Origin of the sequence: Bacteroides caecigallinarum (assembly GCF_021531075.1) — a bacterium.
Classification (GTDB): domain Bacteria; phylum Bacteroidota; class Bacteroidia; order Bacteroidales; family Bacteroidaceae; genus Phocaeicola; species Phocaeicola caecigallinarum_B.
Map to the genome: position 1 here is coordinate 1 of NZ_JADYTJ010000027.1, position 44,784 is coordinate 44,784.

Below are 44,784 nucleotides of genomic sequence, written 5' to 3' on the forward strand. Positions count from 1 at the left end.
GCCTTAAAATACTTTTTCTAGAAGAAAAACGTCAAATGTTGTGTCTAAATGCTAAGAGTATACGTTTTTTTATTTAATAATGAAAGTATTTTCGGAAAAATACATATTTTTGTGATTGACTAGAGAGAACTAAACTATTTACAAATTTAAAATTCAAGAGAGATTTTATGAGAAGGAAATTGATGCTATTAATCTCCTGCCTCGTCGTATGGGTAGGTATGGTGAACGCTCAAGTGACTAAAGTAGCCGGTACGGTTACTTCTAGTGAGGACGGTTTGCCTGTTGTGGGTGCATCTGTATTAGTGAAAGGTACTACTGTGGGTACTGTGACTGACATTGATGGTAACTTCAGTATTCCGAACATTCCTGAGTCGGCAAAAATGCTGGTCGTTTCGTTTATTGGTATGAGAACTGAGGAGGTTGCTGTAGCTCCAACTCTAAGTGTAGTGTTACATCCTGATACTGAACTGCTGGACGAGGTGGTAGTGACAGGTTATGGTAATTTTAAAAAATCATCGTTTACAGGTTCTGCTTCAAGTGTTTCTACTGAAAAATTGAAAGACGTTCCGTCGGTAAGTGTACAGGACCGTTTGGCAGGTTCTGTGTCGGGGGTACAAATTACTTCAACATCCGGGCAGCCTGGTGCTGTGGCTTCGGTTCGTATTAGAGGTATGGGATCTATTAATGCAAGTAATGAACCGCTTTATGTCATTGACGGTGTACCTATGCTCAATGGTAATGTCAGTGAATTTTCGTATGCTAATTCTGGAAACAGCTTGATGGCTACCTTGAACAGTAATGATATTGAGTCGATGACAGTGATTAAGGATGCTGCGGCTGCTTCGCTGTATGGGTCGCGCGCGGCTAATGGTGTGATTATCATTACTACTAAACGTGGCTCGGCTGGAAAAACACAATTCAATGTAAAAGCAGACTGGGGTATGTCTGACATGGCTATTAACTATCGTCCTATCCTTAATGGCGTGGAAAGGCGAGAAATCCTTCATTTGGGATTGAAAAATTATATGCTTAATGCAGGTAAGTCAGAGGAAGAAGCAATCGCTTATGCAGACAGCAGGATAGATTCTTATGCTGCAGAACCGTGGTCTGGGTATACTGACTGGAAAGATGTACTTTTCAGAAAGGGCTCTCACCAAAATTATGAAGTTAGTGCACAGGGAGGTTCTGAAAAGACTCATTTTTATACTTCGTTTTCGTATACTAAGCAGAATGGTATAACGAATGTTTCCGGATATGAAAGGTTTACGGGTAGGGCAAATGTAAATCATAAGGCTGACCGTGTTTCTATTGACGCAAGTGCCATGTTTACAAATTCTACTCAGAACGTAAATAATGAGGCTACGAGTTTTGCAAATCCTATTATGTGTTACGCCATGACGGCTTCTCCATCTACTTATCCGTATAATGAGGATGGTTCTTTCAGTACCGTATTCCCGGCGCTGAATGGTGCTAATCCTGTTCAAACGGAAACTTATAATTATAACAGAAGTGTTGTAAACCGTTTTATGGGTTCAATAGGGGCTACATGGAATGTATGGGATAATCTTAATCTTAAGGAGATATTAAGCTACGACTTCAGTCAGAACAACGAAAAAGTGTGGTGGGATCCACGATCTAATGACGGACGTTCATCAAATGGAGTCATGCAAAGGGTTATGGCAAACAGGGCAAAACTGAATACACAGACACAGCTGACTTATAATAAGACAGTTGCAGATAACCATAATTTTGATGTTTTGCTAGGATTTGAGACTGAGGATTATGGATATGAATATGTTTATGCAAATGGTAATACTTATCCATCGTATCTGCCTGAAATTGAGAATGCAGGAGACAGTAGGGCATCAAGCTCAGTGAGCAAGTATAGAATGACCTCTTTTTTGGGAAGATTGAATTATGACTTTGCCGATAAGTATTATATAAGTGGAAGTTACCGTAGAGATGGTAGTTCGCGCTTGTCGCGTGATAGCCGTTGGGGAGATTTCTGGTCGGTGTCAGGCTCATGGAGAATATCTGGAGAATCATTTATGGAATCAGTGAAGGATGTGTTGAGTGATGTGAAATTGCGTGCATCGTATGGCGTTAATGGAACACAGCCTACTGACTTATATGGATATCTGGGTGTATTTGGATTCGGTTATAATTATAAAGGTAATGGCGGATCGGCAGAAATGAGAGTGGATAATCCGAATATGAAGTGGGAAAAGAATTATGCTACTAATATAGGTCTTGATGTTACTTTGTGGAATAGATTGACGATGACTGTTGAGTGGTATAATCGTGATACAAAGGACTTGTTGATGAATAAGGCTATTTCCGGAGTGACAGGTATAATAGATGGAAATGGTGTGGCCAATACGCTGATGAATGTCGGTGAGATGAGAAACCGAGGTGTAGAAGTGGAGCTGAAATCTACAAATATCCAAAATAAAGACTGGACATGGACTACTACTTTTAATATAAGCCATAATAGGAATACTCTGCTGAAATTGGATGGAAATCAGAATGAGATGATAAACGGTCCGCTCATCCATAGAGTAGGAGAGCCATATTATTCTATTTATGCATATGAATATGCCGGGGTGGATTCAAAAACCGGTAAGGAGTTGTATTATATAAATGGAGAAAATGGCAGCCGTGAAACGACTACAAATTCTTCGGAGGCAAACAAAACTATAGTTGGGGCAATAGAGCCTAAAGTGCAAGGTGGTTTGACTAACTTTATTAGTTGGAAGTTTATTGATTTTAATATGACTTTAACTTACTCAATAGGCGGACACGCATTTGATTATGCTACATGGTTGCAGTCTAATGGGGGTACATATAATTATGTGGGTAATGTTCCTGCGTATTACAAAATAGAAGATACATGGCAGAAGCCTGGAGATGATGCCAAACTTCCTCAATTTGCATTTGGTAATAAAAATATTTCTTCTTCCAGGTGGTTGATGCCTACAGACCATTTGCGAATCAAGAATCTGACGGTAGGTCTTACAATGCCGTCCAGCTTGAGCAGTAGACTGGGATTGGGCAAAGTGAGAGCTTATATTGCTGCGAACAATTTGCTTACATGGAAATCGAAAGACCTGTATGTGGATCCTGAAACACCGGTGAATGGACTTTGTACTTTTGAGACACCGGCATTGAGAACTGTTACTTTCGGTATGGAAATAGGATTTTAATTTATTAATGATAAGTAAATATGATAACTAGAATATATAAGACGTTTATATTACAGATGGCAACCGTTTTGGTATTGTCTTCGTGTGTGAACAATTGGTTGGATCAGACTCCTTCTAACGGAATACCTACAAATCAGGCCATAACTAATTATAATGATGCAAAAACTGCAATGTATGGTATGTATGATGGGTTACAGGGCAATTCTAAATATAATGAATATTATGCTGCCAGAATGTTTTATTATGGTGATGTGCGTGGGGATGACATGCAGGCTAGGGATCAGGGGATGCGTACTTCTTCATGTTATGAGATGAGGTATACGGTGGATGATGCTCCGGCTATATGGAATATTTCTTACAATGTGATACGCCGTGCCAATAGAATCATCGAGGCTGTTGAGAATAAAAAAATTCTTGATGCAGATAAATATCAGAAACAGATAGATGACATATATGCGCAAGCTAAAGTGGTTCGTGCATTGGTGCATTTTGATTTGGTGAGAATATATGGTAATCCTTATACAAGTGATAATGGGGCTTCTCTAGGTGTACCTTTTGTGGAAACTGCTTTAGCTACTGATGCCCAACAGGGTAGGGAAACAGTGGCAAAGGTTTATGAGAAGGTGATAAAGGATTTGACGGAGGCTGTAGGTTCCGGTGCTTTATATAAATCGGAAAAAGTAGGCGAAAAGCAGGGGTTTATAGACCAATGGGCAGCCGAAGCTTTGCTGGCACGTGTTTATTTATATAAAGGTGAAAATGAACTGGCTCTTTCTACAGCTAAGAATATAATTAAGAATTCTCCTTATAAATTATGGGATGCTGACGAATATGCTGATGCTTGGGATAAAATGAATGCAAAGCATACCAAGGAAGTTATATTTGAGCTTATAAATAATGGAACGGATGATTGGGCCGACCGTGAAGGTATCGGTTATCTGTACAATGAAGATGGGTATGCTGATGCTATTTGTACGAAATCGTTTGTAGATATGCTTAAGGCAGAACCGAATGATGTAAGAATCAGTGTCGTACTTCCTGTTCAGAAAAAGACAGATGAAAAGGGTAACCCGACTGATCTTTATAAAAAATATGGTGATGAGCCTATTTTTATAAATAAATTCCCAAATGGGCAGCAAGGTGATCCGCGTTTACAGAACCTTCCGATACTAAGACTCTCTGAAGTGTATTTGAATGCGGCTGAGGCTGCCATAAAACTAGGTGGCGGATATCTGGATGATGCTGTTAATTACCTTAATGACATTATTAAGGCACGCTCTGTAGATGTTAATTCTGCAAGACTAGTTGATAACTCTACTATAACTTTGGAAAGAGTTTTACTGGAACGCAGAAAGGAGTTGGTTGGTGAAGGGCACCGTTTCTTTGATGCTATGCGTAATGACGAAACTATCGTTCGCTATGAAAGTCAGGATAAGGATAAGATGGGATGGCATTATGCTCTAAATGAGGACTCAAGAAAATTTGACAGAACATATTTCAGAACTATACTTCCAATTCCTGTAAGCGAAGTTAATGCTAATCCGGTTATTGCAAAACAGCAGAATCCTGGATATTGATTCTATTGTGAAATAAATATTTTCAGAATGCCTGTATGGATGCAAAGTGAATATTCACTTAGTATCCTGCAGGCTTTTTTATTGAATAGAATTCTATTACCAGAACTTGTTTAATTCTTCATTGTACTCAAAGCCTGCATCTTTCAGACGTGATAAGATTTCGTCTTTGTTAAGATTTAAATCATCGCATAGTGAATCAAGCGAAGGATAGAAGTCTCTCAGTTTCATATTGATGAGGCTGAAAAGCATCATCGGGTCATTAGGCAATTCCATTTTTATTCTTTTTTATTTTTTTGTTTTTTTTCGGCTGCAAAGGTACGGTTTATTTCAGTTCGTTATACCTTAAGGGAAATTATATTTTCTTTGTTTTTATGATATTTTAGTGTAAAAGGACGGTGGGTTGTTGGAAAGTTCAATAATCTATATGTCGCAACTATAGCGGAATATTTGTGTAATAATTACTAAACTTTTCATTATTAGGACGGTTAAGTCGGGAAAAAGCATTATTTTTGCGAAGTTTTAATGATCATTAATTTAGAAAAAACTGAAAAACAATGTTGGAGCTTGACTTACTCACTGCTGTTTCTCCTATTGACGGCAGATATAGAACCAAGGCGGGAACTTTGGCTGAATATTTTTCTGAGTACGCGCTAATAAAATATCGTGTGCAAGTGGAAATAGAGTATTTTATTACTTTGTGTGAACTTCCTCTTCCTCAGCTGAAATGTTTTGATCATGCGCGTTTCGAATCTTTGCGTGATATTTACCGTAATTTCTCAGAGGCTGATGCTCAGCGTATTAAGGAAATAGAAAGCGTTACTAACCATGACGTGAAAGCTGTTGAATATTTTATTAAAGAACAGTTCGATAAGCTTGGCGGACTGGAAAAATATAAGGAGTTCATTCATTTTGGACTGACTTCGCAGGATATAAACAATACTTCTGTGCCTTTGTCTATAAAAGAGGCTTTGGAAAAAGAGTATTATCCACAGATACAGAAACTTATAGATCAGCTTGCTTCTTATGCAGAGGAATGGAAAGATATTCCTATGCTGGCAAAAACTCACGGACAGCCAGCCTCTCCTACAAGACTTGGTAAGGAAATTATGGTGTTTGTGTACAGATTGCGCCGTCAGCTTGATATATTGAAATCGTGTGCCATTACAGCTAAGTTTGGAGGAGCAACCGGTAATTATAATGCACATCATGTGGCATATCCGGAGTTCGACTGGAGAGCATTTGGCAATAAGTTCGTATCTGAGAAATTGGGATTGGAACGTGAAGAATATACTACTCAGATTTCTAATTATGATAATCTGGGAGCCATATTCGATGCAATGAAGCGTATTAATACTATCATGATTGATATGAACCGCGACTTCTGGCAGTATATTTCAATGGAGTACTTCAAGCAGAAGATCAAAGCCGGCGAGGTGGGATCTAGTGCAATGCCTCATAAAGTTAATCCTATAGACTTTGAAAATGCTGAAGGTAACTTGGGAGTGGCAAATGCAATTTTTGAACACCTGTCATCAAAACTCCCGGTATCAAGATTACAGCGCGACTTGACTGACTCTACAGTATTGCGTAATATAGGTGTTCCTTTTGGTCATACAATTATTGCTATTCAAAGTTCGCTTAAAGGACTTGGAAAATTGTTGCTGAATGAACATAAGATTTATGAAGATTTGGACAATTGCTGGAGTGTAGTGGCTGAAGCAATCCAGACTATTCTTCGTCGTGAGGCTTATCCTAATCCGTACGAAGCTCTGAAGGCCTTGACACGTACTAACCAGGCTATAAACGAGTCTTCTATCAAGAATTTTATTGAAACATTGGAAGTAAGCGAGGATATTAAAAAAGAACTTCGCGCAATTACTCCACACAATTATACTGGTATTTAATCTAAAATTTATATAGTGACATTATAGCCCGAGAGGGTAAGAGTATTAATTTTTTTTGATTTTATTATTTTATTATGGCAGAAAGAGAATTCAGACAAAATGGTGAAAACCAGTCTGGCCGCGATGGTAGAAAATCTTACAACAACAGAGAGGGTTACAACAGAAACAATCGTTATGAGGGTGGTAACTATGGACGCCGTCCTAATAATAGCTTTGATGGTGGCGAACAGCGTCAGAACCGTTCTTCGTTCAATCCTAGATTTAATAATAACAACGGTGGTGACCGTCAGCAACGTGGTGGATATGGCAATAATAATTATGGTCGTCCGCAGCGTAATTACGGAAATCGTCCGTATGGAAATAATGAAGGAGGTGAACGTTCTTATAGCTCACCAAGATTCAATAATAATGGAGGAGAACGTCAGCAGCGCCAGTTTACTCCTAGATTCAATAATGAAGGAGGGGAACAACGTTCATTCCGTCCTCGTCAGGGACAGCAGGGCGGATATCGTCAGCAAGGTGGAGGATATGGAAATAACCGTCAGGGTGGATTCCGTCAGCGTACAAACGATTATAATCCGAATGCTAAGTATAGCATGAAGAAACAGATAGAGTATAAGGATGTATTGACAGATCCTAATGAACCAATCAGATTGAATAAGTATCTGGCAAATGCCGGCATATGCTCGCGTCGTGAGGCTGACGAATTTATAACTGCCGGGGTGGTTTCTGTGAATGGAGTAGTAGTAACAGAATTAGGTACTAAGGTGCATCGTAATGATGAGGTTAAGTTCCACGACCAGCCTGTAAATATAGAAAGAAAGGTTTATCTTCTGCTTAACAAGCCAAAGGATTGTGTGACAACTTCTGATGATCCTCAGGAACGTAAGACAGTAATGGATTTTGTGAAAAATGCCTGCAAAGAACGTATTTATCCTGTAGGAAGACTTGACCGTAATACTACAGGTGTTCTTCTGCTTACCAATGATGGTGAGATGGCTTCCAAACTAACTCATCCAAAATATCTGAAGAAGAAAATTTATCATGTATACTGCGATAAGAATGTAACCAAGGCTGATCTTGATCAGATTGTTCAGGGTATAACATTGGAGGATGGAGAAATACATGCTGATGCTGTAAGCTATGCTTCGGATACAGATAAATCGCAGGTAGGAATAGAAATACACTCAGGAAAGAATCGTATCGTACGCCGTATATTCGAACATTTGGGATATAAGGTGATTAAACTTGACAGAGTTTATTTTGCCGGACTGACCAAGAAAGGATTACGTCGTGGTGACTGGAGATTCTTGACTGAAAACGAGGTGAATATGCTCCGTATGGGGTCTTTTGAATAATTAAAATTAGTAAATGATGGAAATGATTCGTAGAACAAAGATTATTGACGTGCTGAAATCACGTGATTTTGGTAGCATGGTCAATGTTAAGGGTTGGGTACGTACCCGCCGCGGTAGCAAACAGGTAAACTTTATCGCCTTGAATGACGGTTCTACTATAAATAATGTACAGGTGGTTGTTGATTTGGCTAACTTTGATGAAGAAATGCTGAAACAGATAACTACAGGTGCATGTATCAGTGTAAACGGTGAACTTGTGGAATCTGTAGGAGCCGGACAGGCTGCTGAAATTCAGGCTCGCGAAATAGAAGTGTTGGGTGTATGTGATAATACTTATCCACTGCAGAAAAAAGGACACTCTATGGAATTCCTTCGCGAGATAGCACATTTGCGTCCGCGTACAAATACTTTTGGCGCTGTATTCCGCATTCGTCATAACATGGCTATTGCCATACATAAATTTTTCCATGACCGTGGCTTCTTCTATTTCCACACTCCTATAATCACTGCTTCAGACTGTGAGGGGGCTGGACAGATGTTCCAGGTTACAACAATGAACCTTTATGACTTGAAGAAGGATGAGAATGGTTCTATAGTGTATGATAATGATTTCTTTGGAAAGCAGGCAAGCTTGACTGTGTCTGGTCAGCTGGAAGGTGAGTTGGCGGCTACTTCATTGGGATCAATTTATACTTTTGGACCTACTTTCCGTGCGGAAAACTCTAACACTCCTCGCCATCTTGCAGAGTTCTGGATGATAGAACCTGAAGTGGCTTTCAACGATATTTATGATAACATGGACCTGGCAGAGGAGTTTATCAAATATTGTGTACAGTGGGCTTTGGACAACTGTTATGATGATGTTAAGTTCTTGAATGACATGTTTGACAAGGGCTTGATTGAACGTTTGCAGGGTGTATTGAAAGACAACTTTGTACGTCTGCCTTATACTGAAGGTATAAAGATTCTGGAAGATGCTGTGGCAAAGGGACATAAATTTGAATTCCCTGTATTCTGGGGTGCTGACCTTGCTTCTGAACATGAACGTTATTTGGTGGAAGAACACTTCAAGAAGCCGGTAATCTTGACTGATTATCCTAAAGAAATCAAGGCGTTCTATATGAAACAGAATGAAGATGGTAAGACTGTGCGTGCAATGGACGTATTGTTCCCTAAGATAGGTGAAATTATAGGTGGGTCTGAACGTGAGGCTGATTATGATAAGCTGTTGACACGTATTCAGGAATTGGATATTCCTATGAAAGATATGTGGTGGTATCTTGATACTCGTAAGTATGGAACTTGCCCTCACTCTGGATTTGGTTTGGGATTTGAACGTTTGTTACTGTTTGTAACTGGTATGTCAAATATCCGTGACGTTATACCTTTCCCACGTACACCGAGAAACGCTGAGTTCTGATTTTTTATAAATCCAAATATTAAAGGCTGTATAGATATAAAATCTGTACGGCCTTTTTTGTGTATAAATATTGTCAGGGATAAAGAAAAAATAGTTCTATATGTGTGTTTGATTTATATTTTTTATTATATTTGTGGAAACCTATTAATAAACTTAAATATTTAGTGTTATGAAAATGCGCAGTTTCTTATTCTTGACATTATTGGTGCTGGTAGCATCTGGTAATGTGTGGGCGCAAAAAACTGAAAAAGTTCCTGTCAGTCTTAATGGTGTATGGCAAATGTGTTTTTATCGCTCAAATTCACCGGAGGTAGCCGGTGAGCTTAAAACAAGTAACTCTTTAAAGATCCTTTCTGATGACGGTCGTTTTACCAATATGGTTATGATGCCACATGGTGCCATTATTATTGGCGAAGGCACTTATGAAATGACTTCAGAAAAATCTTATACGGAAATAGTAGAAAGAAATCTTCATTTGCCTCAATTGAACGGTAAAAGGAATGTAATGGAGTTTGAAATGAAAGATGATGGGATAATGGTGGTAAAATATTTCCTAAAGGAGGATATAAATGGGAATAGAATAGACTCCTGGTGTTACGAGACTTGGAAAAGGGTGACCATGCCAGACAGGTATCCCGAAAATATAATAAGATGATAATTGTTGATTTTAGTATCAATAAGGCTGCTGTTATTTTTTTTATGACAGTAGCCTTTTTTACATAGTATCAATTGTTTATAGCAGAAAATTATGGAAAAACTTTGTCTGTTTCAAGAAAAGTTGTACCTTTGCAAGCCGATTATTATCAAATAGAGATAAAATTAAGATTCTGAGCACTTTATTCTTCTTTGTCCGGGACGGATGGAGTGTGAGGAAATTGTTTTTTAGTAGTTAACATTTTAAAAAAGATTTAAGAGTGGATACTTTAAGTTACAAGACCATTTCTGCAAACAAGGAAACTGCAACAAAAGAATGGGTTGTAGTTGATGCTACCGATCAGGTTGTTGGCCGTCTCGGTGCAAAAGTTGCGAAACTGTTGAGAGGAAAGTACAAACCAAACTTTACTCCTCATGTAGATTGCGGTGATAATGTTATTATCATCAATGCAGACAAAGTTAAATTTACAGGTAATAAGTGGAATGACAAAGTGTATTTGAGCTACACAGGTTATCCTGGTGGACAGCGCGAAATCACTCCAGCTCGCTTGATGGCTAAGCCAAACGGCGCTGAAAAGTTGATGAAGAAAGTTGTTAAAGGTATGCTTCCTAAGAATCGTCTGGGAGCTAAATTGCTTGGCAACTTGTATGTTTATGAAGGTTCTGAACACAAACATGAAGCTCAGACTCCGAAAGTTATTGATATTAACACACTTAAATAATAAAGAATGGAAGTAGTAAATGCATTAGGCAGACGTAAAAGCGCAATTGCTCGCGTTTTCGTCAGCGAAGGTACAGGAAAGATTACTATTAACAAGAGAGACCTTGCAGAGTACTTTCCATCAACTATTCTGCAGTATGTAGTAAAACAGCCTCTTAACCTTCTTCAGGTGGCTGAAAAATATGATATTAAAGTAAACTTGTGTGGTGGTGGTTTTACAGGACAGTCACAGGCTTTGCGTTTGGCAATTGCTCGTGCTCTTGTTAAAATCAATGCAGATGACAAGAAAGCTCTTCGCGCAGAAGGATTCATGACTCGTGATTCTCGTTCTGTTGAACGTAAGAAACCAGGACGTCCTAAAGCACGTAGAAGATTCCAGTTCAGTAAACGTTAAGCGATTGAGTTTGTTAGTTTTTAAGTTTGTAAGTTTGTTGCAAGTAATCGGTTTGCGGAACTTAAGGATAAACTCAAGGACTTAGAAACTCAAAAACTTAAATGTTAAAGCGTTTAGTATCTAAACTGTCAGGATTCTTCCTACAATTGTTTGCGGAGAGACTACCAGACAGTTGGTTAAATTAAAACAAAAAAGAAAGTAAACGATTAAAATTAAAAAACAATGTCAAGAGTAAATTTTGATACATTATTGGAAGCAGGCTGCCACTTCGGACATTTGAAGAGAAAGTGGAATCCAGCAATGGCTCCTTATATTTTCATGGAACGCAACGGTATCCATATCATCGACCTTAACAAAACCGTTGTAAAAGTAGAAGAAGCTGCTGAAGCTTTGAAGCAGATTGCAAAATCAGGAAAGAAAGTCCTGTTTGTTGCTACTAAAAAACAAGCTAAACAGGTTGTAGCTGAGAAAGCTGCTTCTGTAAACATGCCATACGTTATCGAACGTTGGCCAGGTGGTATGTTGACTAACTTCCCAACAATCCGTAAGGCTGTTAAGAAGATGGCAACTATTGACAAACTTACTAACGATGGTACTTATTCAAACTTGTCTAAGAGAGAAATCCTTCAGATCTCTCGTCAGCGTGCTAAACTTGAAAAGAACCTTGGTTCTATCGCTGATTTGACTCGTCTTCCATCTGCTTTGTTTGTTATCGACGTTTTGAAAGAAAATATTGCTGTACGCGAAGCTAACCGTCTTGGTATTCCTGTATTCGCGATCGTTGATACAAACTCTGATCCTTCTAACGTTGATTACGTTATCCCAGCTAATGACGATGCAACTAAGTCTGTAGAAGTAATTCTTGATGCTTGTTGCGCTGCTATGGCTGAAGGCTTGGAAGAAAGAAAAGCAGAAAAGGTAGATATGGACGCTGCTGGTGAAGCTGCTGCTCCTAAAGCTCCTAAGAAAAAAGCAGGTAGAGCTCGCATGGATAAAGCTGAAGAAGATGCTATAAACGCTGCTAAAGCTGCAGCTTTTGTTAGCAAAGAAGATGAAGCTTAATTCAAGAACTTAAATATATAAAATTGAGAATTGAAAATTGAGAATGGAACATATATGCTCAGATTCTCAGTTCTCAGTTCTCAATTTTGTTTTATAATGATATTATTAACTCTTAATAAAAGAATTTATTATGGCTGTAAGTATGGCAGATATTACCAAGCTTCGTAAATTGACAGGAGCTGGTATGATGGACTGTAAAAATGCTTTGAACGACGCTGAAGGCGATTTCGACAAGGCTATGGAAATTATTCGTAAAAAAGGACAGGCTGTAGCTGCAAAACGTTCTGACCGTGAAACTTCAGAAGGTTGCGTTTTGGCTAAGTCTACTGGTGACTATGCTGCTATGATAGCTTTGAAGTGTGAAACTGACTTCGTTGCTAAAAATGCAGATTTCGTTGCTTTGACAGAAGCTATCCTTGATGCTGCAATCGCAAACAAGTGTCAGACTTTGGATGAAGTTAAGGCTCTTCCAATGGGTAATGCTACAATTGCTGATGCTATCATTGACCGCAGTGGTATTACAGGCGAAAAAATGGAATTGGATGGCTATTTCGTAGTAACTGGAGCTAATACTGCTGTTTACAACCACATGAGTAAGAATCAGCTTTGTACTATTGTAGCTTTCAATAAATCTTGCGATCAGCAGGTTGCTCATGAAATCTGCATGCAGATTGCAGCTATGAACCCTATTGCAATTGATGAAGCTGGTGTTCCAGAAGAAGTAAAACAGAATGAAATCAATGTTGCTATAGAAAAAACTAAGGCAGAACAGGTACAGAAAGCTGTAGAAGCTGCTTTGAAGAAGGCTGGAATCAACCCTGCTCACGTTGATAGCGAAGAGCATATGGAAAGTAACATGGCTAAAGGATGGATTACTGCTGAAGACGTTGCTAAGGCTAAAGAAATTAAGGAAACTGTTTCTGCAGAAAAAGCAGCTAACTTGCCACAGGCTATGATCGAAAACATTGCTAAAGGTCGTCTGGGCAAATTCTTGAAAGAGGTTTGTCTTTTGAGTCAGGAAAGCATTATGGATCCTAAGAAGACAGTTGCTGATACATTGAAAGCTTCTGATCCAGAATTGGCTATAGTAGATTTCAAACGCTTTACTTTGCGTGCAGAATAATTGAATTATTCAATATAAAAACAAACTAGGGTCATCTCAAAATCAGTTTTGAGATGACCCTAGTTTGTTTTAAAAAAAGCTAAGATCTGATTTGGATTATTTGAAACTTCTTAATGTCTGCTTTTTGTCTTAGATAATAATGAAGTTTTGGAATAGAAGTCAGGCATAATTGGGCTATATTTCATGTTTGAGGTAGTGGATTGTTCCTTGTTGCTATAATATTCCATGTATCAACGCACTTGGGGTGGTATAGAGGAATCATAGAAAATGGAATAGGTAGAAAAAGTAGAGTTGCAGTAGTTCTGTCCATCGTGTTTCTGTTGCTATCCGTAACAGGGGGGCTCATTACTTGTTATAAACGAGTCGGACTATTCACTTGGGTTATGGCATTATAAGATTGGTATCATAACGAGTGTTATAACTGTTGGGCACGTTATAAAACGACAGCATGCTCTGCGTAGAGCCTTAAATACAAAAAACAGTAAGTTTCAATATTTATATCTTAAATCCTCCTTTGGGGAAGGGAAATTTGGGGATATTAGTGGAGTGTATAATAAAAAACGAGTTAAATATTTGATTTTTAAATATTTAACTCGTTTTGTACCCAGACCCGGGGTCGAACCGGGATGGATGTTACTCCACTGGTGTTTGAGACCAGCGCGTCTACCGATTCCGCCATCTGGGCTTATTTTATAATTCGTCGGAATGAGGCGACTCGAACGCCCGACCCCTACGTCCCGAACGTAGTGCGCTACCAACTGCGCTACATTCCGAAAGATGTTTTCTCTTTTTGCGGTTGCAAATTTACGTATATTATTTATAATAACCAAATATATACTGCGTTTTGTTTAATATATTAATGGTAATACTTTTGGGGAATTATAATATTCAGCCTGCAATGAACTGGCATTGATTGTGAAACAGCAAATTTAAAAAAGTTTATACTGCTATAATTACTGCTCTTTACTTATATAGTAAGAAAAAAAGAATATTTTTTTATCAAAATATTTGGTGGTTTGATTTTAATATTCTACCTTTGCACTCGCAATTAAGAAAGACGGTGCCATAGCTCAGTTGGTAGAGCAAAGGACTGAAAATCCTTGTGTCCCCGGTTCGATTCCTGGTGGCACCACAGTTTGAAAATCCTGATTCATTACGAATCGGGATTTTTAATTTTTGCAAATAAAAGTTGCTCTTCGGTTTTGTTTGCTCTTGCTTTAAAATAATGAGTGCTGTATGACATAAATGTTATGGTATTAAACTTGAATAAAAATACTGTATAAATTTTTGTTTTACAATATTTAATTTATATCTTTGCGACTGATAAGGATGAATAGTGAGGGGCAATAAAGCTCCTCTTTTTTGTTTTTTAATTTATTCCCAATGATAGATATAAGCGTAGTAACTGAAATTGTTTCTCAATGGTTGGAAGATAAAGATTATTTTCTTGTTGATGTGACAGTGAGTACGGACAATAAAATTGTAGTGGAAATTGACCATGCAGAAGGAGTCTGGATTGAAGATTGTGTTGAATTGAGTAGATATATAGAAGCGAATTTAAATAGAGATGAAGAAGACTACGAACTTGAAGTTGGATCTGCTGGGATAGGACAACCTTTTAAAGTCTTGCAACAATATATAGTACATAAGGGATGCGAGGTTGAAGTGTTGGCAAAGGATGGTAAGAAGTATAAAGGAATTCTTACGGATGTTGATGATGAAAAATTTACCCTAACTGTACAGACAAAGATAAAGCCAGAAGGTTGCAAGCGTCCTAAACTTGTTGATGAATTGCTGGTGTTTACTTATGACGAAATAAAATATACAAAATATTTAATTAGCTTTAAATAATTATGGCCAAGAAAGAGGAAACTATAAGCCTTATTGATACTTTTTCTGAGTTCAAAGAACTTAAGAATATAGATCGTACAACAATGGTTGGTGTCTTAGAAGAGTCATTTCGTAGTGTTATAGCCAAAATGTTCGGATCGGATGAGAACTATGATGTTATCGTTAATCCAGATAAAGGGGATTTCGAAATATGGCGTAACCGTGAAGTTGTAGCAGATGAAGACTTGACCAATGAAAACAGGCAAATATCACTTACTGAAGCAAGAAAGATAGATGCATCATATGAAGTTGGTGAGGAAGTAACAGATGAAGTTATTTTTGAAAAATTTGGAAGAAGAGCTATCCTTAATTTGAGACAAACCTTAGCTTCCAAAATTTTGGAATTGGAGAAAGATAGCTTGTACAACAAATATATTGAGCAGGTAGGAAAAGTTGTAAGTGCTGAGGTTTATCAAATTTGGAAGAAAGAAATATTGATGTTGGATGATGAAGGTAATGAACTTCTTCTTCCAAAGACAGAACAAATCCCAGGTGACTTTTACCGTAAAGGAGAAACAGCACGTGCCGTAGTCGCAAGAGTTGATAATAGAAATAACAATCCTAAAATTATTTTAAGCCGTACTTCGCCTGTGTTCCTTCAGAGATTGTTTGAACAGGAAGTACCAGAAATAAATGAAGGTATTATTACTATAAAGAAAATTGCACGTATACCTGGTGAAAGAGCAAAAATTGCTGTTGAATCGTATGATGAAAGAATAGATCCAGTAGGTGCATGTGTTGGTGTGAAAGGTTCTAGAATACACGGAATCGTACGTGAGTTGAGAAACGAAAATATAGATGTTATCAATTATACTTCCAATATACAACTCTTTATCCAAAGAGCTTTGAGCCCTGCTAAGATTTCTTCTATAATAATGCATGAGGATGAAAAAAGAGCAGAAGTTTATCTTAAGCCTGAAGAAGTATCATTGGCTATTGGAAAAGGCGGTATGAATATCAAACTGGCTAGTATGCTTACTGAATACACGATTGATGTCTATAGAGAATTGGATGAGAACGCAATTGAAGACGATATCTATTTGGATGAGTTTAAAGATGAAATTGATGAATGGGTTATCAATGCTATTAAAAGTATAGGTATAGATACGGCGAAAGGTGTTCTTAATGCTCCAAGGGAAATGCTTATAGAAAAAGCTGACCTGGAGGAAAATACAGTAGATGATGTTTTGCGTATTTTAAAGGCGGAATTTGAATAAATATGAACTCAAAATAAAGAATGTGCAGATACTTTTATACTGTCCATTCTTTATTTTATAAATGCCAGTTCTGCCTTATTTATTGTTAGTTGACTATGGACTGGTCTTGAATATGGCTGGTTTTGATTGTTAATTTTTAATTGTTAATTGATTTTTATGACGATAAGACTTAATAAAGTAGCAAGAGATTTAAATGTAGGAATAGCAACTGCTGTTGACTTTTTGCAGAAAAAAGGATATAGCGTGGAGGCTAATCCGAATACAAAAATAACAGAGGAACAGTATGCAGAGCTGGTTAAGGAGTTTAATAAAGATAAAGATTTGAAACTTAAATCTGAGAAGATTATTCAGGAACGCCAGAATAAAGAAAGAAATAAAGCTTCTGTCTCGATAGATGATATTGCTGATGATGTAGTAAAAGTGGAGAATGTAGCTGTTGAAGAGGTACGTCAGAAGTTTAAACCTATAGGAAAAATAGATCTTGACAGCTTAAACCGAAAAAGAAATAAGAACTCAGCTCCTGTTATAGAAAAGGAAACTGAAGAACAGGTTGATGAAAAAGTTGTAGCTGTGGAGGACGTAAAGATGAATTCTGCTTCTGAGACTGAAAAATCAAAAGAAGTAGATGTAAAACAGCAAGAAACAACACTCGTAGAAATAGAAAATAAAGAAACCAAACAGACGGATGCTAAGGCAGACGAAGTTATAAATGAGCCGATGGAAGAAAAAATAGAAGAAGCGGAAAATAAAGTAAGTGATGACGGTGTCTTTAAAATCCGTCCAACAGAGTTCAAGTCTAAAATCAATGTTGTCGGTCAGATAGATTTGGCAGCATTGAACCAGTCTACACGCCCTAAGAAAAAATCTAAAGAGGAAAAGCGTAAAGAAAGAGAAGAAAAAGATAAATTACGCCAGGAACAGCGTAAACAAATGAAAGACGCTATAATAAAGGAGATTCGTAAAAGTGACGAAAAGTCTACAGAAAAGGGTGGACAGGATGAAAATTCCAAGAAAAAGAAGCGTAATAGAATAAATAAAGAACGAGTTGATATATACAGTTCGCTACCTTCTTCACCACAGGGTGCTAGCTCCAAAGGTGATAAGTCTGCAAAAAACCAAAATGGAGGCAAGAATGCAGGTAAGGAAAAATTCAAGAAACCTGTAGTAAAACAGGAAGTTAGTGATGAAGATGTAGCTAAACAGATAAAGGAAACTCTTGCGCGCCTGACTAATAAAGGTAAGAATAAGGCTGCTAAATATCGTAAGGAAAAACGTGAAAATATCCAGAACCGTCAGTTGGAGCAGGAAGAACTCGAAATGGAGGAAAGCAAAGTGCTTAAACTTACAGAGTTCGTTACAGCAAACGAGCTTGCCAACATGATGGATATATCTGTAACTCAGGTTATCTCTACATGTATGAGTGTTGGTATTATGGTTTCAATCAACCAGCGTCTTGATGCTGAAACCATCAATCTAGTAGCTGAAGAATTCGGATATAAGACTGAATATGTAAGTGCAGAAGTTGCGCAAGCTATTGAAGAAGAAGCAGATGCAGAAGAAGATCTTCAACCACGTGCTCCAATTGTTACTGTGATGGGACATGTTGACCACGGTAAGACTTCACTGCTTGACTATATACGTAAAGCTAATGTTATTGCCGGTGAGGCTGGTGGTATTACTCAGCACATCGGTGCCTACAATGTGAAATTGGATGATGGTCGTCGTATCACATTCCTTGATACTCCGGGTCATGAGGCGTTTACAGCGATGCGTGCCCGTGGTGCTAAAGTTACTGACGTTGTAATCATCATTGTTGCTGCCGATGATAATGTGATGCCTCAGACAAAAGAAGCTATCAACCATGCTATGGCTGCCGGAGTACCTATAGTATTCGCAATAAATAAGGTGGATAAGCCTAATGCTAATCCTGATAAGATAAAAGAAGAACTTGCTGCTATGAACTTCCTTGTAGAAGAGTGGGGAGGTAAGTATCAGTCACAGGATATTTCTGCCAAGACAGGTCTTGGTGTAAAAGACTTGCTTGAGAAGGTGTTGCTTGAAGCAGAAATGCTTGATTTGAAAGCTAATCCAAATCGTAAGGCAACAGGTTCTATCATTGAATCGTCTTTGGACAAGGGACGCGGATATGTTGCTACTGTACTTGTCTCAAACGGTACATTGCATGTTGGTGATATCGTATTGGCAGGTACTTCGTACGGTAAGGTTAAAGCCATGTTCAACGAACGTAACCAGCGTATGAAAGAAGCAGGTCCTGCAGAACCTGTTTTGATACTCGGTCTTAACGGTGCTCCTGCAGCAGGCGATACGTTCCATGTGTTCGATACAGACCAGGAAGCTCGCGAGATAGCCAACAAGCGTGAACAGCTTGCCCGCGAACAGGGATTGCGTACTCAGAAGATGCTTACTCTTGACGAGGTTGGACGCCGTCTTGCGTTGGGTGACTTCCACGAACTTAACATCATCGTCAAGGGTGACGTGGACGGTTCTGTAGAAGCATTGAGCGATTCGCTTATCAAGCTTTCAACTGAACAGATTCAGGTCAATGTCATACATAAGGGTGTAGGTCAGATATCAGAATCAGACGTATCGTTGGCTGCCGCTTCCGATGCTATCATTGTCGGTTTCCAGGTACGTCCTTCAAGCAGTGCCGCAAAACTTGCGGAACAGGAAGGTGTGGATATTCGTAAGTATTCTATTATTTACGATGCTATCGAAGAGGTCAAGTCGGCAATGGAAGGTATGCTTGCTCCAACATTGAAAGAACAGGTTACTGCTACTATTGAAGTTCGCGAAGTGTTCAATATCAGTAAGGTTGGTCAGGTTGCCGGAGCTATGGTTAAGACCGGTAAGGTTAAGCGTTCAGACAAGGCTCGCCTTATCCGCGACGGTATCGTTGTATTTACTGGGGCAATCAACGCTTTGAAACGTTTCAAGGATGACGTCAAGGAAGTAGGTACAAACTTCGAGTGTGGTATCAGCCTCACTAACTGTAATGATATTAAAGTGGGTGATATTATCGAAACTTACGAAGAAGTAGAAGTAAAACAGACACTATAATAACAATATTTCAGAGTGAAAAGTGAGGAATGAAAAGGCTGTTCTGTCTTACTTCATTCTTCATTTTTCATTCTTTGTTTATAAACTCTCCATCTTTATTGTTTCAAAAAATCAAAAGCAATGATACTTGATGCTTTGTCTTTAAATTTAAGCGTTTTGGATTGGATTATTATCGCTATTATAGCCATAGGAGTATTGTTGGGATTTATGAAAGGGGCTGTAAAGCAGGCTGCAACAATAGTCGGACTTGTTGCAGGTTTGCTATTGGCACGTGCCTTGTTCTCCCAGTTGGGAGAAAAACTTGCTGTTGAGCTCGGTACATCTGTATCTGCTGCCCAGGTTATAGCTTTTTTCTTGATTTGGATACTTGTCCCTGTTGTATTCCTGCTTTTGGCATCCATGCTTACCAAAGCGTTGGAGATAGTGCATTTAGGTATAGTAAACAGACTGTTGGGAGCATTGCTTGGGGCATTGAAATATGCTTTCATTGTAAGCTTGTCTATCAGCTTTTTAGAATATATTGACAGTAAAGATGAACTGATAAATCGAACCGTTAAGCAATCTTCTTTGTTATATTATCCGGTGAAGGAACTTTCTGGTCTCTTTATACCGACAATAAAGAATGTGACAAATGAGATTATTCAAACAGATATAATATAATTACATATGCAAGAAGAACCTAACAAATATGTAAAGGAACTGACGCAGGAGAAATATAAATATGGTTTCACTACGGATGTTCATACAGATATAATAGAAAAAGGACTAAATGAAGATGTCGTTCGTCTGATTTCTGCAAAGAAGGGTGAACCTGAATGGCTTCTTGAATTCCGTCTGAAGGCATACCGTCACTGGTTGACACTTGAGATGCCTACATGGGCTCATCTTAATATTCCTGATATAGATTATCAGGCAATATCATATTATGCCGATCCTACAAAGAAGAAGGAAGGACCAAAATCGCTTGATGAGGTTGACCCTGAACTTCTGAAAACATTCAACAAGCTTGGTATCCCATTGGAAGAACAGATGGCATTGAGCGGTATGGCAGTAGATGCCGTTATGGACTCTGTGTCTGTAAAGACTACTTTCAAGGAAACTCTTATGGAGAAAGGGATTATCTTCTGTTCTATGAGTGAGGCTGTAAGAGAGCATCCTGATTTGGTGAAGAAATACCTAGGCTCGGTTGTTGGATATCGTGATAATTTCTTTGCGGCTCTTAATTCAGCTGTATTCAGTGACGGTTCGTTTGTATATATTCCTAAGGGAGTACGTTGTCCTATGGAACTTTCTACATACTTCCGTATCAATGCAGCCAATACAGGACAGTTCGAAAGAACACTGATTGTTGCCGACGACGACAGTTATGTTTCATACCTAGAAGGATGTACAGCCCCTATGCGAGATGAAAACCAGTTGCATGCAGCTATTGTTGAAATCGTGGTAATGGACCGTGCCGAAGTGAAATATTCTACCGTACAGAACTGGTATCCTGGAGATGCCGAAGGAAAAGGCGGTGTATACAACTTCGTAACAAAGCGTGGTATCTGTAAGGGTAATGACAGCAAGCTTTCATGGACACAGGTGGAAACAGGTTCTGCTATCACATGGAAATATCCTAGCTGTATCCTAGCCGGTGATAATTCTACAGCAGAGTTCTACTCTGTGGCAGTTACAAATAATTATCAGCAAGCTGATACAGGTACAAAGATGATACACCTCGGAAAGAACACACGTTCTACTATCGTAAGTAAGGGTATCAGTGCCGGAAAAAGTCAGAACTCTTATCGTGGACTTGTACGTGTGTCGGAAAGAGCCGATAATGCACGTAATTATAGTCAGTGCGACTCATTGTTGTTGGGTAGCAATTGTGGTGCCCATACATTCCCGTATATGGATATTCATAACGAAACAGCCGTGGTAGAGCATGAGGCCACTACATCGAAGATTTCTGAAGACCAGTTGTTCTATTGTAATCAGCGAGGTATAAACACCGAGGATGCCATAGGACTTATCGTAAACGGATATGCAAAAGAAGTTATAAACAAGCTTCCTATGGAGTTTGCTGTTGAGGCTCAGAAGCTTCTGTCAGTATCGCTCGAAGGAAGTGTAGGATAATTTTTGAGTTGTTAGTTGTTAGAAATATAAGTTGTTAGTTATTAGAACTAAAAACTAAAACCAAAAAACTCGTCAACTTGTCACCTGACAACTAAAAACTAAAAACCAAAAACTCATAAAAATATGTTAGAGATAAAAGACTTACATGCCAATATTAATGGTAAAGAGATATTGAAAGGTATTAACCTGACTGTTAAACCTGGTGAAGTTCATGCCATAATGGGGCCTAACGGTTCAGGTAAAAGTACATTGAGTAATGTACTTGTAGGACATCCAGCATACGAAGTAACAAAAGGTTCTGTTACATTCTTGGGCAAAGACTTGCTTAGTCTGAAGCCTGAAGACCGTAGCCACGAAGGATTGTTCCTTTCATTCCAGTATCCGGTAGAGATTCCTGGGGTGAGCATGGTTAACTTCATGCGTGCGGCTGTCAACGAACAGCGTAAATATAAAGGCCTGCCTGCACTTTCAGCAAGTGAATTCCTCAAACTGATGAGACAGAAACGTGAAATCGTGGAACTCGACAGCAAGCTTGCCAACCGTTCTGTAAACGAAGGATTCTCCGGTGGTGAAAAGAAACGTAACGAAATCTTCCAGATGGCGATGCTTGAACCAAAGTTGAGTATCCTTGACGAAACAGACTCTGGACTTGACATCGACGCTTTGCGTATCGTAGCTGAAGGTGTGAATAAACTCAAGACACCTGAAACAAGCTGTATCGTCATTACCCACTACCAGCGTCTGTTGGACTATATCAAACCTGATATCGTACACGTACTTTACAAAGGACGTATTGTGAAGACTGCAGGTCCGGAACTTGCACTCGAACTCGAAGAGAAGGGTTATGACTGGATTAAGAAAGAATTGGGAGAGTAAAGAGAAGAAATAAAAAATGAAAGCAGAACAACAATATATAGACCTTTTCACCCAATGTGAAGCCATGATATGCCGTCACAGTGCAGATGTGCTTAACGCTCCGCGTGCCAAGGCATTTGCCGATTTCGAGGCAGCAGGATTTCCTTCACAGAAGGTTGAGAAGTACAAATATACGGATGTTGCAAAGTTCTTTGCACCGGACTACGGATTGAACCTAAACCGATTGGAGATACCGGTAAATCCGTATGAAGTGTTCAAGTGCGATGTTCCTAATATGAGCACTTCGCTTTATTTTGTGGTGAACGATACATTTGATACACACGACAATCCTGCCGCACAGTTGCCAGCCGGAGTTGTCTTCGGTAGTCTGAAAGATGTGGCAAAGGAAAATCCTGAACTTGTGAAGAAATACTATTCTCAGTTAGCTGATACTTCGAAGGATAGTGTTACTGCATTCAACACAATGTTTGCACAGGACGGTGTGTTCATGTATGTTCCTAAGAATGTAGTATTGGAGAAACCTATACAGTTGGTCAATATTCTTCGTGCAGATGTCAACTTCATGGTTAACCGCCGTGTGGTAATCGTTCTTGAAGACGGTGCACAGGCTAAACTGCTGGTATGTGACCATGCTATGGACGATGTGAATTTCCTTTCTACTCAGGTAGTGGAAATCTTTGTAGGCGAGAATGCTTATTTCGATTTGTACGAACTGGAGGAAACACATAACTCTACAGTACGTTTCAGCAATCTGTATGTACACCAGGAAGCAAACAGCAATGTATTGCTTAACGGTATGACACTTCATAACGGTACTACACGTAATACATCTGAAGTGACTCTTGCCGGTAAGGGAGCAGAAATCACTCTTTGCGGAATGGCTATTGCTGATAAGAACGAGCAGGTAGATAACAATACATTCATCGACCATAAGGCTTCAGACTGTACAAGTACCGAACTCTTCAAGTATGTACTTGACGACCAGGCTGTAGGTGCATTTGCAGGTAAGGTTCTTGTCCGTGAAGGTGCCCAACGTACAAACTCACAGCAGACAAACAGCAATATATGTGCAACACGTGAGGCTCGTATGTACACACAACCACAGCTCGAGATTTATGCCGACGATGTAAAATGTTCTCATGGAGCTACCGTAGGACAGTTTGACGAAAACGCATTGTTCTATATGCAACAGCGCGGTATCAGTCTGAAGGAAGCACGTCTGTTGTTGATGTTTGCATTCGTCAATGAAGTTATCGACAAGATACGCATGGATGCGCTCAAGGACCGTCTTCATCTTCTTGTAGAAAAACGATTCCGTGGAGAATTGAACAAGTGCCAGGGATGTGCGATATGTGGTTCAAATAAAAAAGAAACTAATTAATAATTAATAATGAAAAATTAAAAACGGATGGGTGACATCTGGCTTGATTCCTAATTGCTTCTGTTGTCCGTCTGTTCTTCATTTTTAATTCTTAGTTTTTAATTCTTAATTAGCAAAAAATGTACGATATTCATAAAATAAGAGAAGACTTCCCGATACTGTCAAGAACAGTATATGGCAAGCCGTTGATATACTTGGACAATGGAGCTACCACACAGAAACCTAAGTGTGTGGTAGATGCAATTGTCGATGAGTATTATTCTGTAAATGCCAATGTACACCGTGGTGTTCATTTCCTTTCACAGCAGGCAACAAATCTTCATGAGGCATCGCGCGAAACTGTGCGTAAGTTCATAAATGCACGCAGCATTTCGGAGATAATCTTTACACGCGGAACCACTGAAAGTATAAATCTCGTAGCATCGTCATTTACCGATGCCTTTATGAAGGAAGGAGATGAAGTGATAGTTTCAGTGATGGAGCATCACAGCAATATCGTCTCATGGCAGATTCAGGCACTCCGTAAAGGAATAGTTCTGAAAGTTATTCCTATGAATGACCGTGGCGAACTGTTGATTGACGAATACGAGAAACTGTTCTCTCCGCGTACAAAGCTTGTTTCCGTGGCTCATGTTTCAAATGTTCTCGGAACAATAAATCCTGTGAAGCAGATTGCGTCAATAGCTCATGCCCACAATGTTCCGGTACTGATAGACGGAGCACAGGGTATTCCACACATGAAGGTGGATGTACAGGATATTGATGCCGATTTCTATGTGTTCAGCGCACATAAGATTTATGGTCCTACCGGTATAGGAGTGCTTTATGGAAAGGAAGAACTTCTTGACAAGATGCCTCCTTATCAGGGTGGTGGAGAGATGATAAAGAATGTAAGTTTCGAAGGAACTACATTCAACGAACTACCTTTCAAGTTTGAAGCCGGAACCCCGGATTATGTAGGTTCTACTGCAATGGCAAAAGCTTTTGATTATGTATCTGCTATAGGAATTGATAATATTGCAGCCCATGAACACGAACTAACTATGTATGCCATGCAGCGTATGAAAGAAATACCGGGTATCCGTATCTTTGGTGAGGCAGAACATAAGGGAGGAGTTATTTCGTTCCTTGTAGGAGATATCCATCATTTCGATATGGGAACATTGCTTGACCGCCTTGGAATAGCAGTCCGCACCGGACATCACTGTGCCGAACCCCTTATGCGTCGTTTGGGAATAGAAGGAACGGTACGAGCTTCATTCGGAATGTATAATACCAAAGAAGAAGTTGATGCTTTGGTTGCCGGAATAGAAAGAGTGAGCAAGATGTTCGGATAAGATATCAATTAATCATAATTCAAATGGCGTTTAAACAGCTTTTAAATACTGTTTAAACGCCATTTATGTTATATGGATATTGGATTAAAATCCAAGCCTCTTGAATTCACTCTCAAAATTAGGAGTGAAAACCTCTTTCCCCATATTTGCTATGATTTCCTCAATACTCCAAAATCTCCCTCCATCCAGTTCTTCTGAAGGGTGTATTTCTCCATCGTACACAGTCTTGTGGGCAAAAACAAGTTCTTTCTCGCGTGCGGATTCGAACACGTAGTGTGTAAGAAGTTCTGGGGTAAAATCTTCTATTCCGAGTTCTTCTCTGACTTCACGTTTCAGAGCCATCTCCACACTTTCTCCCAAGTCGATATGACCACCTACGGCCGTATCCCATTTTCCCGGTTGTATATCTTTCCATTCAGGGCGTTTCTGGAGATACAGTTCTCCACGGCTATTGAAAACATGCAGATGTACCACAGGATGCAGCAACTTGCTGCCGCTGTGACACTCGCCTCTTGTAGCTGCAGACAGGATATTTCCGTCTTCGTCTACTATAGGGAACATTTCTTCGCTATTATCTTTCATATTCTGATATCTAAAAACTAACAACTAAGAACTAACAACCGACAATCATCACGGAATCAGCAGTGACGAATCGCCGTAACTCAGGAAACGGAAATCGTGCGACAGTGCGTAGTCGTAAATCTTTCTCCAGTCGCCTTTCACGAATGCCGAAACCAGGAGCAGCAGAGTGCTTTGCGGCTGATGGAAGTTAGTTACTATACGTTTCACTATTTTGTATTCATATCCCGGCGCTATGATAATCTGCGTACTTGTATGAAGTGCATCCAAATGATTTCTCTCCATATAGTCGAGGATATTCTGCAGAGCCTTAATAGGAGTGAGGTTTGTCTCGTTCTCGTATGGCATCCATTGTTTAACGTGCAGTTCCTCCTGCGATGCTTCAGGTTTTGACTCTAAGATTACTCCTATATAGTACAGACTTTCTATCGTTCTTACAGATGTAGTTCCTACGGCAGTGGTTTCGCCTCCATGTTTCAGAAGTTTCTCAATAGTCTGTCTGTTTACGGAGATATATTCCGTGTGCATATCGTGTCCCGCTATTTCCTCACTCTTGACCGGGCGGAAAGTTCCGGCTCCCACGTGCAGGGTAACTTCTTCCAAATCTACACCCTTATTCCTCAGTGTGTCGAGTACTCTCTCTGTGAAATGCAGTCCGGCTGTAGGTGCGGCCACAGAACCTTTTATCTTAGAATACACAGTCTGGTAAGTCTCCTTGTCGCTTTCCTGTGTCTCGCGGTTCAGATATGGAGGGATAGGAAGTTCGCCGAACACTTCGAGGATATCAGCAAAAGTCACCTCGCTGTTATCCCAGCTGAAGTCTATCCAGTGGCTTGTACCGTGACATTCGCCGCGAGTGGCAGTCAGTGTAAGTGGCTTGCCTTTCACTGTCATTTCCCTGTGAAGCGGATCTTCTTTCCATTTCTTCAGATTACCCACCATGCAGAGCCATGCCGAGTGTTCTGTCTGCTGGAAGTTCAGCACATAGTCGTTTGGTTTTATAGGCTCAAGACAGAATATTTCTATCAGCGCACCGGTCTCTTTTCTGAAATGCAGTCTGGCCTGAATAACCTTTGTATTGTTGAAAATCATCAGTGAGCCCGGTTCTATATATTCCGGCAGTGAAGTGAAGACTCTTTCCTCAATTTCTCCGTGATTGTAAACCAGCAGTTTGGAACTGTCGCGCTCTTTCAGCGGGAATTTTGCTATTCTTTCGTCCGGAAGTGGATAGTTGTAATCGCTTATTTTAATATGTTTAGTATCTTCCATCTGTGTAGTTTCTTCAATATTTTCTGCAAAAGTATAAAAAACTTTCGTATCTGCTTAAAAGTAACTACTTTTGCTTGAACTATAATACTGAAACAATATGAAAATAGGAGATAAAGTACGTTTCCTCAGCGAAGTGGGAGGCGGTATAGTAAGAGGTTTTCAAGGCAAGGATACAGTCTTGGTAGAGAGTGAGGACGGTTTTGAAATACCTATGCTGATAAAGGAATGCGTGGTTATTCAGACCGATGATTATAACATCCCGTTGAAAACGACATCAAAACCTCAGCAGGCACCTGTGGAGGACGAAGAAGAGGAAGAAGATGACAGACCGATAACATATCGTGCGCCTGAAATCAGAGGTAACGATGTGCTTAATGTATATCTGGCTTTTGTTCCGCATGATATAAAGGCTATTACAACTACCGGTTTCGATGCGTATCTGGTGAATGACAGTAACTATTTCATTGATTATATCTATCTATCAGCAGAAGGAAAGAGTTGGACATTGAGAAGCCGTGGAACTATCAAACCTAATATGAAACAGGCCTTGGAGGAGTTTGAAAAGAAAGACCTCAACGAGATGGAACATGTGGCAGTACAGATTCTCGCATATAAGGATGACCGTACTTTCCTGCTCAAGAATGCGGTATCTACAGAAATAAGAATTGATACCGTGAACTTCTATAAGCTCCATACCTTCCAGGAAAATGATTTCTTTAACGAACCTGCATTGATTTACGATGTGGTGAAAGACGATGAAGAAGCAAAACAGGTGTATGTTAATGCCGATGATATAAAGAACGCCATCCTTTCTAAAGGTGATGGAAACAATGTTCCTAAGAAAGTGTTGCGCAAGGAAGAGAAGAAAATCAAGAACGGAATTATCGAAATAGACCTTCATATAGATGCTCTTCTTGACGATACTACCGGTATGGGGAATGCTGAAATGCTGAACTATCAGCTTGACGTATTCCGCAAGACTATGGAGGAATACAAGAGAAATACCGGACAGAAGATAGTGTTCATACATGGCAAGGGCGATGGCGTTCTGCGCAAGGCATTGCTTGACGAACTAAAACGTAAGTACAGGACATGTCTCAGTCAGGATGCTTCGTTCCGCGAATATGGCTATGGGGCTACGATGGTGATAATTAAATAATAGTTGTTAGTTCTTGGTTCTTAGTTGTTAGTATTTTAAGAACTCGTAAAATCAAACTTATGAAAACTTTAAAAGATATGCTTTCACACGACCGTTTCGCAGCTGAGGCGGGAGTGGAACTGCTCGAAGTGCGCGAAGGTTATGCCAAGGCACGTATGCTTGTTACTGATAAACACCTTAATGGTGGAGGAGTGTGTCAGGGAGGAGCCTTGTTCACACTGGCCGACCTGTCCTTTGCGGCAGTGGCAAACAGCCGCAATCTGCTTACTCTTTCGCTGAATGCCAATATTACTTTTCTGCGTGCTGTAAGCAGCGGATATGTATATGCCGAGGCTGTGGAGACATTCAATCATGCCAAGATACCTTTCATCGAAGTTCGTATCACCGACGAGGAAGGTTGCCCTGTTGCTGTATTCACAAGTTCCGGCTACAGGAAAAAGACTGAACTAAATCTGGAAAGTTTGATGTAATGAACAATCGTTATGAAGAAAGACTGGGTACGGACAGAATGCTGCCTTTGGTGTTCCGCATGGCGCTGCCTGCCGTAGCTGCCCAGTTTGTCAATCTGCTTTATAATATAGTTGACAGAATTTATATAGGACACATCCCCGGTATAGGAACAGAGGCTCTTGCCGGGGTAGGTGTCACTACCTCGATAGTAATACTCATATCATCGTTTTCGTCGATAGTTGGAGCCGGCGGTGCCCCGCTTGCAGCAATGGCTTTAGGTCAGGGCGACCGCGAGAGGGCAGGACGCATACTGGGAAACGGTTTTGTGATGCTTATTCTTTTTACTGTCATCACCTCGCTGATAGCCTATATTTTTATGGAGCCTATTCTTCTGCTTACCGGAGCATCCGAAAGGACACTGCCGTTTGCCGTAGATTATCTCTCTGTCTATCTGCTTGGTACGCTTTTCGTGGAGATATCCACAGGACTTAACACATTCATAAACTCCCAGGGAAGACCTGCCATAGCAATGTGGTCGGTAGTGATAGGGGCATTACTGAATATCATTCTCGACCCGATTTTCATTTTCACTTTCGATATGGGAGTAAAGGGAGCTGCTATAGCTACGGTTCTTTCGCAGGCCGTGAGTGCCATCTGGGTACTGCGTTTCCTTACTTCCCGTTCGGCATCTCTTCCGCTTGAACGAAGGTATATGAGGCCTAAGAAAAAAATTGTCCTGTCTGTGGTAGCCCTTGGAGTGTCACCGTTTATTATGGCAAGCACGGAAAGCCTTGTAGGTTTCGTACTCAACGGAAGTTTGAAACATTTTGGCGATATCTATGTCAGCGCCCTTGCCATCATGCAGAGTGCCATGCAGTTTGCCAGTGTGCCGCTCGTCGGTTTTGCCCAGGGATTTATCCCGGTGGTGAGCTATAACTACGGTCATGCCAATAAAGACCGTGTGAAGCAATGTTTCAGGATAGTTGTGACGTTTATGTTCGGTTTCAACTTCTTACTGATACTTTTCATGATACTCTGCCCTCACCTGGTAGCATCGGTATTTACGGATGATGAAGTTTTGATAGAAACTGTGTCGCATGTTATGCCTCTCTTCCTTGCCGGAATGTCCATTTTCGGACTCCAGCGTGCATGTCAGAACATGTTTGTAGCCTTGGGACAGGCAAAGATTTCCATTTTCATAGCTTTGTTGAGAAAGGTTATCCTCCTCGTTCCTTTGGCATTGTTACTGCCTCATTTCTGGGGAGTGGAAGGTATATTCGCAGCCGAAGCCATCTCGGATGCCACCGCTGCTGTGTGCTGTACAGCTTTATTTGCATGGCAGTTTCCAAAAATATTATCTCGGATAAAAGGATAATTGTGGAAATCCCTACATATTCAAATCCTTTTCAAAAGCTTTTCAACATCAGCGCGAATCTTTGCATAGAGCGGTGAGTTCTTGTAATTGACATTTTTGTGTATCACCACTTCTACACCAATCTGAGAACGCTGGTAGTTTGTCAGTTCGTTATGAAGTTGCAGACTGTGGAGAGCAAGATCATGGATTTGCTGTTCTCTCTCACGTCTGAGTATGGTACATACGGGAACTAGCAGACGGAGGACAACATTGTCCATGATATGGTGTCCCTGTATGAACATGTATGTAGAGTCGGAAGTTACTCCGAGTGTAGGCAGTTCCCTTTTAAGATCTTCTATCTCACTCTTAGCCTCAGGGTGTTTACGTTCGAGGTCATGAAGCTTTTTCTCCACTTTCTTTGCCATATGTTCAAGGCTGCGTTCTGGATAGCGTGTGCTTACCTGATCAAGTTTGACATATGAACAGAAATCCAAAAGTGAGAATTCGGCAAGGATGTGTCTTCTGTAGAACCATACAGACCAGACGAAAAGCGGCCAAGCTATTTCGGAGTATGCCTTCATGAAAGCCGGAAAGTCTATCAGTTTATGGTCGTTCAGTGTGGCTGTTACGCATACATCGTGAAGACCTTCGGCATAGCAGTGATAGTTTTCTATGGCATAGGCATATGTCTGGAGCACGTACGGGCATTCTATCATGTAGCGTGAAGTGTTGGTGCGTCCCTGAAGGAGATAGTCGTAGTCGCTGTCCACACAGGCTATCATGTTTTCGCCAAGCTGTTTCCCAAGCTGGTTCATAAGAACGGTTTTTTTCCCTTTGGCCAGCGAACTTTGTGATGGAAGCATGACTTCGAAGTATACCTTGTCGTTTTCATACTCGGAGAGCAGGGCACGCCAGAACGATATGTCGTCATAGCTCTCCACGTAGGCCACAATCTTTCTCCTTGAGTGTTTGGGCTTCAGATTGTTTGCAGCACCTATATATAATGATGAAAGGTTTTCCGTAAGTCGTTTTCCCATGTGTATGAGTTTTAAGTTTATAAGTTTAACTTCGTTGACCGTTGGTTGTTAGTGTTTAAGTTTATGAGTTTTTAGTTATTAGTTGTTGAACTATTATCAACTAACTGAAAAACTTGAGAACTTAAAAACTAATTAGTAGTAATGTCACTCACTTCGGTCACTGCGTCCACCCATCCGTTCATGATTAGTGCAGGAGAGTGTGTAGTCAGGATAATCTGGACGTTAGGATTAAGGCTTCTGATGAGTGTTATAAGTCTTTGTTGCCACTCTATGTGGAGTGAAATCTCCGGTTCGTCCATGAACAGCGCACAGTGTGCATTGTCCTGTACAAGTACTGTAAGGAGGATGACAAGCATCTGCTTTTCTCCTGACGATAGTTTGTAAGGAGTGAGGATGTCTCCGTCCTGTTCAAAAAGAATCTCATTGCTTCTGCGATTTATCTTCTTTCCCGTTTCGGCAAAAAGTTCATCTATAAGGTCCTGGAACTTGGTTTTAGGTTTTGAGATTTCTGCAGCTATCATCTGTTTTTCGGGGTCACCGCTTGTCAGCAGTTCTATTATTCTGTTGCCGATGTTTACCTGATAGTCAAGATAGCGTCTTTGCAGCTGATATAGTTGCCAGTCTAATTCGGTACGGACATCCTGGTCGCCAATCTTCTTCAGCAGTCCGAAATCGATTAACGGACGGTCGAAACTGCGGATAACGTCGAATGGTATGAAATTTGCATCTTCCGGGCTGAACGTGAACGTCACTATGTCTTTTATTCCGTTTGTCAGTTCTATTTCATTGTTTTCGTTCAGCCTTCTCACAGAACTGTTGAGTATGGAACTTTTTCCTATCCCGTTCACTCCACTTAGGATGTTGACGTCTTTTCTCAAATCCCATGCAATGTCTTTTCTGCCCCAAAGGCCTTTAATGACAATACGCTTTATGAACTCGGCTTGTTTCTTCATTTGTGTGTATTTTATCGTTCTTATCCAACAAATTTAGTCATTCTCTTTGAATAAATCAACCACAGGCGGTCAAATTTTCAAATATCTTGTAACTTTGCAGCGATTATAAACTTAAGGTATAAAGAAATGAAAAGTTCTAATTTCAAGGCTCATCTGGCATTGCTGTTTGCAGCCAGTATGTGGGGACTCATGGCACCTGTAGGTAAGGCCGCTATGGATGCCGGTATTTCGGGACTGGCACTTGCCAATATGCGTATGATAGGCGGTGCGTTGTGCTTCTGGATAACATCATTGTTTGTCAAGAAAGAGGATGTTCCGCCTCGCGACCTTATGCTCCTTTTTTTTGCGTCAATGCTTGGTATCGTATGTAATCAGGGATGCTATACTTTCGGGTTATCGCTCACTTCTCCTGTCGATGCTTCCATTATGACTACTACCATGCCTATCGTGACAATGATACTGGCTGCCGTATTCCTGAAAGAGCCTGTGACACCACTTAAGGTTGGTGGTATTCTTTTAGGTTCTGTTGGTGCTCTTGCGCTTATTCTCAGCAATACCGGCGGTAGCGAAAAAGAGGGAAGTGTGTTGGGCGATGTGCTGTGTGTCACTGCTCAAATCAGCTTTGCGTGTTATCTTACGATTTTCAAGAAACTTATAGCACGATATAGCGTATTCACTCTGATGAAATGGATGTTCAGCTATGCAGCTATATGTTTCATCCCGTTCTCTTACAGGGATTTCTCGGAGATGCAGTTTGTAGAGATACCGATGGAAGTATGGATGCAGGTGGGATATGTAATACTGTTCGGAACATATTTTGCATATATACTGATGCTTGTAGGTCAGAAAACGCTTCGTCCTACAGTTGTCAGCATGTATAACTATATGCAACCTGTAGTCGGTTCTAGCGTAGCAATACTTATGGGTATGTCATCGTTCGGATGGGTAAAGGCTATTGCGGCGGTTTCAATTTTTGCAGGTGTGTATCTTGTCACCCAGAGTAAGTCGCGTGCCGATATGCTAAAGGAAAAGTCTACGTCAAAATAATCAGAATCTGTTAATGAAGGAAAAATCGAATATAGTGTCTCCGGTGCTCCATCTTCAGCATCATTACGAATTGCTTAAGGTTGAATATGAATATGAGAAGGAACAGTTTCGTCAGCAGACGGAGGTGATGGGTATAGGACGCAAGGTGAAGCGCGGAATGTGCTGGTATCCTATATCTGTGGGAAGAAGTTATTATAATGCTCTCAACCAGTTTGTGGTGGAGATATTCCGTACTGAGGACAAGGAGATAGAACATCTTTTTGAATATGGACGTCCTGTATGTTTCTTTACTCAGGATGCCGGCGGACGACTGACATACATGAATTTCGTGGCAACGGTGAATTATGTTGACGAAGACCGTATGGTGGTGATACTGCCCGGACCGGATGCCATGATTGCCTTGCAGAGATATGATGTGCTTGGAGTGCAGCTTTATTTTGATGAAACTTCCTATCGTCTGATGTTTGAGGCGTTGAATCGTGTAATAGGTGCAAAGAACAATCGTCTGGCAGAACTGCGTGATATCTTTCATGGACAGCAGCCTGTTTCGGAGTTTTCTTTCAATCCTATCAGATTTCCGTGGCTTAACCGTACTCAGGAAGAGGCTGTCAACAAGGTGCTTCATGCCAAGGATGTAGCTATCGTACACGGACCTCCGGGAACGGGAAAGACTACTACTCTTGTAGAGGCTATATACGAAACGTTACACCGCGAGAATCAGGTGATGGTGTGCGCACAGAGTAATATGGCTGTCGATTGGATAAGCGAAAAACTTGTCGATAGAGGAGTGAGTGTCCTGAGAATAGGAAATCCTTCGAGGGTGAATGACAAGATGCTTTCGTTTACATACGAAAGGAAATTCGAGTCGCATCCCGATTATTCACAGTTGTGGAGCATTAGAAAGGCCATCCGCGAACTATATTCTGCTAACCGTAAAGGTGCAGACAGGGAAAGTATAAGGCTTAAGATTAATTCTCTGAAAGACCGTGCCACTGAGTTGGAGATAAGGATAAACGAATCATTGTTTGCCGAAGCTAGAGTTATATCCTGTACTTTGGTAAGCAGTGCAAACCGTGTACTTATGGGGCATAAGTTTGGCACATTGTTTATTGATGAGGCTGCTCAGGCATTGGAGGCTGCATGCTGGATTCCTATTGCGAAGGCTGACCGTGTGATACTGGCCGGCGACCATTGCCAGCTCCCTCCGACAGTGAAAAGTCCTGTGGCATTGCGTGGAGGATTGGGACATACGCTGATGCAAAGTATTGTGGCAAACAAACCACAGGCTGTTTCTCTTCTGAAAGTACAGTACAGAATGAACAATGAGATAATGCGTTTCTCTTCCGAATGGTTTTATGGCGGAATGCTTCAGTCGGCTCCCGAAGTGAAATATCGCAGTATTCTGGATTTCGATACTCCTATTGAATGGGTGAATACTGAAGGTATGGACTGTAATGAGGAGTTTATTGGCGAAAATTATGGCCGTATAAACAAGCAGGAGGCCGAACTCTCTGTAGGTAAGCTGAAGGAGTATATAGAGAAGATAGGACGCGAACGTTTCCTTGACGAGCGTATAGATGTGGGAGTGATTTCTCCATATAAGGCACAGGTGCAGTATCTTAGGCAGCTGATACGTAAGGATGCATGGTTCAAGCCATATCGTCAGTTTATTACTGTAAATACTGTAGACGGTTTTCAGGGACAGGAACGCGATGTAATACTCATAAGTCTTGTAAGAGCTAATGAGGAAGGACAGATTGGCTTCCTGAATGACCTGCGACGAATGAATGTGGCTATTACACGCGCACGAATGAAACTTATTATCCTTGGAGATGTTGCAACACTGACGAAACATCCTTTCTATAAAAAACTTAACGAGTATATAGAGAGTCTGGTTTAATTTGTTGGATAAGTCGTCAACTATTAACTTTATATAAGAAAGGCTGCACCTCGGAATTAAAAGTTGAAAACTGCGTTTTCACTTTGTACTTCACTCGGTTTGCACTATCTTTGTGAACTAATTAATCACAATTAAATTTTTTATGTTTAACGACTTATTACAATCGTCTTATTTCTCTGTATTCCTGATTGTTGCCCTAGGTTTTATGCTTGGACGCATCAAGATAAAGGGATTATCTCTGGATGTATCAGCCGTAATCTTTATTGCCCTGGCTTTCGGCCATTGGGGAGTTTCAATTCCAAAGGAGCTTGGTAACTTCGGGTTAGTGTTGTTTATCTTTACTATCGGTATTCAGGCCGGTCCCGGATTCTTTGATTCTTTCCGTACCAAGGGCAAGACTCTTATTCTTATTACAGTGCTTATCATTGCGTCGGCATGTCTTACGGCCATAGGACTGAAATATGCTTTCGGAATAGATACGCCAAGTGTTGTGGGACTTGTGGCAGGAGCCCTTACCAGTACGCCAGGTCTTGCAGTGGCTATTGACAGCACGCAGTCGCCATTGGCTTCAATTGCATACGGTATAGCATATCCGTTTGGAGTTATTGGTGTGATACTGTTTGTGAAACTTTTGCCGAAACTTCTTCGTGTTGATTTGGATGAGGAAGCAAAACGCCTTGAAAAAGAAAGAAGGGGGCAGTTCCCTGAATTAAGTACGTGTATCTTTCATGTGACAAATGAAACTATTTGTGGAAAAACACTTGCACAGCTAAATATCCGTGCCATTACAGGTGCCGTAGTTTCACGTCTGAAAATTGGTGATGAGATAGTGATTCCTACTGCATCGGTTGTAGTAAACAAAGGTGATATAGTTCAGGCTGTAGGCAGCGAGGAGTCATTGAATAATCTTGGAATAATGCTTGGCAAACGCGAGGAAGGTGAGTTGCCGTTGATTAATACTCAGGTGATAGAGTCCTTGCTGTTGACAAAGAAGGATATGATAAACAAGCAGTTAGGCGACCTGAATCTTCAGAGGAACTTCGGATGTACAGTTACTCGTATACGCCGAAGCGGTATAGACCTTTCACCTTCTCCTGAATTGGCATTAAAGTTTGGCGACAAGCTGATGGTAGTGGGCGAACAGGATGGTGTTCAGGCTGTAGGACGCCTGTTGGGTAATGATGAGAAACGTCTTTCGGACACTGATTTCTTCCCTATAGCGATGGGTATCGTTCTTGGTGTGCTGTTCGGAAAGCTCAATATATCTTTCGGAAGTGGAATGTCATTCTCTCCGGGGCTTACAGGTGGAGTATTGATGATGGCTCTTTTCCTGAGTGCTGTAGGTAAGACAGGTCCTATTCTTTGGTCTATGTCCGGTTCGGCAAACCAGCTTTTGCGCCAGTTGGGATTGTTGTTGTTCCTTGCCGAAGTAGGAACTTCTGCAGGAAAGAACCTTGTATCTACATTCCAGGAAAGCGGATTCATGCTCTTTGGTGTAGGTGCTTTGATTACTATTGTTCCTATGCTGGTAGCGGCAATAGTAGGCCGTCTGGTATTTAAGATTAGTATGCTCGACCTGCTTGGAACCATCACCGGTGGTATGACGAGTACACCGGGTTTGGCCGCAGCAGATTCTATGACAGACAGCAATATTCCGGGAGTAGCATACGCTACGGTTTATCCTATAGCTATGGTGTTCCTGATATTGTTTATACAGTTTATAGCATTGGTAGTGGTATAATACAAAACACAAATCCCCGGCAGTTTACTTTGATTGCCGGGGATTTATGTGTTTATATGTGTTTTATGATTTAAAGTCAGTACCTGCCGGACGCTGGAATATACGGAGATTGAATTCCTGAACCATTGCCATTACATGTTCGAAAATTTCCGATTGCAAGGCCTCGTAAGGAATCCAGTCCGGTGTATCAGAGAAACAATATATTTCAAGCGGCATACCTTCTGACGCCGGTTGCATCTGTCGCACCATAATCATCAGATCTTTGTTCACTTTAGGATGATTGTTCAGATAGTTCAGGATATAGTTTCTGAAGATAGCCAGATTTACTGTCTTCTCGTTTATGTCAGTCTTTTTGTCTATCAGACCTTTATCTATGAAACCTTGTATCTCGTCGGGTGTGCAGAAATGCACTGTGTTCATATCTATGTTTACCGAGCGTTTTATTCTTCTTCCGCCTGTTTCGCGCATACCTCTCCAGTTCTGGAATGAGTCACTCACTAGTGCGTAAGGAGGAATTGTTGTTATCGTTTTGTCGAAGTTCTGTACTTTTACTGTAGTGAGTGAGACCTCTATTACATATCCGTCGGCTCCATATTTGGTCATTGTAATCCAGTCGCCCGGACGTAGCATATCGTTTGCCGACAATTGTACGCCTGCCACAAGTCCCAGGATACTGTCTTTGAAAATCAACATCAGTACGGCCGCCGAAGCACCCAGTCCGGCAAGTATGCTCGTAGGGTCCTGGTCCATAAGGATACTTATCAGTATTATTATACCAATGGTGATGGTTATGAGTTTAATCATCTGGTAAATCCCTTTTAGAGGACGGTTTCTGAGCTTCTCGTGTTCGCTTGATATATTATATAGCGAGTTTAGGAATGTACCTACCAGAAGAATGGTAACAATATCAAGATATATCAGGCAAAACTTTAGCGTGAATTCCAGCAACTTGGGAGACTGGTCGAGCGCGAAGGGTAGTAAGGCATAAAGCATAATCGGAGGAATCATGCGGCTGAATGCCTTCATCATTTCGGTATTAAAAAGGTAGTCGTCCCACTTGGCTTTGGTGCGTGCCGTAATCTTGTGAATAATGGGAATTATAATGTGTCTGAATGCTTTCGTACACAAGTAAGTAATAATGAGTATTATTGCTAGAATTGTCAGTTGTGCTCCCCAGTTGATATCGCTTTTCTCTACACCTAAATTTTGCAGAAGCAGGGCAATCTCTTCATTTATACTGTTATTCATCTTCTTCCGTTTTTTAAATTCAATGCAATATAAATGATTTTTTCCGAGGTATGCAAATTTGATTTTTGTACATTACGTTTCCGGAGTTATTTTTTATAGAAATATCTGTTTTTAGAAACGTCTTGACGTTTTGGATAAAACGACTTGACATTTTGATTAAAACGTCAAGTCATTTTTTTGAAACTTATAAATAGCCATAAAAACCATGTTCTGGCATTGATTTTGCGAAACTTTTAAGTAAGTTTGCAAATAACTCATTTTTTTAATTATGCGATATTCAGTAATAGTGCCGGTATATAATCGTCCAGATGAAGTGGATGAACTGTTGCAGAGCCTTTTGCAACAGACTTATACCGATTTCGAGGTGATTATAGTTGAGGACGGATCGGCAGTGCCTTGCAAGGATGTGGTGGATAAATATGCTGCATCGATGAACATCAGATATTATTCAAAACCTAATTCCGGGCCGGGACAGTCTAGAAATTATGGTGCTGAAAGAAGTCATGGCGAATATCTTATAATCCTTGATTCTGACTGTATACTTCCACCGGACTACTTCAAGGCTGTGGAAGATGAACTCAGATCCGAGCCTGCAGATGCTTTCGGAGGTCCTGACCGTGCGCATCATTCGTTTACAGATACACAGAAAGCCATAAATTATTCGATGACATCTTTTTTCACTACAGGAGGTATCCGCGGCGGAAAGAAAAAAATGGACAAGTTCTATCCGCGCAGTTTCAACATGGGTATCCGCGCAGAGGTGTATAAGGCATTGGGAGGGTTCTCTGATATGCGTTTTGGCGAAGATATAGATTTCAGTATACGTATATTCAATGGTGGATATTCATGCCGCCTGTTCCCTGGAGCATGGGTGTGGCACAAACGCAGGACTGATATGAGAAAATTTTTCAAGCAAGTGCACAATTCCGGGATAGCGCGCATCAATCTTTACAAGAAATACCCTGAATCGCTCAAACTGGTACATATGTTGCCGGCTGTGTTTACTGCAGGAGTTTCACTTTTGTTGCTTACTATTCTTGTCGGTATATATTTCATTGTTTTTACATCCTTTACGCCCGATGCCTCAAGCTATAATATGCTGCATCCATTGGGAGTGTGGCTGTGTGTGGCTGGTTTGTTACCACTGGTTTTGTTCTCTGCGTTGATATTTATTGATTCGTCTGTACAAAATAATAGTCTGAAAATAGGAGCCATTTCGATACTTTCATCGTTTATTCAATTAACAGGCTATGGAAGCGGATTCATTATAGCATGGTGGAAACGCTGTGTGAAAGGAAAGGATTCGTTTTCGGCATTCGAAAAAAGTTTTTATAAATGACAGAAAGATTATCTATAAACCAATGGGCGGAGGAAGACCGTCCTCGCGAAAAGATGATGATGCATGGTGCTTCATCTCTTTCTAACGCAGAACTTCTGGCTATACTTATAGGGTCGGGAAATACAGACGAGTCGGCAGTGGAACTGATGCGTAAGGTGCTTGACAAGTATAACAACAGTCTGAGTGCATTGGGAAAATGTTCTGTAAACGATTTATGCAAATTCAAGGGAATAGGTCCGGCCAAAGCCATTACCATACTGGCAGCTTCGGAGTTGGGAAAACGAAGAAAGGATGAAAAACAGGAAGAGAGAAAGCCTATACGTTCTTCTGAAGATATATACAGCTATTTTCATCCCGTGATGTGCGATTTGCCTATAGAGGAATGTTGGGTGATGTTTCTTAATCAGGCTTCAAAAGTTATTGATGTAACCCGGATAAGTCAGGGAGGGCTGGCATCTACACAGGTTGATGTACGTGTGATTCTGCGTGAGGCACTTCTTAAGCGTGCCACATCCATGATTCTGAGTCATAACCATCCGTCGGGCAATGTACGGCCCAGTGCAGATGATGACAGACTGACTCAGGCTCTGTTTCAGGCATCGAAGGTGATGAACATACGCATGCTGGACCACGTTATAATAACCGATGGGGCGTACTACAGTTATGCCGATGAGGGTAGGATATGATGGTAAGTAAAATTTATGTATATTTGCATCGGAAATATTACTTAATAGAAAGATATGAACAACGAAGAAAAGCTCAAAATAGAAGAGAAAATTATTGATATGCTGAAAACAGTATATGACCCTGAGATACCTGTAAATGTTTATGATCTTGGGCTTATATACAAAATAGACCTTCAGGACAACGGTGAACTGACTGTTGACATGACGCTGACAGCCCCTAACTGTCCTGCTGCCGACTTCATTATGGAAGATGTACGACAGAAAATAGAGTCGGTAGATGGTGTCACTTCGGCACAGGTAAATCTTGTGTTTGAACCTGAATGGGATAAGGATATGATGACAGATGAAGCAAAACTTGAGTTAGGCTTCATGTAATGAATGTATTTTTTAAAAAAAGGTATAACTATGAATGAGATGAAAAACATATATTTCATTTCCGATGCTCATCTGGGCTCGCGGGCTATACCTCATGCTCGTATGCAGGAAAGAAGGCTGGTCAATTTTCTTGACAGTATAAAGGATAAGGCTGCCGCTGTGTATATGCTGGGCGATATGTTCGATTTCTGGTATGAATTCAAAACAGTTGTTCCTAAAGGTTATACACGTTTCCTTGGCAAAATATCCGAGTTGACTGACCGAGGAGTGGAAGTACATTTCTTTATAGGTAATCACGATATATGGTGTGGCGATTATCTGGAGAAAGAATGCGGCATGATAATACACCGCACACCGTTGACTTGCGAAATTTACGGAAAGGAATTCTTCCTTGCACATGGCGACGGCCTTGGTGATGACGACAGGAAATTCAGGTTTCTCAGAATGGTTTTCCACAGCAAGACTTTGCAACGCCTGTTCTCCATGCTTCACCCAAGGTGGAGTGTTGATTTCGGGTTGGAATGGGCTAAGCGCAGCCGTATGAAGCGTAAAGACGGTAAGGAACCAGAATATATGGGCGAAGATAAGGAGCCTTTGGTATTGTTCACAAAGAATTATCTAAAGACTCATCCTGACATCAACTTCTTTATATATGGACACAGGCATATCTTGTTCGACATGATGCTTTCCAGAACGTCGCGAATGATGATTCTGGGCGATTGGATATCGGAGTTCTCGTATGCAGTGTTCGACGGAGAAAATATGTTCCTGGAGCAATATATCGAAGGCGAGACACAACTTTAAGTATGTTGGATGAACAAAATGTGCATTAAAGTGTTATATCATCAAATATAAAGAACAGTATTATGAGAGTGATAAACCTTGCAGAAACCAATTCTATACTAAACCAGTATGTCGCTGAGATGCGTGATGTCAATGTTCAGGGAGACAGAATGCGCTTTCGCAGAAATATTGAGAGGATAGGGGAACTTATGGCTTATGAGATAAGCAAAGACCTTGATTATTCCAAAAAGAAAATCCAGACACCTCTGGGAATTGCAGAAGCCAGTACACCGGATGATAATGTAGTTATAGCTACAGTTTTCAGAGCAGGACTTCCTATGCACAATGGTTTCCTGAATATCTTCGACAAGGCTGGAAATGCTTTTGTCTCTGCATATCGCTATTACAAGGATAAAGAGCACAGAGATCTTGATGTGAGAATAGAATATATAGCTACTCCAGATCTTACAGACAAGACTGTTATGCTTGTCGATCCTATGCTTGCTACAGGAGAAAGTCTGGAATTGGCCTGGAAGGCTTTCACGACAAAGGGAATTCCGTCTAAACTTATTATTGCATGTATTATTGCAAGTCAACCTGGAGTTGAGAGGATAAAACGTGTATTTGCGGGGCAGGATGTAACTCTTTGGTGTGCCGTCATAGATCCGGAGATAGATGAACGTTCATACATCGTTCCCGGTTTGGGCGATGCCGGTGACCTTGCTTACGGTGAGAAAATTTAAGACAATATACAAAAAACGGGTTTCCTTCTATCTGAGGTAACCCGTTTTTACTTTTATCACCTTTATTTGATTTTTATGCTGAACACAGGTTGTTGTTTCTGCGTATCCATCGGGACTGCACGATATTTCACTTTTTTGAAATCAATTTCCTTTAGGTCGATACTTCTGATAGCACTATTGTACATGGTGCGGAAGTATATCTTCAGGTTATTCATGTCTGTAGCCGATGTCCACTGTGTAGCACTTGGAATATTAACAGGTACTTGTCCGCGTGCGAATTCTATTCCTACAGGAATATCGAAGTTGTTAAGTATCTGAAAACCTTGAAGTACTGTTTCCTCCGAACTGTTCTGTACTGGTGCTGTTGCCTGATAGAAGGCTGCCCTGACAAATCTTGACGGAGGAGTTACATCGCCAGGTATACCAAGGAATCCGCTTCCTGCACCGAACTGTGAAAGTTCTGTATTTCCAAGCTTCTGTGATGGCGCTGAACCAGGGAAAAGATTTACGTAATTGTTCAGATTTGTCATCTGCCATTTAAAGTCGGGCGAATTGGTAAGAACACCGAGTTCATTCTCATAGAATACAGCTTTGCCATCTATTATTTCCAACACAATCTGTCTTCCGCTTGTATCTGCAAACCTCCAGTGTACTGTTGAGGCTCTTGGATCAATAGCTATTACATGAACCTTATTTATTGCTTCCTTTACTTCTTCCACATTCTGGCATTCGCCCAAAATCCATGAAACCAGTTGCAGGTCGGCAATGCTTTGTTCTTTATTTGCTGCATTATAGTCTTCGTATTTACCGTATTTTGGAAAGTAGAACAGACCGGCAGACAGTCCTTTTTCGTTAAGTCCTTCGGCTATGAATTCTTTTTGTTCTACAGCCAGTCCTACGTATCCGTATTTTGATGTAAATTTCATTCCGTCTATACCTCCGGGAATGTATGATTGTGCGGTATATCCTCGTGGAACTATTACATATTGACTGTTAAGGTCGCTACCTCCCCATTCGATAGTTCTTGCCAGAATTTTAGTACTGTCTTTGACTGTTAGGGTAATGCCTGTACAGGCATTTGAAGTGTTGGTGCCGATTGCTGCCATTGTGGCTGCAACGCACATTGTAAGAATCTGTCTTTTCATAAACTAAGAATGTCTTTGTCCTTTTAATTCAAAAAACAACATAAGTTATACTTTTGTTGTTTATATCCTCAAAATTAAAGACTTTGTTGATAAAAATCAAGTATTCATGATGAAAATACAGTTTTAGTCCAGCATTTTCCCCTTTCTTTTTTTCCAGAACATTATATGTTTAGGGCTTCCTATCACTTGTGATGTGTAAATACCTGTATGTCCTGAAAACATATATGCAGTGACGCAGGCTATTCCTATATATACGGCGCAGTCGGCTCCGAATAATTCTATACCCATGAGTGTGCAGGCAATAGGTGTGTTTGTAGCTCCGGCAAAAACAGCAACAAATCCAAGTCCGGCAAGTACGGAAACGTGTAGCGGCAGTACGGCTGAGAGTGCGCTACCCAATGTCGCGCCTACGAAGAAAAGAGGGGTAACCTCTCCACCTTTGAAACCAACACCTATTGTGAAAGTGGTAAGAAGTATCTTTAGCAGGAAATCGTACCACATTTGTACCTCGCTGAATGATGCGACAATGGTTGGAACTCCCAAACCGATATACTTGGTGGTTCCCAACATATAAACACTCAGTGCAATGAATATACCGCCTACGAAAGGACGTAGTGGGGGATAGGCTATGTATCTTTTTGCAAGACCTCCCCAGATTTCTATAAAGCGCGAGAATGTCATTGCTGCAAGACCGAAAATAATACTTGCCGCCAGAACCAGCAATAAAGTTTGTATGTTAATGTCCGGTATGCTTGTGATGCTATAGTGAGTATGGGCAATTCCCCATGCATGGCATGTAAGGTTGGCGAAAAATGAAGATAGGAATACAGGCAATATGGCGTCATATCGTAATCTTCCCACTATTATTACTTCTAGTGCGAAAACTGCACCTGCAAGCGGTGTTCCGAATATAGAAGCAAATCCGGCTCCAATACCTATCTGGATCATAATCTTTCTGTCATAAGGATGCATTTTAAATATGCGCGACATGAAATCGGCTATTGCGCCTCCCATCTGTACTCCTGTGCCTTCGCGTCCGGCTGAACCTCCGAATAGATGAGTAAGCACGGTACCTATATAAACCAGCGGAGCCATCTTGAAAGGTATTATGTTGCGCGAAGAGCGTATTTCCTCTATGAGGAAGTTATTCCCTCTGGCAGCAGTACCTGCAAGATAGTGATACATAAGCCCTATAATGAGACCTCCAAGGGGAAGAAGTGCGATTATCCATAAGTTGTTTTCACGGTAGTCGGTAGCCCAGTTCAATGATGCCAATAATAATGCCGATGCCGAACCAATTAATGCTCCGGCTACAGCTCCTATTATGGTCCATTTCAGTAAATACCATAAAATGGGTAGTTGCTCGGCTTTCGTTCCTAATCTTGAAATGTCTTTGTCCAGTCTCATTTTATATGATTGTCTTGTTATTTTTTTTTAATGGTGTTGCTAAAATAGTTATTTCCTTGCAGAGTTCTGAAAGTTATAACTTTTATGTGTCGGTATATAACAAAAAAAGAGGGTGTGTCAAAATGCATACCCTCTTTTTTTATGACAAAGCCCCGACTTTCCCAAGCCGAGGCTTTGTTATGTCCTAAAGATTTTGTATCTTTAAGCATAATCAAAACTAATATGGCAAAGATACATTTTCGTTCTTACAATCCCA

Annotated in this window: 37 protein-coding genes and 3 tRNA genes; 30 read left to right on the plus strand and 10 right to left on the minus strand. The window is 40.6% G+C overall.

Annotated features, from left to right (window positions below):
• The first annotated feature begins 167 nt into the window (after positions 1-167).
• Positions 168-3,203, plus strand: a complete 3,036-nt coding sequence (locus tag I6E11_RS08565) for a SusC/RagA family TonB-linked outer membrane protein (protein ID WP_235337648.1) — start codon at positions 168-170, stop codon at positions 3,201-3,203.
• A gap of 20 nt (positions 3,204-3,223) precedes the next feature.
• Positions 3,224-4,780 (plus strand): RagB/SusD family nutrient uptake outer membrane protein, encoded by a 1,557-nt coding sequence (locus I6E11_RS08570; protein WP_235337649.1) that lies wholly within the window; start codon positions 3,224-3,226, stop codon positions 4,778-4,780.
• A gap of 96 nt (positions 4,781-4,876) precedes the next feature.
• Here the strand turns inward: I6E11_RS08570 and I6E11_RS08575 are convergent, their stop codons facing one another.
• Entirely contained in the window at positions 4,877-5,053 is a 177-nt protein-coding gene (locus I6E11_RS08575; RefSeq protein ID WP_235337650.1) for a DUF4250 domain-containing protein, read from the minus strand.
• Between the two features lie 284 nt (positions 5,054-5,337).
• On the opposite strand from I6E11_RS08575, the gene purB reads away from it, so the two are divergent.
• From purB to tsf, 8 genes are all read left to right on the plus strand, one after another.
• Positions 5,338-6,684, plus strand: coding sequence for an adenylosuccinate lyase (purB, locus tag I6E11_RS08580; RefSeq protein WP_235337678.1), 1,347 nt, complete (start codon positions 5,338-5,340; stop codon positions 6,682-6,684).
• Between the two features lie 71 nt (positions 6,685-6,755).
• Entirely contained in the window at positions 6,756-8,042 is a 1,287-nt protein-coding gene (locus tag I6E11_RS08585) for a pseudouridine synthase (protein WP_394800120.1), read from the plus strand.
• Between the two features lie 16 nt (positions 8,043-8,058).
• Positions 8,059-9,462 carry an asparagine--tRNA ligase gene (gene asnS, locus I6E11_RS08590; protein WP_235337679.1) on the plus strand — a complete coding sequence of 468 codons (1,404 nt, stop codon included), beginning with the start codon at positions 8,059-8,061 and terminating at the stop codon, positions 9,460-9,462.
• Between the two features lie 169 nt (positions 9,463-9,631).
• On the plus strand, positions 9,632-10,117 hold the full coding sequence (locus tag I6E11_RS08595) for a DUF4488 domain-containing protein (protein WP_235337652.1): 486 nt from the start codon (positions 9,632-9,634) through the stop codon (positions 10,115-10,117).
• A 259-nt stretch (positions 10,118-10,376) separates the two neighbouring features.
• Positions 10,377-10,838, plus strand: a complete 462-nt coding sequence (gene rplM / locus I6E11_RS08600; protein ID WP_204404141.1) for a 50S ribosomal protein L13 — start codon at positions 10,377-10,379, stop codon at positions 10,836-10,838.
• A 6-nt stretch (positions 10,839-10,844) separates the two neighbouring features.
• On the plus strand, positions 10,845-11,231 hold the full coding sequence (gene rpsI, locus I6E11_RS08605) for a 30S ribosomal protein S9 (protein ID WP_154043087.1): 387 nt from the start codon (positions 10,845-10,847) through the stop codon (positions 11,229-11,231).
• A 222-nt stretch (positions 11,232-11,453) separates the two neighbouring features.
• Positions 11,454-12,293, plus strand: coding sequence for a 30S ribosomal protein S2 (gene rpsB / locus I6E11_RS08610; RefSeq protein WP_235337653.1), 840 nt, complete (start codon positions 11,454-11,456; stop codon positions 12,291-12,293).
• A gap of 130 nt (positions 12,294-12,423) precedes the next feature.
• A complete protein-coding gene (gene tsf / locus I6E11_RS08615; RefSeq protein ID WP_235337654.1) occupies positions 12,424-13,416 on the plus strand; it encodes a translation elongation factor Ts in 993 nt (330 codons plus the stop codon).
• Positions 13,417-14,017: 601 nt separating this feature from the next.
• Here the strand turns inward: tsf and I6E11_RS08620 are convergent.
• A tRNA-Leu gene (locus tag I6E11_RS08620) sits at positions 14,018-14,101 on the minus strand.
• A 15-nt stretch (positions 14,102-14,116) separates the two neighbouring features.
• Positions 14,117-14,189, minus strand: a tRNA-Pro gene (locus tag I6E11_RS08625).
• Between the two features lie 286 nt (positions 14,190-14,475).
• On the opposite strand from I6E11_RS08625, the gene I6E11_RS08630 reads away from it, so the two are divergent.
• The 9 genes from I6E11_RS08630 to I6E11_RS08670 all read left to right on the plus strand — a co-directional run bounded on the left by I6E11_RS08630 (position 14,476) and on the right by I6E11_RS08670 (position 25,313).
• Positions 14,476-14,548, plus strand: a tRNA-Phe gene (locus I6E11_RS08630).
• Positions 14,549-14,799: 251 nt separating this feature from the next.
• Positions 14,800-15,267 (plus strand): ribosome assembly cofactor RimP, encoded by a 468-nt coding sequence (gene rimP, locus I6E11_RS08635; RefSeq protein ID WP_235337655.1) that lies wholly within the window; start codon positions 14,800-14,802, stop codon positions 15,265-15,267.
• A gap of 2 nt (positions 15,268-15,269) precedes the next feature.
• Positions 15,270-16,523 (plus strand): transcription termination factor NusA, encoded by a 1,254-nt coding sequence (nusA, locus tag I6E11_RS08640; protein ID WP_235337656.1) that lies wholly within the window; start codon positions 15,270-15,272, stop codon positions 16,521-16,523.
• Between the two features lie 156 nt (positions 16,524-16,679).
• Positions 16,680-19,601, plus strand: a complete 2,922-nt coding sequence (gene infB / locus I6E11_RS08645) for a translation initiation factor IF-2 (protein ID WP_235337657.1) — start codon at positions 16,680-16,682, stop codon at positions 19,599-19,601.
• 120 nt (positions 19,602-19,721) lie between these two features.
• A complete protein-coding gene (locus I6E11_RS08650; RefSeq protein WP_235337658.1) occupies positions 19,722-20,261 on the plus strand; it encodes a CvpA family protein in 540 nt (179 codons plus the stop codon).
• Positions 20,262-20,267: 6 nt separating this feature from the next.
• Positions 20,268-21,719: a Fe-S cluster assembly protein SufB gene (gene sufB, locus I6E11_RS08655; protein WP_235337659.1), complete on the plus strand. Its 1,452-nt coding sequence runs from the start codon at positions 20,268-20,270 to the stop codon at positions 21,717-21,719.
• Between the two features lie 123 nt (positions 21,720-21,842).
• On the plus strand, positions 21,843-22,595 hold the full coding sequence (gene sufC / locus I6E11_RS08660; protein ID WP_204401586.1) for a Fe-S cluster assembly ATPase SufC: 753 nt from the start codon (positions 21,843-21,845) through the stop codon (positions 22,593-22,595).
• 16 nt (positions 22,596-22,611) lie between these two features.
• Entirely contained in the window at positions 22,612-23,976 is a 1,365-nt protein-coding gene (gene sufD, locus I6E11_RS08665; protein WP_235337660.1) for a Fe-S cluster assembly protein SufD, read from the plus strand.
• Positions 23,977-24,095: 119 nt separating this feature from the next.
• Positions 24,096-25,313 (plus strand): aminotransferase class V-fold PLP-dependent enzyme, encoded by a 1,218-nt coding sequence (locus I6E11_RS08670; protein WP_235337661.1) that lies wholly within the window; start codon positions 24,096-24,098, stop codon positions 25,311-25,313.
• Between the two features lie 84 nt (positions 25,314-25,397).
• On the opposite strand, the gene I6E11_RS08675 is transcribed toward I6E11_RS08670, so the two are convergent.
• Both I6E11_RS08675 and I6E11_RS08680 read right to left on the minus strand, forming a co-directional pair.
• Entirely contained in the window at positions 25,398-25,895 is a 498-nt protein-coding gene (locus I6E11_RS08675) for an NUDIX hydrolase (RefSeq protein ID WP_235337662.1), read from the minus strand.
• A gap of 48 nt (positions 25,896-25,943) precedes the next feature.
• The gene (locus I6E11_RS08680; RefSeq protein ID WP_235337663.1) at positions 25,944-27,161 is read right to left on the minus strand and encodes an S-adenosylmethionine:tRNA ribosyltransferase-isomerase; all 1,218 of its coding nucleotides are present in this window, start codon (positions 27,159-27,161) and stop codon (positions 25,944-25,946) included.
• 97 nt (positions 27,162-27,258) lie between these two features.
• Here I6E11_RS08680 and I6E11_RS08685 point away from each other — a divergent pair, with 97 nt between their 5' ends.
• Genes I6E11_RS08685 through I6E11_RS08695 form a run of 3 tightly spaced genes read left to right on the plus strand, consistent with a single transcriptional unit; the run spans position 27,259 to position 30,145 of the window.
• Positions 27,259-28,320: a DUF2027 domain-containing protein gene (locus I6E11_RS08685; protein ID WP_235337664.1), complete on the plus strand. Its 1,062-nt coding sequence runs from the start codon at positions 27,259-27,261 to the stop codon at positions 28,318-28,320.
• Positions 28,321-28,379: 59 nt separating this feature from the next.
• Complete coding sequence (locus tag I6E11_RS08690; RefSeq protein ID WP_235337665.1) at positions 28,380-28,790, plus strand: PaaI family thioesterase; 411 nt, start codon at positions 28,380-28,382, stop codon at positions 28,788-28,790.
• Positions 28,790-30,145 (plus strand): MATE family efflux transporter, encoded by a 1,356-nt coding sequence (locus I6E11_RS08695; RefSeq protein ID WP_235337666.1) that lies wholly within the window; start codon positions 28,790-28,792, stop codon positions 30,143-30,145. Before I6E11_RS08690 ends, I6E11_RS08695 begins: the two co-directional genes overlap by 1 nt.
• 20 nt (positions 30,146-30,165) lie before the next feature.
• On the opposite strand, the gene I6E11_RS08700 is transcribed toward I6E11_RS08695, so the two are convergent.
• Together I6E11_RS08700 and I6E11_RS08705 are read right to left on the minus strand one after the other, a co-directional pair.
• Positions 30,166-31,161, minus strand: a complete 996-nt coding sequence (locus I6E11_RS08700) for a DUF4435 domain-containing protein (protein WP_235337667.1) — start codon at positions 31,159-31,161, stop codon at positions 30,166-30,168.
• 128 nt (positions 31,162-31,289) lie between these two features.
• Positions 31,290-32,114 carry an AAA family ATPase gene (locus I6E11_RS08705; RefSeq protein ID WP_235337668.1) on the minus strand — a complete coding sequence of 275 codons (825 nt, stop codon included), beginning with the start codon at positions 32,112-32,114 and terminating at the stop codon, positions 31,290-31,292.
• A gap of 126 nt (positions 32,115-32,240) precedes the next feature.
• Here I6E11_RS08705 and I6E11_RS08710 point away from each other — a divergent pair, with 126 nt between their 5' ends.
• From I6E11_RS08710 to I6E11_RS08720, 3 genes are all read left to right on the plus strand, one after another.
• Positions 32,241-33,161 (plus strand): DMT family transporter, encoded by a 921-nt coding sequence (locus I6E11_RS08710; RefSeq protein WP_235337669.1) that lies wholly within the window; start codon positions 32,241-32,243, stop codon positions 33,159-33,161.
• 13 nt (positions 33,162-33,174) lie between these two features.
• Entirely contained in the window at positions 33,175-35,061 is a 1,887-nt protein-coding gene (locus I6E11_RS08715; protein WP_235337670.1) for an AAA domain-containing protein, read from the plus strand.
• Positions 35,062-35,203: 142 nt separating this feature from the next.
• A complete protein-coding gene (locus I6E11_RS08720; protein WP_235337671.1) occupies positions 35,204-36,802 on the plus strand; it encodes an aspartate:alanine exchanger family transporter in 1,599 nt (532 codons plus the stop codon).
• Between the two features lie 63 nt (positions 36,803-36,865).
• On the opposite strand, the gene I6E11_RS08725 is transcribed toward I6E11_RS08720, so the two are convergent.
• A complete protein-coding gene (locus I6E11_RS08725) occupies positions 36,866-38,050 on the minus strand; it encodes a mechanosensitive ion channel family protein (RefSeq protein WP_235337672.1) in 1,185 nt (394 codons plus the stop codon).
• Positions 38,051-38,318: 268 nt separating this feature from the next.
• On the opposite strand from I6E11_RS08725, the gene I6E11_RS08730 reads away from it, so the two are divergent.
• From I6E11_RS08730 to upp, 5 genes are all read left to right on the plus strand, one after another.
• Complete coding sequence (locus I6E11_RS08730) at positions 38,319-39,389, plus strand: glycosyltransferase family 2 protein (protein ID WP_235337673.1); 1,071 nt, start codon at positions 38,319-38,321, stop codon at positions 39,387-39,389.
• Positions 39,386-40,075 carry a RadC family protein gene (gene radC, locus I6E11_RS08735; RefSeq protein WP_235337674.1) on the plus strand — a complete coding sequence of 230 codons (690 nt, stop codon included), beginning with the start codon at positions 39,386-39,388 and terminating at the stop codon, positions 40,073-40,075. Before I6E11_RS08730 ends, radC begins: the two co-directional genes overlap by 4 nt.
• A 54-nt stretch (positions 40,076-40,129) precedes the next feature.
• Complete coding sequence (locus I6E11_RS08740) at positions 40,130-40,450, plus strand: metal-sulfur cluster assembly factor (protein ID WP_235328080.1); 321 nt, start codon at positions 40,130-40,132, stop codon at positions 40,448-40,450.
• Between the two features lie 39 nt (positions 40,451-40,489).
• Positions 40,490-41,254 carry a UDP-2,3-diacylglucosamine diphosphatase gene (locus I6E11_RS08745; RefSeq protein WP_235337680.1) on the plus strand — a complete coding sequence of 255 codons (765 nt, stop codon included), beginning with the start codon at positions 40,490-40,492 and terminating at the stop codon, positions 41,252-41,254.
• A 62-nt stretch (positions 41,255-41,316) separates the two neighbouring features.
• Positions 41,317-41,976 carry a uracil phosphoribosyltransferase gene (gene upp / locus I6E11_RS08750; RefSeq protein ID WP_235337675.1) on the plus strand — a complete coding sequence of 220 codons (660 nt, stop codon included), beginning with the start codon at positions 41,317-41,319 and terminating at the stop codon, positions 41,974-41,976.
• A gap of 62 nt (positions 41,977-42,038) precedes the next feature.
• On the opposite strand, the gene I6E11_RS08755 is transcribed toward upp, so the two are convergent.
• Together I6E11_RS08755 and I6E11_RS08760 are read right to left on the minus strand one after the other, a co-directional pair.
• Entirely contained in the window at positions 42,039-43,100 is a 1,062-nt protein-coding gene (locus tag I6E11_RS08755; RefSeq protein ID WP_394800121.1) for a linear amide C-N hydrolase, read from the minus strand.
• Between the two features lie 144 nt (positions 43,101-43,244).
• On the minus strand, positions 43,245-44,528 hold the full coding sequence (locus I6E11_RS08760; RefSeq protein WP_235337677.1) for a voltage-gated chloride channel family protein: 1,284 nt from the start codon (positions 44,526-44,528) through the stop codon (positions 43,245-43,247).
• Positions 44,529-44,784 lie beyond the last annotated feature (256 nt).

Coding starts and splice junctions, on each gene's coding strand:
- sufB (WP_235337659.1), top strand. CDS start 20,268: ATGCAAGAAGAACCTAACAAATATGTAAAGGAACTGACGCAGGAGAAA.
- rpsB (WP_235337653.1), top strand. CDS start 11,454: ATGTCAAGAGTAAATTTTGATACATTATTGGAAGCAGGCTGCCACTTC.
- radC (WP_235337674.1), top strand. CDS start 39,386: ATGACAGAAAGATTATCTATAAACCAATGGGCGGAGGAAGACCGTCCT.
- I6E11_RS08685 (WP_235337664.1), top strand. CDS start 27,259: ATGAAAATAGGAGATAAAGTACGTTTCCTCAGCGAAGTGGGAGGCGGT.
- sufC (WP_204401586.1), top strand. CDS start 21,843: ATGTTAGAGATAAAAGACTTACATGCCAATATTAATGGTAAAGAGATA.
- I6E11_RS08730 (WP_235337673.1), top strand. CDS start 38,319: ATGCGATATTCAGTAATAGTGCCGGTATATAATCGTCCAGATGAAGTG.
- rpsI (WP_154043087.1), top strand. CDS start 10,845: ATGGAAGTAGTAAATGCATTAGGCAGACGTAAAAGCGCAATTGCTCGC.
- I6E11_RS08740 (WP_235328080.1), top strand. CDS start 40,130: ATGAACAACGAAGAAAAGCTCAAAATAGAAGAGAAAATTATTGATATG.
- I6E11_RS08725 (WP_235337672.1), bottom strand. CDS start 38,050: ATGAATAACAGTATAAATGAAGAGATTGCCCTGCTTCTGCAAAATTTA.
- I6E11_RS08715 (WP_235337670.1), top strand. CDS start 33,175: ATGAAGGAAAAATCGAATATAGTGTCTCCGGTGCTCCATCTTCAGCAT.
- I6E11_RS08670 (WP_235337661.1), top strand. CDS start 24,096: ATGTACGATATTCATAAAATAAGAGAAGACTTCCCGATACTGTCAAGA.
- I6E11_RS08695 (WP_235337666.1), top strand. CDS start 28,790: ATGAACAATCGTTATGAAGAAAGACTGGGTACGGACAGAATGCTGCCT.
- tsf (WP_235337654.1), top strand. CDS start 12,424: ATGGCTGTAAGTATGGCAGATATTACCAAGCTTCGTAAATTGACAGGA.
- I6E11_RS08565 (WP_235337648.1), top strand. CDS start 168: ATGAGAAGGAAATTGATGCTATTAATCTCCTGCCTCGTCGTATGGGTA.
- I6E11_RS08710 (WP_235337669.1), top strand. CDS start 32,241: ATGAAAAGTTCTAATTTCAAGGCTCATCTGGCATTGCTGTTTGCAGCC.
- asnS (WP_235337679.1), top strand. CDS start 8,059: ATGGAAATGATTCGTAGAACAAAGATTATTGACGTGCTGAAATCACGT.
- sufD (WP_235337660.1), top strand. CDS start 22,612: ATGAAAGCAGAACAACAATATATAGACCTTTTCACCCAATGTGAAGCC.
- I6E11_RS08745 (WP_235337680.1), top strand. CDS start 40,490: ATGAAAAACATATATTTCATTTCCGATGCTCATCTGGGCTCGCGGGCT.
- I6E11_RS08675 (WP_235337662.1), bottom strand. CDS start 25,895: ATGAAAGATAATAGCGAAGAAATGTTCCCTATAGTAGACGAAGACGGA.
- I6E11_RS08680 (WP_235337663.1), bottom strand. CDS start 27,161: ATGGAAGATACTAAACATATTAAAATAAGCGATTACAACTATCCACTT.
- nusA (WP_235337656.1), top strand. CDS start 15,270: ATGGCCAAGAAAGAGGAAACTATAAGCCTTATTGATACTTTTTCTGAG.
- infB (WP_235337657.1), top strand. CDS start 16,680: ATGACGATAAGACTTAATAAAGTAGCAAGAGATTTAAATGTAGGAATA.
- I6E11_RS08760 (WP_235337677.1), bottom strand. CDS start 44,528: ATGAGACTGGACAAAGACATTTCAAGATTAGGAACGAAAGCCGAGCAA.
- I6E11_RS08575 (WP_235337650.1), bottom strand. CDS start 5,053: ATGGAATTGCCTAATGACCCGATGATGCTTTTCAGCCTCATCAATATG.
- I6E11_RS08705 (WP_235337668.1), bottom strand. CDS start 32,114: ATGAAGAAACAAGCCGAGTTCATAAAGCGTATTGTCATTAAAGGCCTT.
- I6E11_RS08570 (WP_235337649.1), top strand. CDS start 3,224: ATGATAACTAGAATATATAAGACGTTTATATTACAGATGGCAACCGTT.
- I6E11_RS08595 (WP_235337652.1), top strand. CDS start 9,632: ATGAAAATGCGCAGTTTCTTATTCTTGACATTATTGGTGCTGGTAGCA.
- I6E11_RS08720 (WP_235337671.1), top strand. CDS start 35,204: ATGTTTAACGACTTATTACAATCGTCTTATTTCTCTGTATTCCTGATT.
- I6E11_RS08650 (WP_235337658.1), top strand. CDS start 19,722: ATGATACTTGATGCTTTGTCTTTAAATTTAAGCGTTTTGGATTGGATT.
- upp (WP_235337675.1), top strand. CDS start 41,317: ATGAGAGTGATAAACCTTGCAGAAACCAATTCTATACTAAACCAGTAT.
- I6E11_RS08700 (WP_235337667.1), bottom strand. CDS start 31,161: ATGGGAAAACGACTTACGGAAAACCTTTCATCATTATATATAGGTGCT.
- I6E11_RS08755 (WP_394800121.1), bottom strand. CDS start 43,100: ATGTGCGTTGCAGCCACAATGGCAGCAATCGGCACCAACACTTCAAAT.
- I6E11_RS08690 (WP_235337665.1), top strand. CDS start 28,380: ATGAAAACTTTAAAAGATATGCTTTCACACGACCGTTTCGCAGCTGAG.
- rimP (WP_235337655.1), top strand. CDS start 14,800: ATGATAGATATAAGCGTAGTAACTGAAATTGTTTCTCAATGGTTGGAA.